Annotated in this window: 51 protein-coding genes, 1 tRNA gene and 1 pseudogene (2 of these 53 running past the window's edge); 29 read left to right on the top strand and 24 right to left on the bottom strand. The window is 71.0% G+C overall.

The genetic code is table 11. The annotated features are described in order from the left end of the window. The 3 genes from KI385_RS19305 to KI385_RS19295 form a co-directional block, all read right to left on the bottom strand. Positions 1-59: the beginning of an FmdB family zinc ribbon protein gene (locus tag KI385_RS19305; protein WP_238573407.1), read on the bottom strand. Its footprint begins 283 nt before the window's first position; only the first 59 of its 342 coding nucleotides appear in the window; the start codon lies at positions 57-59; the stop codon falls past the left edge of the window. A 112-nt stretch (positions 60-171) separates the two neighbouring features. Next, entirely contained in the window at positions 172-1473 is a 1302-nt protein-coding gene (locus tag KI385_RS19300; protein ID WP_238573406.1) for an MFS transporter, read from the bottom strand. A gap of 308 nt (positions 1474-1781) precedes the next feature. Next, complete coding sequence (locus tag KI385_RS19295) at positions 1782-3308, bottom strand: potassium/proton antiporter (protein ID WP_238577754.1); 1527 nt, start codon at positions 3306-3308, stop codon at positions 1782-1784. Between the two features lie 195 nt (positions 3309-3503). Between KI385_RS19295 and KI385_RS19290 the strand changes: the two genes are divergently transcribed. Further along, on the top strand, positions 3504-6227 hold the full coding sequence (locus KI385_RS19290; protein WP_238573405.1) for a penicillin acylase family protein: 2724 nt from the start codon (positions 3504-3506) through the stop codon (positions 6225-6227). 95 nt (positions 6228-6322) lie between these two features. Here the strand turns inward: KI385_RS19290 and KI385_RS19285 are convergent, their stop codons facing one another. Next, positions 6323-6931, bottom strand: coding sequence for a 5-formyltetrahydrofolate cyclo-ligase (locus KI385_RS19285; protein ID WP_281066877.1), 609 nt, complete (start codon positions 6929-6931; stop codon positions 6323-6325). Positions 6932-7042: 111 nt separating this feature from the next. Between KI385_RS19285 and galU the strand changes: the two genes are divergently transcribed. From galU to KI385_RS19250, 7 genes are all read left to right on the top strand, one after another. Continuing rightward, positions 7043-7945 (top strand): UTP--glucose-1-phosphate uridylyltransferase GalU, encoded by a 903-nt coding sequence (gene galU, locus KI385_RS19280; protein ID WP_238573403.1) that lies wholly within the window; start codon positions 7043-7045, stop codon positions 7943-7945. Between the two features lie 4 nt (positions 7946-7949). Next, a complete protein-coding gene (gene glp, locus KI385_RS19275; protein WP_238573402.1) occupies positions 7950-9266 on the top strand; it encodes a molybdotransferase-like divisome protein Glp in 1317 nt (438 codons plus the stop codon). 59 nt (positions 9267-9325) lie between these two features. Further along, positions 9326-9808, top strand: coding sequence for a cyclic pyranopterin monophosphate synthase MoaC (moaC, locus tag KI385_RS19270; RefSeq protein WP_238573401.1), 483 nt, complete (start codon positions 9326-9328; stop codon positions 9806-9808). Further along, entirely contained in the window at positions 9805-10305 is a 501-nt protein-coding gene (locus tag KI385_RS19265) for a MogA/MoaB family molybdenum cofactor biosynthesis protein (RefSeq protein WP_238573400.1), read from the top strand. The genes moaC and KI385_RS19265 overlap by 4 nt, the downstream gene beginning before the upstream one ends. Before the next feature lie 14 nt (positions 10306-10319). Further along, entirely contained in the window at positions 10320-10934 is a 615-nt protein-coding gene (locus tag KI385_RS19260; RefSeq protein WP_238573399.1) for a GNAT family N-acetyltransferase, read from the top strand. A 151-nt stretch (positions 10935-11085) separates the two neighbouring features. Further along, complete coding sequence (gene sepX / locus KI385_RS19255) at positions 11086-12129, top strand: divisome protein SepX/GlpR (RefSeq protein WP_238573398.1); 1044 nt, start codon at positions 11086-11088, stop codon at positions 12127-12129. Between the two features lie 75 nt (positions 12130-12204). After that, a tRNA-Ala gene (locus KI385_RS19250) sits at positions 12205-12277 on the top strand. 363 nt (positions 12278-12640) lie between these two features. Here KI385_RS19250 and KI385_RS19245 read toward each other — a convergent pair. From KI385_RS19245 to KI385_RS19215, 7 genes are all read right to left on the bottom strand, one after another. Continuing rightward, positions 12641-13189, bottom strand: a complete 549-nt coding sequence (locus KI385_RS19245) for a M23 family metallopeptidase (RefSeq protein ID WP_238573397.1) — start codon at positions 13187-13189, stop codon at positions 12641-12643. Between the two features lie 109 nt (positions 13190-13298). Beyond that, positions 13299-14567, bottom strand: a complete 1269-nt coding sequence (locus tag KI385_RS19240; RefSeq protein ID WP_238573396.1) for a glycosyltransferase — start codon at positions 14565-14567, stop codon at positions 13299-13301. 122 nt (positions 14568-14689) lie between these two features. Continuing rightward, complete coding sequence (locus tag KI385_RS19235; protein WP_238573395.1) at positions 14690-15478, bottom strand: MerR family transcriptional regulator; 789 nt, start codon at positions 15476-15478, stop codon at positions 14690-14692. A 196-nt stretch (positions 15479-15674) separates the two neighbouring features. Then, positions 15675-16070 (bottom strand): GntR family transcriptional regulator, encoded by a 396-nt coding sequence (locus KI385_RS19230; protein WP_238573394.1) that lies wholly within the window; start codon positions 16068-16070, stop codon positions 15675-15677. A 214-nt stretch (positions 16071-16284) separates the two neighbouring features. Next, positions 16285-17319, bottom strand: coding sequence for an ABC transporter permease subunit (locus KI385_RS19225; protein ID WP_238573393.1), 1035 nt, complete (start codon positions 17317-17319; stop codon positions 16285-16287). Continuing rightward, complete coding sequence (locus KI385_RS19220; RefSeq protein WP_238573392.1) at positions 17316-18248, bottom strand: ABC transporter ATP-binding protein; 933 nt, start codon at positions 18246-18248, stop codon at positions 17316-17318. Before KI385_RS19220 ends, KI385_RS19225 begins: the two co-directional genes overlap by 4 nt. Positions 18249-18357: 109 nt before the next feature. Continuing rightward, positions 18358-18840, bottom strand: a complete 483-nt coding sequence (locus tag KI385_RS19215; RefSeq protein WP_238573391.1) for a GNAT family N-acetyltransferase — start codon at positions 18838-18840, stop codon at positions 18358-18360. Between the two features lie 67 nt (positions 18841-18907). Between KI385_RS19215 and KI385_RS19210 the strand changes: the two are divergent. Then, a pseudogene (locus KI385_RS19210) lies at positions 18908-19711 on the top strand (exodeoxyribonuclease III). Positions 19712-19901: 190 nt separating this feature from the next. On the opposite strand, the gene KI385_RS19205 reads toward KI385_RS19210, so the two are convergent. After that, positions 19902-21149, bottom strand: coding sequence for an MFS transporter (locus tag KI385_RS19205; RefSeq protein WP_238573390.1), 1248 nt, complete (start codon positions 21147-21149; stop codon positions 19902-19904). A 123-nt stretch (positions 21150-21272) separates the two neighbouring features. Here KI385_RS19205 and KI385_RS19200 point away from each other — a divergent pair, with 123 nt between their 5' ends. Beyond that, positions 21273-22241, top strand: a complete 969-nt coding sequence (locus KI385_RS19200) for a LysR family transcriptional regulator (protein WP_238573389.1) — start codon at positions 21273-21275, stop codon at positions 22239-22241. A gap of 124 nt (positions 22242-22365) precedes the next feature. Here KI385_RS19200 and KI385_RS19195 read toward each other — a convergent pair whose 3' ends face one another. Then, positions 22366-22878, bottom strand: coding sequence for a stress protein (locus tag KI385_RS19195; RefSeq protein WP_238573388.1), 513 nt, complete (start codon positions 22876-22878; stop codon positions 22366-22368). A 416-nt stretch (positions 22879-23294) separates the two neighbouring features. Here KI385_RS19195 and KI385_RS19190 point away from each other — a divergent pair, with 416 nt between their 5' ends. Next, positions 23295-25085: an AfsR/SARP family transcriptional regulator gene (locus tag KI385_RS19190; protein WP_238573387.1), complete on the top strand. Its 1791-nt coding sequence runs from the start codon at positions 23295-23297 to the stop codon at positions 25083-25085. 52 nt (positions 25086-25137) lie between these two features. On the opposite strand, the gene KI385_RS19185 is transcribed toward KI385_RS19190, so the two are convergent. Further along, a complete protein-coding gene (locus KI385_RS19185) occupies positions 25138-25947 on the bottom strand; it encodes a MerR family transcriptional regulator (RefSeq protein WP_238573386.1) in 810 nt (269 codons plus the stop codon). Positions 25948-26127: 180 nt separating this feature from the next. Between KI385_RS19185 and KI385_RS19180 the strand changes: the two genes are divergently transcribed. The 4 genes from KI385_RS19180 to KI385_RS19165 are packed head-to-tail and all read left to right on the top strand — an operon-like array spanning position 26128 to position 29857. Next, positions 26128-27654, top strand: a complete 1527-nt coding sequence (locus KI385_RS19180; RefSeq protein WP_238573385.1) for a flavin-containing monooxygenase — start codon at positions 26128-26130, stop codon at positions 27652-27654. Then, positions 27651-28637 (top strand): alpha/beta fold hydrolase, encoded by a 987-nt coding sequence (locus tag KI385_RS19175; RefSeq protein ID WP_238573384.1) that lies wholly within the window; start codon positions 27651-27653, stop codon positions 28635-28637. The genes KI385_RS19180 and KI385_RS19175 overlap by 4 nt, the downstream gene beginning before the upstream one ends. Further along, complete coding sequence (locus KI385_RS19170) at positions 28634-29512, top strand: SDR family oxidoreductase (RefSeq protein ID WP_238573383.1); 879 nt, start codon at positions 28634-28636, stop codon at positions 29510-29512. Before KI385_RS19175 ends, KI385_RS19170 begins: the two co-directional genes overlap by 4 nt. A 51-nt stretch (positions 29513-29563) precedes the next feature. Beyond that, a complete protein-coding gene (locus tag KI385_RS19165; protein WP_238573382.1) occupies positions 29564-29857 on the top strand; it encodes a hypothetical protein in 294 nt (97 codons plus the stop codon). Between the two features lie 172 nt (positions 29858-30029). Here the strand turns inward: KI385_RS19165 and KI385_RS19160 are convergent, their stop codons facing one another. Further along, positions 30030-33371: a S41 family peptidase gene (locus tag KI385_RS19160; protein ID WP_238577753.1), complete on the bottom strand. Its 3342-nt coding sequence runs from the start codon at positions 33369-33371 to the stop codon at positions 30030-30032. 353 nt (positions 33372-33724) lie between these two features. Here KI385_RS19160 and KI385_RS19155 point away from each other — a divergent pair, with 353 nt between their 5' ends. Beyond that, positions 33725-34417, top strand: a complete 693-nt coding sequence (locus KI385_RS19155; protein WP_425356932.1) for a DUF6879 family protein — start codon at positions 33725-33727, stop codon at positions 34415-34417. A 275-nt stretch (positions 34418-34692) separates the two neighbouring features. Here KI385_RS19155 and KI385_RS19145 read toward each other — a convergent pair whose 3' ends face one another. Next, positions 34693-34929, bottom strand: a complete 237-nt coding sequence (locus KI385_RS19145) for a DUF397 domain-containing protein (protein ID WP_238573381.1) — start codon at positions 34927-34929, stop codon at positions 34693-34695. Then, on the bottom strand, positions 34922-35533 hold the full coding sequence (locus KI385_RS19140; protein ID WP_238573380.1) for a DUF5753 domain-containing protein: 612 nt from the start codon (positions 35531-35533) through the stop codon (positions 34922-34924). The genes KI385_RS19145 and KI385_RS19140 overlap by 8 nt, the downstream gene beginning before the upstream one ends. Positions 35534-35554: 21 nt before the next feature. Here KI385_RS19140 and KI385_RS19135 point away from each other — a divergent pair, with 21 nt between their 5' ends. Next, entirely contained in the window at positions 35555-36001 is a 447-nt protein-coding gene (locus tag KI385_RS19135) for an ATP-binding protein (RefSeq protein WP_238573379.1), read from the top strand. A gap of 156 nt (positions 36002-36157) precedes the next feature. Here KI385_RS19135 and KI385_RS19130 read toward each other — a convergent pair whose 3' ends face one another. Next, positions 36158-36514, bottom strand: a complete 357-nt coding sequence (locus tag KI385_RS19130) for a DoxX family protein (protein WP_238573378.1) — start codon at positions 36512-36514, stop codon at positions 36158-36160. 301 nt (positions 36515-36815) lie between these two features. Between KI385_RS19130 and KI385_RS19125 the strand changes: the two genes are divergently transcribed. The 4 genes from KI385_RS19125 to KI385_RS19110 all read left to right on the top strand — a co-directional run bounded on the left by KI385_RS19125 (position 36816) and on the right by KI385_RS19110 (position 40768). Then, a complete protein-coding gene (locus KI385_RS19125; protein ID WP_238573377.1) occupies positions 36816-37949 on the top strand; it encodes an energy-coupling factor ABC transporter permease in 1134 nt (377 codons plus the stop codon). A gap of 1 nt (position 37950) precedes the next feature. Further along, complete coding sequence (gene cbiQ, locus KI385_RS19120; protein WP_238573376.1) at positions 37951-38712, top strand: cobalt ECF transporter T component CbiQ; 762 nt, start codon at positions 37951-37953, stop codon at positions 38710-38712. After that, on the top strand, positions 38709-39479 hold the full coding sequence (locus KI385_RS19115) for an energy-coupling factor ABC transporter ATP-binding protein (RefSeq protein WP_238573375.1): 771 nt from the start codon (positions 38709-38711) through the stop codon (positions 39477-39479). Before cbiQ ends, KI385_RS19115 begins: the two co-directional genes overlap by 4 nt. Positions 39480-39556: 77 nt before the next feature. Beyond that, complete coding sequence (locus KI385_RS19110) at positions 39557-40768, top strand: serine hydrolase domain-containing protein (RefSeq protein ID WP_238573374.1); 1212 nt, start codon at positions 39557-39559, stop codon at positions 40766-40768. Between the two features lie 297 nt (positions 40769-41065). On the opposite strand, the gene KI385_RS19105 is transcribed toward KI385_RS19110, so the two are convergent. The 3 genes from KI385_RS19105 to KI385_RS19095 form a co-directional block, all read right to left on the bottom strand. Further along, the gene (locus tag KI385_RS19105) at positions 41066-41917 is read right to left on the bottom strand and encodes a DMT family transporter (protein WP_238573373.1); all 852 of its coding nucleotides are present in this window, start codon (positions 41915-41917) and stop codon (positions 41066-41068) included. Between the two features lie 185 nt (positions 41918-42102). Next, complete coding sequence (locus KI385_RS19100) at positions 42103-43758, bottom strand: penicillin-binding transpeptidase domain-containing protein (protein WP_238573372.1); 1656 nt, start codon at positions 43756-43758, stop codon at positions 42103-42105. Positions 43759-43923: 165 nt separating this feature from the next. Then, positions 43924-45735 carry a dolichyl-phosphate-mannose--protein mannosyltransferase gene (locus KI385_RS19095; protein ID WP_238573371.1) on the bottom strand — a complete coding sequence of 604 codons (1812 nt, stop codon included), beginning with the start codon at positions 45733-45735 and terminating at the stop codon, positions 43924-43926. Between the two features lie 103 nt (positions 45736-45838). On the opposite strand from KI385_RS19095, the gene rsmI reads away from it, so the two are divergent. The 6 genes from rsmI to KI385_RS19065 all read left to right on the top strand — a co-directional run bounded on the left by rsmI (position 45839) and on the right by KI385_RS19065 (position 51496). Then, on the top strand, positions 45839-46726 hold the full coding sequence (gene rsmI / locus KI385_RS19090; RefSeq protein ID WP_238573370.1) for a 16S rRNA (cytidine(1402)-2'-O)-methyltransferase: 888 nt from the start codon (positions 45839-45841) through the stop codon (positions 46724-46726). Positions 46727-47018: 292 nt separating this feature from the next. Further along, on the top strand, positions 47019-47480 hold the full coding sequence (locus tag KI385_RS19085) for a hypothetical protein (RefSeq protein ID WP_238573369.1): 462 nt from the start codon (positions 47019-47021) through the stop codon (positions 47478-47480). Positions 47481-47513: 33 nt separating this feature from the next. Further along, positions 47514-48416, top strand: coding sequence for a TatD family hydrolase (locus KI385_RS19080; RefSeq protein WP_238573368.1), 903 nt, complete (start codon positions 47514-47516; stop codon positions 48414-48416). A 115-nt stretch (positions 48417-48531) separates the two neighbouring features. Then, positions 48532-49686, top strand: a complete 1155-nt coding sequence (locus KI385_RS19075; RefSeq protein ID WP_238573367.1) for a resuscitation-promoting factor — start codon at positions 48532-48534, stop codon at positions 49684-49686. Next, positions 49683-50597: a 16S rRNA (adenine(1518)-N(6)/adenine(1519)-N(6))-dimethyltransferase RsmA gene (gene rsmA / locus KI385_RS19070; RefSeq protein ID WP_238573366.1), complete on the top strand. Its 915-nt coding sequence runs from the start codon at positions 49683-49685 to the stop codon at positions 50595-50597. Before KI385_RS19075 ends, rsmA begins: the two co-directional genes overlap by 4 nt. Next, positions 50594-51496, top strand: a complete 903-nt coding sequence (locus KI385_RS19065; RefSeq protein ID WP_238573365.1) for a 4-(cytidine 5'-diphospho)-2-C-methyl-D-erythritol kinase — start codon at positions 50594-50596, stop codon at positions 51494-51496. The genes rsmA and KI385_RS19065 overlap by 4 nt, the downstream gene beginning before the upstream one ends. On the opposite strand, the gene KI385_RS19060 is transcribed toward KI385_RS19065, so the two are convergent. Then, complete coding sequence (locus KI385_RS19060) at positions 51493-52224, bottom strand: alpha/beta hydrolase (RefSeq protein WP_238573364.1); 732 nt, start codon at positions 52222-52224, stop codon at positions 51493-51495. The two genes, KI385_RS19065 and KI385_RS19060, sit on opposite strands and share 4 nt — an antisense overlap. A 154-nt stretch (positions 52225-52378) precedes the next feature. On the opposite strand from KI385_RS19060, the gene KI385_RS19055 reads away from it, so the two are divergent. Together KI385_RS19055 and KI385_RS19050 are read left to right on the top strand one after the other, a co-directional pair. Then, complete coding sequence (locus KI385_RS19055; RefSeq protein WP_238573363.1) at positions 52379-54178, top strand: ABC-F family ATP-binding cassette domain-containing protein; 1800 nt, start codon at positions 52379-52381, stop codon at positions 54176-54178. Positions 54179-54379: 201 nt separating this feature from the next. Further along, positions 54380-55099, top strand: coding sequence for a response regulator transcription factor (locus KI385_RS19050; protein WP_238573362.1), 720 nt, complete (start codon positions 54380-54382; stop codon positions 55097-55099). Between the two features lie 12 nt (positions 55100-55111). On the opposite strand, the gene KI385_RS19045 is transcribed toward KI385_RS19050, so the two are convergent. Next, positions 55112-55420, bottom strand: coding sequence for a hypothetical protein (locus KI385_RS19045; RefSeq protein ID WP_238573361.1), 309 nt, complete (start codon positions 55418-55420; stop codon positions 55112-55114). A 30-nt stretch (positions 55421-55450) separates the two neighbouring features. Further along, positions 55451-56969, bottom strand: the 3' portion of a protein-coding gene (locus tag KI385_RS19040) for a sodium:solute symporter family protein (RefSeq protein WP_238573360.1). Its footprint extends 155 nt past the window's final position; 1519 of the gene's 1674 nt are visible here — the last part of the coding sequence; the start codon falls outside the window, past its right edge; its stop codon occupies positions 55451-55453.

Raw genomic sequence — 56969 nt, 5'->3', positions numbered from 1 at the left:
TTCTGCACCGCCTCGAGGCCCTCGCCACACTCGGTGCACTGGTACTGGTAGGTCGGCACTTGACTTCCTCCTGGCACTCTCACTCGATGAGTGCTAACGACGCTCCATATTGCAGTATTCCCGCCCGTCAGTCCACCGTGAACGGCGTACGGTGACCGACTCCACGTCCGGTCACGCGCTCGCCAGCTCCCGCTCCCGGCCGTCGGCGACCGCGGAGGCTTCGGCGGTCCGGCCGTTATCGGCGCCGCCGACGAGCACGGTCGACGGGCGAGGCTGCAGGCGGTCGCGGAGCGCCAGCAGCACCACCAGGGCCAGCGCTGTACCGGCCAGCGGCACCAGGAATCCGGAGCTCGGCCCGAAGCGGTCCGTCAGCTGGCCGGCGGAGGTGGCCGCGGCCGCCTGGCCCAGCGCGACCGCGCCGGTCAGCCAGGTGAAGGCCTCCGTACGGGCGGCGGCCGGCACCAGCGGCTCGACCAGCGTGTAGCCGGTGATCAGGGCCGGGGCGATGCACAGGCCGACGATCAGGCCGACGGCGCCGAGCAGCGGTACCGCGGTGACCGCCCACAACGGGGTGGTCGCCAGCGCGAGCAGCCCGTAGGCGACCAGCAGCCGACGCCGCGGGCCGACCTTCCAGGCGATGGCGCCGCAGGCGATACCGGCGAGCATGTTGCCGCCCGCGAAGATCCCGTAGAGCACGCCGTTGATGCCGGGCTGCCCGATGTGCTGGGTGAACGCCGTCAGCGAGACCTGCATTCCGCCGAAGACGGCGCCGATGCCGAGGAACGCCACGATCAGGACGCGTACGCCGGGCACCGACAGCGCCGAGACGCGCGGCAGGTCACCGGCCTGCGCCCGGTGCACGGGCGGCTGGCTGCGGCGCTGCGCGGCGAACAGCAGCCCGCCGGCCAGTGTCAGCACGGCCTCGGCGACCAGACCGGCCGCCGGGTGGATGCCGGTGCACAGCGCGGTCGCCAGCACCGGGCCGACCACGAAGGTGAACTCGTCGGTCACCGACTCGAAGGCGGCGGCCGTCGGCATCAGCGGGCTGCCGCCGAGCCGGGAGGCCCAGCGGGCCCGCACCATCGGGCCGACCTGCGGAGTCGAGGCACCCGTGGGGACGGCCACGGCGAGCAGCGCCCACAGGGGGGCGTGCGCGAGGGCGAGGGCGATCAGTGCCGAGACGCCGGCGGCATGCACCAGTACGCCGGGGAGCAGCACCGCGCGCTGGCCGAAACGGTCGGCGAGCTTGCCGCTCTGCGGGGCGAACAGGGCCATCGAGACACCGGTCGTGGCCGAGACCGCGCCTGCGGTGCCGTACGAGCCGGTGGTGGATTGGACGAGCAGCACGATGCCGATCGTCAGCATCGCGAAGGGCTGCCGGGCCAGAAAGCCGGGCAGCAGGAATGTCCATGCACCAGGGGTGCGGAGCAGTTGTCCGTAACCGGGACGGGAGTCCTTGACCGCGGATGCCACGGCCGGGCCTTTCTGCCGCCTGGTAGCGCGCCGCCGCAAGGTCGTCACGGGTACGCGCCGAGAGCTGTCCTCTCGCGCAGGACCGAGTGATACCGCATGGTCCGCACCGAGAGGTGGCTGCGTGTGGCAGGGGGACCGCGGCCGCCGAGCGGTCGCGCCAGCTCTGCTTCAGGCAGAGGTGGTTCGTATTGTTACCTCTTCATACTACAGGTCGGAGCCCGTGAAGCCCTGGGATTGACCAGGGCTTCACGGAGTTTTCCTTGGGATCCGTGGAGATCTGCAGCACATTCACGGCCCCGGGACGGGGATCAGCGGGGGCGGTGGCGCTGGGTGCGATGGCCCCGTGGGCCCTCCGTCCCCAGCCAGCCGGCCAGCTTGCCGCCCTGGGAGACCGCCTGCAGCCGCCGCTCGGCGGCATCGCGCACCGGGTCGGTGGCGACCACCAGCAGCTCGTCGCCGTGCCGCAGCACCGTGGTGGGCGAGGGTACGAAGCTGGAGCCGTCCCGTACGACGAGGGTGACCGCGGCGCCCGCCGGCATCCGCAGCTCGCCGACCTCGACGCCGTGCATACGGGACCCCGGCCCGATGGACGTGGACAGCAGATGGCCGCGCAGCCGCTCCAGGGGCGCGGACTCGATACCCAGGTCGGCGGCCTCCTCGCCGTCGCCCAACCGCAGCCGCCGGGCGAGCCAGGGCAGCGTCGGCCCCTGGATGAGGGTGTAGACGACGACCAGGACGAAGACGATGTTGAAGACCCGTTCGCTGCCGGGGACGTCGCCCACCATCGGGATGGTGGCCAGCACAATCGGGACCGCGCCGCGCAGTCCGGCCCACGACAGCAGGGTCTTCTCCCGCCAGGGCACCCGGAAGGGCGCCAGCGCGACGAATACGGACGTCGGCCGGGCCACGATCGTCAGGATCATGCCGATGACCAGCGCCGGGACGATGTCGTCGATCAGGTTGTGCGGGGTCACCAGCAGGCCCAGCAGGACGAACATGCCGATCTGGCCGATCCAGCCGAGGCCTTCGGCGAAGCCGCGGGTGGCCGGTGAGTGTGGCAGTTTGGCGTTGCCGAGGATCACCGCGGCCAGATAGACGGCGAGGAAGCCGGAGCCGTGCGCCAGTGCGCCGGCCGCGTAGGCGGAGACCGCGATGGCCATGACGGCGATCGGATACAGGCCGGAGGCGGGTAGCGCCACATGCCGCATGCCGTACGCGCCGAGCCAGCCGATGGCCAGTCCGATGGCGGCGCCGATCGCCAGCTCCAGGGTGATCTTGCCGAGCAGGGTGTACCAGTGGTCGACCGGACCCGAGGTGGAGAAGGCGACGACGAGGATGACCACCGGGGCGTCGTTGAAGCCGGATTCGGCTTCCAGTACGCCCGTCAGGCGGGCCGGCAGCGGCACGCTGCGCAGGACCGAGAAGACGGCCGCGGCATCCGTCGAGGAGACCACGGCGCCGATCAGCAGTGCCTGGCGCCAGTCAAGTCCGGCCAGATAGTGCGCTCCGGCCGCGGTGACCCCCACGCTCACCGCGACGCCGACCGTCGAAAGCGCCGCCGCCCGGGGCAGCGCCGGTTTGATCTCTTTCCACTTGGTGCCCAGACCGCCCTCGGCGAGGATCACGACCAGCGCGGCATAGCCGAGGAGTTGGGTCAGCTCGGCGTTGTCGAAGATGACGCCGCCAGGCCCGTCCTGCCCTATGGCGACGCCTATCCCCAGGTAAATGAGCAGGCTGGGGAGCCCGCTGCGCGAGGAGAGCCGTACCGCGGCGACCGCAATGAGCAGTACGAGCGAGCAGATCAGCAGGAGTTCGTTGAGGTGGTCGACAGTCAGGAGCTGGTCCTTCCTCGCTCGGGTCCGGGCGGGTGGGCTCGGGGTCGGCTTTCCTTACCGTATCTAGTTACTGAGGCTAACAATTTACCATTGCTTGAAAGTTGGATGTGCTGGCAGTGACTCCGCGTAGGGGTCGCCGAACCCGTGCGCCTATGGTTGCTCCAGCACTCCCACCCTGCCCCTCGAAGGACAGAGATGCCCGCCAACAAGTCCGGCCCAGTCCCCAGGAAAAAGAAGGGGCGGCGCGGCCGCCTCGTCGCGATCACGGTCGTGCTGCTGCTCGTGGCGGGCATCGGCTTCGGCGCGTTCTGGGGTGTCAGTACCGTCCGCGCGTCGTTCCCGCAGACCACCGGCTCGCTCAAACTCCCGGGCCTGACCAACCCGGTGGACGTCACCCGCGATGCCAACGGCATTCCGCAGATCTACGCGGACACCGACGAAGACCTCTTCCGCGCCCAGGGATACGTCCAGGCCCAGGACCGTTTCTGGGAGATGGACGTCCGGCGGCACATGACCGCCGGCCGGCTCTCGGAGATGTTCGGCAAGAGCCAGGTCAAGACCGACTCGTTCCTGCGGACCCTCGGCTGGCACGAGGTGGCGCAGAAGGAGTACGACACCAAGCTGTCGCCCGGCACCAAGAAGTACCTGCAGGCCTACTCCGCGGGCGTCAACGCCTACCTCAAGGACCACCAGGGCTCGGCGCTGTCCCTGGAGTACGCGGCCCTGGACTTCGAGAACGACTACACGCCCGAGAAGTGGACGCCGGTCGACTCGGTGGCCTGGCTCAAGGCGATGGCCTGGGACCTGCGCGGCAATATGCAGGAAGAGATCGACCGCTCCCTGATGGCCAGCCGCTTCACGCCGGCGCAGATCGCCCAGCTGTACCCGGCATACCCGTACAAGCGGAACAAACCGATCGTCGATGGCGGCGCGTTCGACCCCGCCACCAAGGAGTTCACGCCCAAGGGCTCGGCCAACGCCACCCCCGCCGGCCCCGGAGCCGCGGCCGCCGGCCTGCAGTCGCAGCTGTCCTCGCTCTCCAAGTCCCTTGACGAGATCCCGGCGCTGCTCGGCCCCAACGGCAACGGCATCGGCTCGAACTCCTGGGTCGTCTCCGGTGCCCACACCACCACCCGCAAGCCGCTGCTCGCCAACGACCCGCACCTGGCACCGCAGATGCCCTCGCTCTGGTACCAGATGGGCCTGCACTGCCGCGCCACCGGCCCCAAGTGCAACTACGACGTCTCCGGCTTCACCTTCTCCGGCATGCCCGGCGTCGTCATCGGCCACAACCAGGACATCTCCTGGGGCATGACCAACCTGGGCGCGGACGTCACCGATCTGTACCTGGAGAAGATCAACGCCGACGGGTACCTCTTCGACAACAAGCAGCGGCCGTTCCTCACGCGCAAGGAGACCATCAAGGTCGCCGGCGGTGAGAGCCGCGAGATCACCGTCCGGTCCACCAACAACGGGCCGATCGTCTCCGACCGCGACGACGAGCTCGGCAACGTCGGCAAGGACGCCCCGGTCGGCAACGCCGCACCGGACCGCGGCGACGGCTACGCCGTCTCGCTGCGCTGGACCGCGCTGGACCCCGGCAAGTCCATGGACGCCGTCTTCGAACTCGACCGCGCGAAGGACTGGAACGAATTCCGCAAGGCCGCCGGCCACTTCGAGGTCCCGTCCCAGAACCTGATCTACGCCGACACCAAGGGCAACATCGGCTACCAGGCTCCCGGTCGGATCCCGGTCCGCGGCAAGGGCGACGGTCACTTCGACGGCACCTACCCGGCGCCCGGCTGGGACCCGAAGTACCGGTGGAGCGGCTACATCCCGCAAAAGGCCCTGCCGTACGAGTACAACCCCAAGCGCGGCTACATCGTCACCGCCAACCAGGCCGTCGCCGACGAGAAGTACCCCTACCTCCTCACCAAGGACTGGGGCTACGGCTCCCGCAGCCAGCGGATCAACGATCTCATCGAGTCGAAGATCAAGGACGGCAGCAAGGTCTCCACGGACGATATGCAGACCTTCCAGAGGGACAACAGCAGCGAGATCGCCCGGCTGCTGACGCCCTACCTGACGAAGATCGACATCAAGGACAAGTACGTCCGCGACGCCCAACAGCTGCTGGAGGGCTGGGACTTCACCCAGGAGCCCGACTCCGCCGCGGCCGCCTACTTCAACGCCGTCTGGCGCAACACCCTCAAGCTCGCCTTCGGCAACAAGATGCCCAAGGAGCTGCGCGTCGAGGGACAGTGCCTCAACGTGCGTCCGTCCAGTGAGACCGGCCCCGCCGACGACGTCGACAAGCTGGTCCGCGAATGCGGTGAGCGGGCCGGCGACACCGCCCAGCCCGACGGCGGTGACCGCTGGTACGAGGTCGTCCGCAACATCATCGACGAGCCCGACAACGCCTGGTGGAAGACCGAGGACCGGCCCGGCCGCCCCGGCGACAAGAACCGCGACCAGCTCCTCGCACACGCCATGAAGGACGCGCGCTACGAGCTGACCTCCAAGCTCGGCAAGAACATCGACAACTGGAGCTGGGGCCGGCTGCACCAGATGTTCCTGAAGAACCAGACCCTGGGCACCGACGGCCCCGGCATCCTCCAGGGCCTGTTCAACCGCGGCCCCTGGAACGTCGGCGGCGGTGAGGCCGCGGTCGACGCCACCGGCTGGAACGCCGCGGGCGGCTACAAGGTCACCTGGGTCCCGTCGATGCGGATGGTCGTCAACCTCGCCGACCTCGACAAGTCCCGCTGGATCAACCTCACCGGCGCCTCCGGCCACGCCTATGACGCGCACTACTACGACCAGACCGACAAGTGGGCCAAGGGCGAACTGCTGCCCTGGGCATTCAGCGAGGAAGCCGTCAAGAAGGCGGGCAAGGACACGCTGACGCTGTCGCCGTAGGGGCGGACGGCCGTCACGCCGTCACACAGTGAGCGCCACGCCGTCGGGCGGGCCGGAGGGTTCCGGTCCGCCCGACGGCGTTTCTGCGCCGCAGGTCAGACGCCCGTACGCCCCTGCGGCGCCGCGAAGCGGTGCACGCCCGAGGGTGTCACCGCGGCATGTACATGCCGGTCGTGCTCCTCGGCCGGCACCTCGGCCAGCACCTCCGCGTCGTAGAGCAGCACCACCAGCGACGCCCGCGCCCCGGCCCGCTCCAGCCGCGCCAGCACCCGGTCGTACGAGCCGCCCCCGCGCCCCAGTCGCAGCCCCCGCCGGTCCACCGCGAGCCCCGGCAGCAGCACCACATCCGCCTCCGTGACGGCCGCGGGGCCCAGCCGCTCGCCGTCCGGCTCCAGCAGCCCCCGGCCCGCCCGTACGAGCCGCCCGGCGCCCTCGTAGCGCGCCCAGTCCAGATCGTTGTCCGGCAGCAGTACGGGCAGCAGCACCCGCACCCCGGCGGCGCGCAGCCGGTCGAGCAGGGCGCGGGTGGAGGGCTCGCCGCCTATGGAGACGTACGCGGCGACGGTCGGCGGGGTGGCGGGCGGCGGGGCGGCGCCCGGTGCCAACTCGTCCAGTTCCAGGGTCCGTCGGGCCAGCTCCTCGCCCGCCGCCGCGATGACATCCGGCGGCAACGCTCTCCTTACCTCGAGGAGATCCCGCCGCAACCTGCGCTTTCTATCGTGGTCAGTGCTCACTGTGTGCCCTTGCTCCCGCTCTCATGCTCTATTCACCAGTCCCTCATCATCGTTCCGATAGGGCCGGTTATGGTGTCGCGCATGACCCCATCGCACACACGGATCAGCAAGGCTGTCATCCCAGCAGCCGGCCTCGGCACCAGGTTTCTCCCCGCCACAAAGGCCACACCCAAGGAGATGCTCCCGGTCGTCGACAAGCCCGCCATCCAGTACGTGGTGGAGGAGGCGGCCGCCGCCGGGCTCTCCGACGTCCTGATGGTGACCGGCCGCAACAAGCGCCCCCTTGAGGACCACTTCGACCGCAACTACGAGCTCGAAGAGGCCCTGCACCGCAAGGGCGACGAGTCCCGGCTCGCCAAGGTGCAGGAGTCCAGCGACCTGGCGACCATGCACTACGTACGGCAGGGCGACCCCAAGGGCCTGGGCCACGCGGTGCTCTGCGCCGCCCCGCACGTCGGCGACCAGCCCTTCGCGGTCCTCCTCGGCGACGACCTCATCGACCCCCGCGACCCGCTGCTGCAGCGCATGGTCGAGGTGCAGGAGCAGTACGGCGGCTCCGTCATCGCCCTCATGGAGGTCGACCCGGCGCAGATCCACCTCTACGGCTGCGCGGCCGCCACCCCCACCGGCGACGACGACCTCGTGATCGTCTCCGACCTGGTCGAGAAGCCCGACCCGGCCGAGGCCCCCAGCAACCTCGCCATCATCGGCCGCTACGTCCTCGACCCGGCCGTCTTCGAGGTGCTGCGCAAGACCGACCCGGGCCGCGGCGGCGAGATCCAGCTCACCGACGCCCTCCAGGCGCTGGCCGCCGATCCCGCCCTGGGCGGCCCGGTGCACGGCGTGATCTTCAAGGGCCGCCGCTATGACACCGGTGACCGCGGCGACTATCTGCGTGCCATTGTCCGACTGGCATGCGAACGTGAGGACCTGGGCCCCGACTTCCGGACCTGGCTTCGCAGTTACGTCACCGAGGAGATGTAGGACGTTGAACCCCGCCACCGGCCAGACCAGCCACCAGGACCGCGTCTGGTCGGTGGCCGAGCATCTCGACGACGTCCTGTCGAAGATCGAACCGCTCGACCCGATCGAGCTTCAGCTCCCGGACGCCCAGGGCTGCGTCCTGGTCGAGGACATCACGGTCCCCGTCGCTCTGCCGCCCTTCGACAACAGCTCCATGGACGGCTATGCCGTCCGCGTCGCCGATGTCGCGGGCGCCGCGGAAGGGGCGCCCGTCACCCTGACCGTCATCGGCGATGTCGCGGCGGGCAGTGGTGAGCTGCCCGAGGTCGGCCCCGGCCAGGCCGCCCGCATCATGACCGGCGCCCCGGTGCCGCCCGGCGCCGACGCCGTCGTCCCCGTCGAGTGGACCGACGGCGGCACGGGCGAGGGACCGGCCGCCACGATGCGCGCCCACAGCGCCGCCCCCCAGGACGCCGGCGGCGAGGTCCTGGTCCACCGCCCGGTGGCCGCCGGCGCCCACATCCGCGCCCGCGGCAGCGACGTCGGCGCGGGCGAGCCGGCCCTGGCGGCGGGCACGGTGCTCGGCCCGTCCCAGATCGGACTGCTCGCCGCCATCGGCCGCGGCACGGTCCGGGTACGCCCCCGCGCCCGGGTCGTGGTGATGTCGACCGGCAGCGAACTGGTCCAGCCCGGCGAGGCGTTGGGCCCCGGTCAGATCTACGACTCCAACAGCTTCCAGCTCACCGCCGCCGCCCGCGCCGCCGGAGCCATCGCCTATCGCGTCGGTGCCGTCGCCGATGACGCCGAGACCCTGCGCTCCACACTGGAGGACCAGCTCATCCGGGCCGACATCCTCGTCACCAGCGGCGGCGTCAGCGTCGGCGCGTACGACGTGGTCAAGGAGACCCTGGCCGGCCTCTCCGGGGAGGAGGGGCAGGTGGAGTTCCGCAAGCTCGCCATGCAGCCCGGCAAGCCCCAGGGCTTCGGCCTCATCGGCCCCGACCGCATCCCGCTGCTCGCCCTGCCCGGCAACCCCGTCAGCTCGTACGTCTCCTTCGAGCTGTTCGTACGCCCCGCCATCCGCGCCCTCATGGGCCTGCCCGAGATCCACCGCCCCACCACCCCCGCCCGCTGCACCGACGCCATCGCCTCCTCGCCCAAGGGCAAGCGGCAGTTCCTGCGCGGTTCCTACGACCCCGACGCCGGCACGGTCACCCCGGTCGGCGGCGCCGGCTCCCACCTGATCAAGGCCATGGCGCACGCCAATGCGCTGATCGTCGTCCTAGAGGACGTCACCGAGGTCGCCGAGGGCGGAGCGGTGGACGTCGTCCTGCTCGGGTAGCCCGTCGCCGCCGGGGGTACGGTGTCGTCCCACAGGCGGCAGTTTGGACCGGGAGAACGATGAGCAGCGGCCAGCAACACCTCACCCATCTCGACGCGGCGGGCGCGGCGCGGATGGTCGACGTCTCCGCGAAGGACGTCACCACCCGCACGGCCAGGGCCCGCGGCCGCGTCCTGGTATCACCGCAGGTCATCGAGTTGCTGCGGGGCGAGGGCATGCCCAAGGGCGACGCCCTGGCGACCGCCCGGATCGCCGGCATCATGGGCGCCAAGCGCACCCCCGAGCTGATCCCGCTCTGCCACCCGCTCGCCGTCTCCGGGGTGAAGGTCGACCTCTCGGTCACCGACGAAGCCGTCGAGATCACGGCCACGGTCAAGACCACCGACCGCACCGGCGTCGAGATGGAGGCGCTGACCGCCGTTTCCGTCGCCGCCCTCACCGTCGTCGACATGATCAAGGCCGTCGACAAGGCCGCGGTGATCTCCGACATCCGGGTCGAGGAGAAGACCGGCGGCAAGTCCGGCGACTGGAGCCGGTCATGAGACCCGCCCGCGCCCTGGTCGTCACCGCCTCCAACCGCGCCGCGGCCGGCGTCTACGCCGACAAGGGCGGCCCACTGCTCGCCGAGGGCCTGGCCGCCATGGGCTTCGAGGTCGACGGACCGCAGGTCGTCGAGGACGGCGACCCGGTGGCGGCCGCCCTGCGCGCGGCCGTCGAAGCCCGCTACGACGTCGTCCTCACCACCGGCGGCACCGGCGTCTCGCCCACCGACCGCACCCCCGAGGCCACCCGCCGGATCCTCGACTACGAGGTCCCCGGCATCCCCGAGGCGATCCGCGCCGCCGGCCGTACGAAGATCCCCACCGCCGCGCTCTCCCGGGGCCTGGCGGGCGTCGCCGGTACGACCCTGATCGTCAACCTTCCCGGCTCGACCGGCGGGGTCCGCGACGGCCTCGCCGTACTCACCGACCTCCTGCCGCACGCCGTCGACCAGATCCGCGGCGGCGACCATCCCCGCTCTTCCGGGAGCCCGAACTGAACGCGCCCTGGCCGGTGGTCCTGACGGACGGTGTTGTCACCCTCCGCCCGATAAAGCTGCGCGACCAGCGGGCCTGGCGCGAGGTCAACCGCCGCAACCGCGACTGGCTGCGCCCCTGGGAAGCCACCATCCCACCGCCCCCGCCCGGCGTCGCCCCGCCACACCGGCCGACGTACCGCCAGATGGTCCGCCATCTGCGTGCCGAGGCGCATGCCGGCCGGATGCTGCCGTTCGTCGTCGAATACCAGGGCCGGCTCGTCGGCCAGCTGACGGTCGCCGGCATCACCTGGGGCTCCATGTGCTCCGGCCATGTCGGCTACTGGGTCGACCAGGAAGTCGCCGGCCGCGGCGTCATCCCGACCGCCGTCGCGCTCGCCGTCGACCACTGCTTCCGCACCGTGGGACTGCACCGCATCGAGATCTGCATTCGGCCGGAGAACATCCCCAGCCGACGGGTGGTCGAGAAACTCGGCTTTCGCGAAGAGGGCATCAGACCGCGCTATCTCCACATCGACGGTGCCTGGCGCGACCACGCGGTTTTCGCCCTCACGGCGGAAGAGGCGGCCGAAGGCCTGCTCAACCGCTGGCGCCGGGAGAAACCCAGCACCCCAGGCGCACCCCACAAATAAAATAAATGTTCGAAAGCGTTCGCGAATTGACCGGATTGGCGGGGGTGCCGATCTCTACCATCACAAAAAAGTTCGAGATATCAGCCAGATCGTGCGACACACCGGCCCAATTGGCGGATGGCCCCATGCAAACCCCTCTACCGTGTGAGTTGTGAGAAGCAGCGGCCTCATCTACGCAGTCATCGTCGGGGCCTGGGCCGCCTACTTGGTGCCGATGTGGCTCCGTAGACAGGATGAGCTCAACGAGGCCCGTCCGACCGAGCGCTTCAGCACCGCCATCCGGCTGCTGTCCGGACGCGCGGCCATGCAGCGCCGCTACGACAAGGCGCACGGGGAGTACCCCGCCGACGATGCGGATGACGAACCGGGTCCGGACGCCGCGGCCGACGCGGCCGCCGCCCGGCCCTTCGCCGATCCCGCTCCGTCGGACGGCATCGAGGCTCCCCACACCCGCGTGCAGGCCGCCCCGCCGCGCCCCTCCGCCGCAGAGCGGACCAAGCGCGCCGAGGTCCTCGCCCGCCGTCGGCGCACCATCACCGTCCTCTTCCTCGCCTTCACCGTCGGCGCCATCGTCGCCGCGGTCGGCGGCATCCCCTTCCTCTGGGCCCCCGCCCTCCCCGCGCTGCTCCTCACCGCCTACATCATTTATCTGCGCGCCCAGGAGCGCCGCCGGTTCACCTTCACCATGGACCAGCGCAAGGCGGAGGCGGCAGCGCAACGACTGCGGGAAGGCAGGTCCCGCCCTCAGCAGGCGGCCGACCAGCCGCCCGCCGACGACCACCCGGCCGACGTCCGCGCTGACGCCCCCGCCGACGCCGCCCCGGAACCGCCCCGCCCGGCCATGCCCGCCCACACCGCCGGCCGCCGCGCCCTGGTCGAGGAGACCGACCACGCCGAGTGGGTCGACCAGCAGCGCGAACGCGAACGCCCGCGCCCCGCCGCCGGCAGCTGGGAGCCGGTCCCGGTCCCGCTCCCCACCTACGTCACCGCCCCGGTCGCCCCCCGCGCCACCAGCCATGTCGACCTCGACGCCGAGGACGCCTGGAGCTCCGCCCGCTCCAGCGCCGCCCCCGACCACCCGCACCCGGACACCGCACAGGACCGCCCGGCCGCCCCCGGCCGCCGCACCCGCGGCCGCACCCCCCTCTTCGACCAGTACGAGAACGAGGACCGCCCGCGCGCGGCGAACGAGTGACGGCCCTCCGCTGACCAGCACCGGAAGCGATTTCCGAGCACCACGACCGAGATGCTAGAGTTTCTCTCGTCGCAAGGGCCTGTGGCGCAGCTGGTAGCGCACCTCGTTCGCAACGAGGGGGTCAGGGGTTCGAATCCCCTCAGGTCCACAGCACGTCAAAGCCCCCACCGGGATGATCCGGTGGGGGCTTTTTCGCGTCGTACAGCAGCGAAGTACAGCAACACCTGCGTCCTGGCGTACAGGTCTCCCGTCCCGGCAGGAGGGGCCGCGTACTCAGAGGGCGGAGATCCGGACGGCGGTGCCGACGGGGGTGAGTGCCGCGGCCGGGCCGACGGTCGGACAGGCAGGGGCCAAGAGCCTGAACGCCTTGTGCCGCTGGGCACGGCACGCGGCGAAGCAGGTGAAGCTGACGATGGCGAGGCACGACCACCACCATCCGCCGGCACGCGGGTGACCGGCCCGGCAGACCTCGGCAAGGGCTGACGGGTGGGAGGTGATCCCGGGTCAGCTGTCAGCGGGCGAGGGTGCGGGGGGTCAGGCGGACGCCGTGTCGGGCGAGGTAGGTGAGGGGATTGATGTCCGAGCCGTAGTGGCGGCTGGTGCGTACCTCGAAGTGGAGGTGGGGGCCGGTGGCGCGGCCGGTGGCGCCGGCGTAGCCGAGGCGGGTGCGGGCGCGGACCTTCTGGCCGCGGTGGACGGTGATGCGGGAGAGGTGGCCGAAGAGGGTGTAGCGGCCGTCGTTCATCCGGATCGTGACGGCCTTTCCGTAGGCGCCCGACCGTTTGGCGAGGACGACGGTGCCGGCGCCGACGGATCTGACCCGGGTCCCGGCGCGGACGGCGAGGTCGATGCCCGTGTGGTGACCGGCCTGCCAGGTGCCGCGTACGCCGTAGGGCGAGCTGATGCGGTAGTGGGTGGGCACCGGGTGGGTCCAGGTGCCGACGGGGGCGGCGTGGGCCGCCTGGGATGCCGCCAGGGTGAGGACGGAGCCCAGGGCCGCCTGCGTTATGGCGCGGAGCAGCATTCTGCGCAGCGGGGTGCTTTTGCGGAACGTGGTCATAGTTGCGAGCCCACGCCTTGTGGCGGGCGGTCGCATCCCGGGGCGGGGCGCAGGGCCGCCGATCGGGTGTTTCCCGGCCGGTGTGCCTGGTTGTCGGGGTGCGGTGGGCTCAGGTTGTCAGGCGGGCGACCGCTTGGGTGACCGCGCCGGTGCCGTCCTCGGTGGCGAGGCGGTGGGCGGCCTGGGTGGCGCGGTCGCGGTGGGCGGGGTCGGTGGTGGCTTTGGTGAGGGCGTCGGCCAGGCGGCTGACGGCGTCGTCGGCGGCGAGGTCCTGGAAGGGGATCGGGGTGGTGGCGGCGCCCAGTGACGCCAGGCGGGCGGCCCAGAAGGGCTGGTCGGCGGTGACCGGGACCGGGACGGTGGGGACTCCCGCGCGCAGTCCCGCGGCGGTGGTGCCGGCGCCGCAGTGGTGCACCACGGCGGACATGTGGGGGAAGAGGAGGGCGTGCGGGACTTCGCCGACGGTGAGGATGTCGGGGCCTTGCCGCGTGTGCTCCGTGGTGAGGCCGGCCCAGCCGGACTGGAGGATGCCGCGGACCTTGGCGCGGCGCAGGGCACGTACCGCGAGGCTGCTCAGGCGCTCGCCCTCGCCGCCCGCCATGCTGCCGAACCCGATGAAGACCGGGGGCGGGCCGGAGGCGAGGAAGTCCTCGACGGCGGGCGGGAGTTGGGCATCGGGGGCGTGCCAGGGCCACCAGTTCCCGACGACGTCCAGGCCGGTGCGCCAGTCCGCGGGCCGGGGCACCAGGACCTCGCTGAAGCCGTGCAGGACCGGCCAGCCGGCCGCTTCGGTGCGGCGGCGGACCGTACGGGGCGTGGCGGGCGGCAGACCGAGGCGGGTGCGCAGGTCGCGGGTGGCGTCCCTGAAGAGGCGGTCGACGATACGGAGGGAGAGGCGGCCGGCGGTGCGGTTTCCCCAGCGGCCGAGGGACCTCGCGCCGCTGACGACCGGGGCGAAGTCGCCGGTGGGGGCGTTGGGCACGAGGGACAGGCCCAGGGACGGGATGTCCCTCGCCTCGGCGAGGTGCCGGCCGAGCGGTGCGGTGGTGGTCGAGAGCAGCAGGAGTTCGGTGTCGTCCCGGGCGGCGTCGGCGATTCCGCCGCCGAGCTCCCGGATGAAGGCGGCGGCCTTGCGCATGAGGTCGCGTTTGCTGTCGGGGGAGGCGCTGCGCGGGCGCGGGCCGGCAGCCGCGCGGGGCGCTCGGGGGTCGGCAGGCAGGTGGCGGAACTCCAGGCCGGCGGCTTGGACGAGGGGCGCGTAGGCGTCATGGGTGGCGAGGGCGACGTCGTGGCCGGCGTCGCGGAGACGGGCGCCCACGCCGGTGTACGGGGCGATGTCGCCGTACGATCCGGCGGCGGTGATCAGGATCTTCGTCATGGGCGGGTGGCTTTCGGGTAGGGCGGGGCGCCCCGCGGCGGGCATGGGTGGGCCGTGGGGGTGGCGCGGGTGAGGGTGAGTTCGGGGGCGTGGAGGCCCGGGTGGTGGTGCGGGTGCGGCGCTCAGGCTTTGCCGGCGGCGTCGGACTGGCGTACGGCGTTGGCGTGGACCGCGGTGCGCAGGTACGGCGCGAGACCGGGGCGCTGTTCGGTGGGCGGCACCACCAGGGCGAACGCGCGGGGGTCGGCGGCGAAGTCGTCGGCGATCCGGCCGTGCATGTCGGTGGGGCACGGGGTGAACCAGCGGGTGATGTGCCGGCGGTGTTCCTCCGCGAGGTCCATCGCGCGCTCGCCGTCCGCCGGTTCGTCGGCGTCGAAGGCGGCGGTGAGCCGCAGGCGCCACTCGGCGGCCTCGGCCATGATCTGCGCCCAGTCCTCCTTGGAGTGGGCCGCGGCCCGTGCCATCGAGCGCTGGTGGCCCTCCCGGTGCTGCCACTTCAGATGGGCCTCGGTGGCGTAACTCAGATCGAAGGCCACCTCGCCGAAGACCTCGAACCGCTCCTCGGGCGTCAGCTCCACCCCGGTCTGCTGGACCTCCATGGCCTGCTCGGCGACCTCGACCAGCCGCCGCAGCTTGGTGATCTGGTCGTTGAGGAGCCGGTGCCGGGCGCGGAGATGGTCGAGGACGTTGGCCTGGGGGTCCTCCAGGATGGTGGCGATCTCGTCGAGCGGGAAGCCGAGCTCCCGGTAGAAGAGGATCTGCTGCAGCCGGGCCAGGTCGGCGTCGCTGTAGAGGCGGTAGCCGGCGGGGCTGCGGTCGCTGGGGGAGAGCAGACCGGCCTTGTCGTAGTGGTGCAGGGTGCGCACCGTGATCCCCGCGAAGCCGGAGACCTGCCCGACCGAGTAGCCCATCGCAGCGCCTTTCATCCCGTGATTTGCGGTCGTGCGGTCGTACCGCCCTGCCGGTGGTGATGCCGCCGGTGGTGCGGTGCGTGCCGTCCGTCGTTCAGGGTGTGGCCTGACGTTAGGTGAGGGTCAAGCGGGGGCCGGGGCCGGAGACCGGCCGGATGGGCCCCCGCGACGGATGCCGACGGGCCCGGGGCGGGGCTCAGGCGTCCGGATAGCGTTCCTGCAGTACGGAATTCAGCAGCGCCTGGACATCCTCGCGGTCCAGCCCCTGCGCGCGCGCCCGTTGCATCCAGGAGCGGAGTTCCTCGCGCAGCAGGGCGTCCGCGGCGGAGTCGGGGCGGGCGAGCGTGCGGCTGACGAACGTGCCGAGGCCGGGGCGTGGTTCGACCAGGCCCTCGCGTTCCAGTTCGCGGTACGCCTTGAGGGTCGTATTGGGGTTGACCTTGGTCGTGGCGGCGACCTGCGCCGCGGTCGGCAGCCGGTCGCCCTCCACCAGGATGCCCAACCGCAGTGCCTGCTGGACCTGTTGGACGATCTGGAGGTAGGTGGCGACGCCGCTGCGGCGATCGATCCGGAACTCGACGACGTTCACCACCTCTCTGCTTCTTCCGCTTCCGCGGCTTCTTCCGCACGGGCCGTCACCTGTACCGCGGCCCGTGGCGCGACCTGCGCCGCGCTGCCCGACCGCTTGATGATCGGGCGGCCGGTGCCGGGTGTCAAAGCGCCGCCCGGGGCATGCCGCGTACAAGACGGCCCCTCGGGCGGCCGTCCGCGCCGCCGCCCGCACCGGTCGCCGCGCGCCTCGCCGTTCAGAGCGGCCGCCTGTGGGCCCGCCACACGACCAGTGCGAGCACCATGGCGGCCAGCGCCAGCAGGATCCCCGCGCCGAGCCACTGCATCCCCGGCATCTGCGCGTAGTCGAAGTACTGGGTCACCCGGTTGACGATGCCCAGCTTGGCCCGGCAGGCCGTGGTGTCGCCGTTGACGCAGGTGCCGAAGCCGTAGAGCTTGCCGTCCGCGGTGGACACCCAGTCGTCGATCCGTACGGAGCCGCGCGGCAGGTCGGGGCCGCCGGCGTCGTACGGGTAGGTGACGCTGCGCAGCGTGCCGAGGTGGTCGCGTACCTTCTCCGACCAGATGACGGAGGTGACCGCGGCGAAGACCGCGGTGGCCGCCATCGCCGGCACCACCCGCTTGATCAGCATGCCGAGGGCGATACCGCAGGCGGTCAGGAACACGGTCGTGGCGACCGGGATCGGGCCGGTGCTCTCGAAGGCACCGCTCTGCAGCCAGTCGCCGCTCATCACCAGCTCATGGGCCGGCGACCAGAGCCAGGTGAAGGCGGCCGACAGCAGGGTGGTGCACAGCACCGCGACGGCCAGCGGCAGGCCGAGCGTGGCGGCGATCCAGCGGCCGCGGCTCACCGACTGGGTGGTGACCAGCCTGATGGTGCCGTGTTCCTGCTCGCCCGCGATCAGCGGTGCGCCGAGGAAGACGCCGATGACGAAGGGCAGGAACCGCAGGTACTGGGTGTCGCTGTTGAACATCGGGCCGAAGTTGCTCTGGAACTCGGTGAGCAGCCGTCCGTCCGCGCCCGGCGAGGAGCCCTTGGTGTGCAGGAAGTCCATGACGCCGATGCGCTGGTAGGCGAAGAGCGCGCAGCCCGCGACGGTCACCAGCAGGCCGGTGCGCAGGAGGGCGCGGTGCCGGCGCCAGACCAGCCAGGCCAGGCCGCGCGGCAGGCCGCGGCGGGGGGCGGCCGTCTCGGCGGGGACGCTCGCCGCGGCCGTGGCGCTCGTGGTGCGACGGGTGTCGGCGGGGCCGGCGGTGCTGTTCCTGCTCATGCGGCGGCCTCCTGCTGCCCGCCGTCGATCCGGGCCTCGTCGGAGATCAGGGTGGGCGCGTCGGGCGAGCGCAGATAGGCCAGCAGGACCTCCTCCATGCTCGGCGACAGCGTCTCCCAGCTGTCGGGGAGCGGGCCGCCCGGCCGCACCATTGCGGTGAACTGCCGTCCGGTGACCCGGGATTCGACCACCGTGTGCTGCCGCCGCAGTTCCTCGGGCACCCCGTCGTCGCCACTGGCCACGCCCGTCACCAGCATGTGCGCGGGCACCAGCTCCTCGGTCTGGCCGGCCATCCGCAGCCGGCCCTCGGAGAGGACGAGGAGGTAGTCACACATGACCTCGATCTCGGAGAGCATGTGGGACGACATCAGTACGGTCGTGCCGTGCTCGGCGGCCTCGGCCATCAGCAGGCCGGACAGCTCGTGCCGGGCGAGCGGGTCGAGGTCGGACATCGGCTCGTCGAGCAGCAGCAGCTCGGGCCGTTTGCCGAAGGCGAGGGCGAAGGCGATACGGGTGCGCTGACCGCCGGAGAGGGTGCCGATCCGGGCGGTGAAGGGCACATTTCCCGAGCGCACGATCCGCTCGGCCAGCGCCTGGTCCCAGCGCGGGTTCAGCTCGTGGCCGAGCCGCAGGGTCTCGGCCACGGTGAAGCGCGGGTAGAGCGGCTTGTCCTGCGCGAGGAAGGCGACCCGCTCCAGGACGGACGGGTCGGAGACCGGCACACCGAACAGCTTCAGCGTCCCGGTGGTGGGCTGCGTCAGCCGGGTCGCGGTGCTCAGGAAGGTGCTCTTGCCCGCGCCGTTGGGGCCGACGAGTGCGCAGATGTGGCCGGCGGGGAGCCGGAAGGAGCAGTCCCGCAGCGCCCAGCCGCGACGGTACTTCTTCCCCAGTCCTTCGGCCTCGATGGCCCATGGGCTCGGCTCGCTCACCCGGATCCCCCCTTTAGCTAGTTGATTAGTGGAATGAGTATGGAGAGCGGCCCGGATCCCTGTCAACAGAAGGGGACGGCCAGGGGCGCCCGCTCGGCGCCCCGTTCTCTCAGCCCGCGCTCACCAGCGACTTCGCCATGCACCGGCTGGCCTCATACGTCCGGTAAAGACCGAACTTCTTCACCGGCGCATAGCCGCTGGAGGCGTACAGCTCCAGCGCCTCGGGCTGCTTGATGCCGGTCTCCAGCACCATGCGGGAGCGCCCCGCGGCCCGCGCATCCGCTTCCAGGGCGGCCAGGATCCGCCGGGCCAGTCCCCGCCCGCGCGCCTCCGGGACCACGAACATCCGCTTGATCTCGGCGTCGCCTGTGGCGTATCCCTCGTTCGCGTCCTCCTGGAGCCGCCACCCGCCGGTGGCCAGCGGCCGGCCCTCGTCGTACGCGATCAGATACGTACCGTTCGGAGGGGCGAACATCGCCGGGTCCAGCGGCGTCATATCGCCGTCGCCGTAGCGCCGGACGTACTCCTGCTGGACCAGTGCGTCGAGCGTGACCGCGTCGGGGTGGTCATAGCGGACGGGGCGTATCTCCATTCCAGAAATCGTACGGGTGAGCGGGTGGGCGACGCGACGAGGTCCGGGGGATGGGTATCGTGCCCGGATGCTCACCGTGACCTCTGTGAATGTGAACGGGCTGCGCGCCGCGGCCAAGAAGGGCTTCGTCCCGTGGCTGGCGGAGACCGCGGCCGATGTGCTGTGCCTGCAGGAGGTACGGGCCGAGACCGCCCAGCTGCCGGAGGAGGTGCGCGAGCCGTCGGGCTAGCACACCGTGCACGCCCCGGCCGCCGCCAAGGGCCGGGCCGGTGTCTCCCTCTACACCCGGCGGGAGCCGGACCGCGTCCAGGTCGGCTTCGGCTCGTCGGAATTCGACACCAGCGGCCGGTACGTCGAGGCGGACCTGCCCGGCGTGACCGTCGCCAGTCTCTATCTGCCCTCCGGCGAGGTCGGCACCGAGCGCCAGGACGAGAAGGAACGCTTCATGGCGGAATTCCTGCCGTACCTCGTCGAGCTGCGTAAGCGCTCCGCGGCCGACGGCCGGGAGGTCGTGGTGTGCGGCGACTGGAACATCGCCCACCAGGAGGCCGACCTCAAGAACTGGAAGGCCAACCAGAAGAAGTCCGGCTTCCTCCCCGAGGAGCGCGCCTGGCTGACCGATGTCCTCGACGAGACCCGCGGCGGCTACGTGGACGTCGTCCGTGCCCTCCACCCGGACACCGAGGGCCCGTACTCATGGTGGTCCTACCGGGGCCGCGCCTTCGACAATGACGCGGGCTGGCGGATCGACTACCAGATGGCCACCCCGGGCCTCGCCCGACGCGCGGTGAAGGCGTATGTGGAGCGGGCGGCCAGTTATGACCAGCGGTGGAGCGATCATGCGCCCGTGACGGTCGCATTTGATCTCTAGGTGCAGGAGGCCAGGACGTTGCCGACGCTGTCCCTGGGTTGTGATGCGGGCGGTTGACGGTCGAGGGCCGGGGCGTGCGGCGATGATCTGCTGCGGTGCACGATGCGTCTCGCCGGTCGGGTCGATGGGCGGGTGCGACAGCGCTCGATGAGCCTGCGGCGCCCTTCCGGGGGCGGGGTGTTGCGGTGAGTCATGCGACCCGGACGTCTTCGGCCGACGCGGCGGGCTCAGGGGCGGACACATGTATCCGTTTGGGCAGCAAGAGCGGGGTGGCGAGCAGGAGAACGCCGGACATGGTGATCGCGGCGAGCGGGCTGGTGAGTGTGGCGAGAATGCCCCAGATCACCATCAGGGCAGCTTGTAGGAGTTTGCTGGTGGCACTCCATGTACTGAGGACTCGGGCGGTGTGATCCGCGGGAGTGCGTTGCAGGCGTTCTGTCGCGTAGATCGGATTGAAGATGCCCATGCAGGTGATCAGCAGGCCCTCGACGATGATCACGGTGAGGAGTCCGGGGATGCCGGGACGGACGAACGTGAGACCGAGCGGGAAGAGCGATCGCAGCCAGCCGGAGACGATCATGACCCGGTGCCGGCCGTAGCGGGTCACGAGGCGCGCGGAGAGGCGGGCGCCCACGAAGCCGCCGAGTGCCGGAATGCCGAAGGCAAGACCGTATTGCCAGGCCGGGAAGTGGTACTGGCCCAGCAGGAGGACGGACAGGAGCGGGGCGGTGGCCATGATCAGGCCGCCGACCAGGATCTGGTTGAGGAACAGGCGCCTCAGTGCGGGGTCGCGGAGGATGAACCGCCAGCCGCCGAGAAGGTCGGCTCCGCGCAACCTGGTGGCCCGGCCGCGGGGTGCCGCGACGTCGCCTCCGCGGATGCGGAGGACCCCGAGCGCGGACAGCAGGTAGCTGAGGGCGTCGGCCATGACGGTGATGACCGGGCCGAGCAACCCTATGAGTGCACCACCGAGGGGCGGGCCCGCCGCGGTCGCCATCCAGCTCGTGCCCTCGAATCTCCCGTTCGCCACAAGGAGGTGATCGCTCCGGACGAGATACTTCAGATACGCGCCGGATGCGGCGGTGAAGGCGATGCTCGCGGTCCCGGAGATGACCGAGACGACCAGCAGTTGGCCGTAGGAAAGCGAGCCGAGGACGTACGCGATCGGGACACTTGCCATCGCGACGAACCGGATCAGGTCCATCGCGATCATCACCGGACGCTTGGCCCGGTGCTCAACCCACGGCCCGAGCGAGAACGCGACAATCGCCGCGACGGCAAGCCCGGCCGCCTCCAGGAGCGACACCGCGAATGCCGGCGAGTGCAGCACTCGAACCGCGATCAGCGGGAACGCGCCGAAGGCGATCCACGTGCCGTATGTACTGACGGCGTAGGCCGACCACAGCCAACCGAAACTGCGCCCCAACTGCACGCGCATGCGACTCCCTCGCGACAACCGATGTTCGGGTCTCGGAATCACACCGGCCGCACCGTCGCGGGATCAAACAACCGACTCCCGGGCGAGCCACAACCATCAGTTGGGCATGTTTATGCTGGATCAATGGATACCGAGGCGGTGCGCTCGTTCGTCCGCGCGGCCGAGCTCGGACAGCTGCAACACGCGGCCGACGAGCTGGGCGTCACGCAACAGGCCGTGTCGAAGCGGATCGCAACCCTGGAGCGTGAACTCGACGTCCGGTTGTTCACCCGCACCGCCCGAGGGGTCGAGCTGACACTCGACGGCCAAGCCTTCCTCCCGCACGCCCGGACCATCATCACGGGTGTCGATCGCGCCGTCACCGCGACCAGGCCGGGCTCGCGGGCCCTTCGGATCGACGTTCTCGGCCTGCGATCCGCGCAGGCCGTCATCCTGCACGACTATTGGCGGTCGCATCCCGAAACCGATCTCGACGTGGTGACCCTCAAGGCCAACGACCCGCGCGTGGCGGTCACCGCCGTCCAAGCGGGCGATATCGACGCCTCGTTCCGCTCGGTCACCGACCCGGCCACACTGCCGCGCGACGTGCAAATGATCCACGCGTTCCACTCCCCGCTGGAACTGGTCGTCGGCCCGAGGCACCCGCTCGCCTCCGCACGCACACTGACACCGTCGCAGCTGCGCCGGCACCGGATCTGGGTGCCGGGTATCGCGCCGCGAAGCGAATGGGCGGAGTTCTACGATCAGCTCGCCACCGACTTCGACCTCCGCATCGACGCCGCGGGCCCGAACTTCGGCAACGAGGTACTCCTCGACATCCTCGCGGACTCCGCAGACGTGGCAACCCTCGTTGGCTCGCGCGACCGGTACATCTGGCCGACGAACCACGACCTGCGCCGCATCCCGATCGTGAATCCGACCCTCGCATACCCGATCTCGCTCATCCTCCCCCGAGCGAATCCACACCCAGGACTCCGGGCAATCATCAACCACTTCGGAAACCTGGCACCGCTCCCCGAGACAGCCTGGCTCCCCTCCTGGGCAACGACACCACGCCGCAGTGACGGAAACATCGACCACACCCGACGCTAACGGTCGCTTCCAGCAGCACAGCGCCTCTGGGGCCGGGAAGGGGTGGCCGGGAAAGCGGAACGGCCCGCCGGGTTTCGACGGGCCGTCACCGGGGGGTGTGGCGTGTCAGTTGTGCTGACGAATATCAGGCGGCGCGGAAGAACTTCACGTAGCCACCGTTGTCCGGGCGCTCGAACCAGCCCCGGAAGGCCCAGTTGATGTAGCCGCCGTCGCCCTTGTTCGTGAACTCGCCGTCCTCGAACACCCAGATCCCGTAGACGACACCGTCGTAGGTGGCGGAGCCGTACGCCTTGACGCCGTTGAAGTGGTCCTCATAGCCCTGGCTGAGGTTGTGCACCATGACGTTGTACTGACCACCGCTCGCGTAGAACGCGGACTCCATAAGGTTTTTGACGAAGCCCTCGCGATTCTGGGCGGTCTTGATCGACGCCTCGATCTTGTTGGCTATGCCGAGAACGTCGACATTGAAGTTCAGGTTGGCGTTGGCACCGACGTCGACCGGCGAATCGCCCGCCGCCGCTGCGGCGGTGGCCGGGGCGGCCATCGCCGTTGCCGGGAAGGCGGCACCCGTTGCGGTGAGGGCGGCGCACAGGGCTGCCGTGGCAAGGCCCTTCTTCACCAGGTTCTTCGTGGACATGGTTCTCCTCCATGGGTCGGATGGAAGTCCTCTCCGGCACCCGACTGGTCTCTCGGGTGCCGGAGATCTGGTCCGGGCAGCCGCCAGGGGATTGCCGCTGCGACCGGCTCAGGAACGATGTTCAGCCGCCTCGCTCACGATCTGCTCACATCGTGCTCATGGAGTCCGCATGCTTCGCTGACTTTCCGTCAATTCACTGACCATGTCCATATAGTGAGAGCGGGGGAGTAAAACGGAACCCTGTGTTCCCCTATGTGGTCTTTGCTGATAAAGGCGGGGTTCGCTGTCCGCTCATTCGGCAGCATGCACTTGAGGGCGCGATGATTCAGTTGCGGCTACTAGGGCCGGTTGAAATCGAGTTGAACAATGGTCGACTACTGAGTCTGGGGGCGGGCCGCATACGCACGGTGGCCGCCGTGCTGATCAGCGAGGTCAATCAGGTGATCCCTGTGAACAGGTTGATCGACCTGGCCTGGGACGCGGATCCGCCGGCCCGTGCGAGAGGCGTGGTCCACAACCATGTGCACCGGCTGCGGCAGCTGCTGGCCGGCCATGCCGAGCTCGCCACGCGGGGGCAGGGATACGTCCTGGTCGCCGATCCGTACGCGGTGGACGTCCGCCGGTTCAAGGACCTGGTCTCCGGCGCCCGGGAGGCCGAGCCACGGACCGCGGTCTCGATGCTGCGCCAGGCCCTTGGGCTGTGGCGTGGTGATGCGCTGGCGGATGTGCCCGGCAACCGGGTACGCCGGACGCTGGGCATCGGCCTGGCCCAGGCGCGGGTGGCCGCGCTGCAAGAGCTCGGTGCGAAGCTGTTGCAGCTCGGCCGGTACGGGGAGCTGGTCACGGAGCTGACCTCGTGGATCACCCAGGATCCGCTGCACGAGGAGCTGACCGCGCTGCTGATGCGCGCCCTGCAGGCGAGCGGCCGGCAGGCCGAGGCCCTCGACCACTACCACCGGGCCCGCAGGCGCCTGAAGGACCAGCTGGGCATCGACCCCGGTCCGGCGCTCAGCGAGGCCTACCTGGCGGTGCTCGGCGGGAGCAGCGCCGCCGCGCCGTATGTCTCCGCCCGGCCGCCGGCCGCGCCGTCGCTCATCGCGCCGTACGTCTCCGGTCACCGGCCGGATCCGCCGCCCCGGATCGCCCAACTGCCGCCGGAAATCGGGGACTTCTGTGGCCGGGCACGGGAGCTCGCGGTGCTGGACCAGAAGCTGGACCGCGTACCGCGACCGAACTGTGTGGTGCTCGCGGGCGGGGGCGGGACCGGCAAGACCACGCTGGCGGTGCAGTGGGCGCACCGGCTCAAGGCCGAGTTCCCCGACGGACAGCTCTTCGCCGATCTGCGGGGCTTCGAGCGTCCGCCGATGCGGGCGGGCACCGTTCTGTCGACGTTTCTGCTGGCCCTGGGGGTCCCGGAAGCGAAGATCCCCGATTCCGTGACGGAGCGGGCAGCGCTCTACCGTTCGCAGCTCGCCGGACGGCGGATGCTCGTCCTGCTCGACAATGCCGGAACCGCCGACCAGACGCGCCCGCTCCTGCCCGCGACGCCGGGCTGTCTGGCCGTGGTGACCAGCCGAAGGCGGCTGAGCGGGCTGGTGATCCGTGACGGGGCCGGCCTGGTCACGGTGGGGCCGCTCGCCCGCGGCGATGCCCTGCAACTGCTGGGCAATGCGCTGGGGCGGCAGCGCATCGAGGCGGACGGAGAGGCGGCCGAGGCACTCGTCGAGCGATGCGACAGACTCCCGCTGGCGCTGCGGATCGCCGCGGCACGGCTGATGGCCCACCCCGAATGGTCACTGGGGTGCTGGACGGGGAAGCTGGCCGATGAGCGCCGTCGGCTGCAGGAGCTGTCCACACACGATGCCGATCTGTCCGTGGAGGCCAACCTCTATCTGAGCTACCGAGCGCTGTCGAGCGGGGCCGCCCGGCTCTTCCGCATCCTCGGGCTGCACCCCGGCCCCTGTGTGGGTGTCCACGACGCCGCGGCGCTGGCCGGACGGGACGTCGAGCGCACCCGGCGTCACCTCGCCGAGCTGTGTGACGCCCACCTTCTCGAAGAGCAGGTCCAGGGGCACTATGTGCGGGCCGAGCTGGTGCGCATCTATGCCGCGCAGCTCGCCGCGTCGGAGGAGTCGCGGGCCGATCACGACCTCGCCGTGCGGCGCCTGCTGGAGCACTTCGCGCAGCGCCGGCCGTCGCACGGCTGAGCAGGGGCCGTCCGGCGCCCGGCGGTCACGGCCCCTGCCTGTCCTTCTCCCCCTATCCGTCCTTCTCCCCCTGCTCCCGCAGCCACTCCGCCAGCTCCGCCCGGACGCGGCGGTCCATGGCCATGGAGAGTTCGGCCTCGACCACGCCCTTGGACAGGGGGCGGAGCTTTTCGATGGTCTCGGCCATGTGGTGGACCTCTTGGGGGGTGGGGGGTTCGCCCGTGCCGGCGCGTTCGAGGACGTCGGCGAGGACGTGGGTGCGGATGAGGGTGGTGAAGATGTCGGCGAGGGCGTCGGCATGGGCGCGTACCCGGCGGCCGGCTTCCAGGACGGCGGCCAGCGGAATGCCCTTGTGCACGAGTTCGGTGGAGGCGTCCAGGAGGCGGCGGCTGATGTGGACGAACTCGTCGCCGTCCACGGCGAGATAGCCGATGTCCAGGGACGCGGTGAGGTTCTCGGCGGTGATGTCCTGGCTGAAGTGGTCGGCGAGTTCCTCGGGGGTGAGGCGTACCGGGGTCTCCTCGGACCAGGGCGGGACGAAGGGGTTCTGCAGGCCGAGGAGTTCGCCCACGTCGCGGCCGGATTCGAAGGCGGAGAGGAGTTCGGCGATGCCGCCTAGGGTGTGGCCGCGCTCCAGGAGGGCGCCGATGGTGCGCAGGCGGGCGAGGTGGTGCTCGTTGTACCAGGCGATCCGGCCCTCGCGGCGCGGTGGCGGGATGAGCTTGCGCTCGCGGTAGAAGCGCAGCGTACGGACCGTGATGCCGGCTTCCTCGGCCAGGTCGGCCATGCGGAATTCGCGCGCGGGGCGGGGGTGGGCTGTGGTTTCCGCGCGCTCGTCCTCGGTGTTCTCGTTCGCTGCCACGGGGTCAGCCTATGCCGGGGAGGTGACACCGGGCCGTGGTGCGACCGGTGGTAACTCGTGCCGCGCGACCCCTACCGCTCGGTACGTAGCTGCCCTACTCTCCCAACTGTGCCAGTGATTGCTGGCGCAATTGGGGCCGGAAAGATGCAGTGAAGAACGTCGAACTCGGGAGGCGGCGGGATGGCCGAGCGCGAGCACAAGCATGTGCGGGTGGCGGTGATCGGATCGGGTTTCGGTGGACTGGGGGCGGCGGTACGGCTGCGGCGCCAGGGAATCACCGACTTCGTGGTCCTGGAGCGGGCCGACTCGGTGGGTGGTACCTGGCGGGACAACAGCTATCCGGGGTGCGCATGCGATGTGCCCTCGCATCTGTACTCGTTCTCCTTCGCACCCAACCCGGAGTGGCCGCGGAACTTCTCCGGGCAGCCGCACATCCGCGCGTACCTGGAGCGGGTGACGGACACCTTCGGACTGCGACCGCACCTCCGCTTCAACTCGGAGGTACACAGCCTGCGGTGGAACGGCGAGGAGCTGCACTGGGAGGTCGAGACGGCGAGCGGGCCGCTGACGGCGGATGTGGTCGTCTCCGCGACCGGGCCGCTGTCGGATCCCAAGGTTCCCGACATTCCGGGGCTGGACGGCTTCCCCGGCAAGGTTTCGCACTCCGCGCGCTGGGACCATGACTACGACCTGCGGGGCAAGCGCGTTGCCATGATCGGCACCGGGGCGTCCGCGATCCAGATAGTCCCGGCCATCCAGCCGGACGTGGAGCGCCTCACGCTCTTCCAGCGCACCCCGCCCTGGGTGCTGCCGCGCGCCGACCGCAAGATCAGCACGGCCGAGAAATGGCTGCACACCAAGCTGCCGGCGACCCGGGCGGCTCGCCGCGGTCTGCTGTGGGGCCTCAGGGAACTGCAGGTCAGCGCGTTCACCAAGCGCCCCAATGAGCTGGGACCGATCGAGTACCTGGCCAGGAACCATATGAAGAAGGCGGTCAAGGACCCGGCGCTGCGGGCGGCGCTGACGCCCGACTACCGCATCGGTTGCAAGCGGATCCTGCTGTCCAACACCTATTACCCCGCGCTGGCGCAGCCGAATGTGGACGTCGTGGCGGCCGGGCTGAAGGAGGTGCGGGGCAGCACTCTGGTGGGATCCGACGGGAGCGAGGCGGAGGCCGACGCGATCGTTTTCGGCACCGGGTTCCATGTGACGGACATGCCGATCGCGCAGCGCGTCACGGGGGCCGACGGCACGACGCTGGCGGAGGAGTGGAAGGACGGGATGGAGTCGCTGCGGGGTGCCAGCGCGGCCGGGTTCCCGAACTTCCTGACCATCATCGGGCCCAACACCGGCCTCGGGAACAGCTCGATGATTCTGATGATCGAGGCGCAGCTGAACTACCTGGGGGACTTCATGCGGCAACTGGACATCCTCGGCGGCAAGATCGCGCTCAGCGCCCGGCCGTCCGCGGTGAAGGAGTGGAACCGCAAGCTCCAGCAGCGGATGGAGCGCACGGTGTGGAACACCGGCGGCTGCGACAGCTGGTACCTGGACGCGAACGGCCGCAACACCACCGTCTGGCCGGGCACGACCTCGGAGTTCAAGAAGGTGACCCGGCAGGTCGATCTCGCCGAGTACGAAGTGCTCAGGCCACCCAAGAAGCCGGTCGTCACGCCCGTTGGCACGCCCGCGGAGGTGGCCGCATGAGCCGCCGGCCCGCGCATGTCACGAGTGGTCCGTACGCCCCGCCGGTGCCGCGCACCACGCTGACCGTCACCTCCGCCGACGGTGCCCGGCTGTACGCCGAGATCCACGGGCCCGAGCACGCCCCCGCCGTCGTCCTGGCACACGGCTGGACCTGTTCCACCGCCTTCTGGGCCCCGGTCGTCCGCGACCTGGCCGCCGACCACAAGGTCGTCGTCTACGACCAGCGGGGGCACGGCCGCAGCCCGGCCCCCGGCCCGGCGGGCCACAGCACCCATGCCCTCGCCGACGACCTGGTCGCCGTACTGGAGGCGGCCCTGGAGCCTGGCGAACGCGCCGTCGTGGGCGGCCACTCCATGGGCGGCATGACGATCATGGCCGCCGCCGAGCGTCCGCAGCTGCGCGAGCGGGCCGCGGCCGCCCTGCTGTGCAGCACCGGCAGCGCCGATCTGCCCGCCGAATCCCGGGTGTTCGCGCTCCGCAGCCCGCAGGGGCGGCGCCTTGCGCACCGGCTGATGCTGCGCTCCCGCGCCCCGCTCGGCCCCGTGTCACCGCTCGCCAAACGCGCCCTGAAGTACGCCACCATGGGCAAGGGGTCCACCGCCGAGCAGATCGAGGCCTGTGCCCGCATCGTGCACGCCTGCCCGGCGGGCGTACGGGCCCGCTGGGGCAATGTGCTGGCCGGTCTGGAGCTGACCGGCGGGGTGAGCAAGCTGGAGATGCCGACCGCGGTCATCGCGGGCACCGCCGACCGGCTCACGCCACTCGTGCACGCCCGCCGGATGGCCTCCGTACTCCCCGACTTCCGCGGCCTGACCGAACTGCCGGGGCTGGGACATATGACACCGATCGAGGACCCGGGCGCGGTCTCCGGACGGCTTCGCGCACTCGTACAGGACCATCTGCGGGTGCCCGGCACCGACGCCGCCGCGGCCCCCGCCGAAGCCCCCCGGGGCAAGCGGCAGAAGAAGGAGAAGACGGCATGAGTACGAGGAGCCTGGAGGGGCAGGTCGTCGTCGTGACCGGCGCGGCACGCGGGGTCGGTGCGCTGCTGGCCCGCAAGCTGTCGGCGCGCGGCGCCACCCTGGCGCTGGTCGGTCTGGAGCCGGACGAACTGCGCGGTGTCGCGGCCGCGCTGCACGGCCCGGCGCACCACTGGCACGCCGATGTCACCGACCACGAGGCGATGGCCCGGGTCGCGGGCGAGGTCAAGGACCGCTTCGGGAAGGTCGATGTGGTCGTCGCCAACGCCGGGGTGGCGACCGGCGGCCCGTTCGTCGACTCCGATCCGGTCGCCTGGAAGCGGGTCATCGAGGTCAACCTCATAGGCGGCGCGGTCACCGGCCGCGCCTTCCTGCCCGTACTGATGGAGTCCCGCGGCTACTTCCTGCAGATCGCCTCGCTGGCCGCGATCACCCCGGCGCCGATGATGACCGCGTACTGCGCGTCCAAGTCGGGCGTGGAGGCGTTCGCGCACAGCCTGCGCGCCGAGGTCGGCCACCGGGGCGTACGGGTCGGCGTCGGCTATCTGAGCTGGACCGACACCGACATGGTGCGCGGGGCCGACCAGGACGACCTCATGCGCGAGCTGCGCTCCCGGCTGCCCTGGCCGTCGAACAAGACCTATCCGCCGGGCCCCGCCGTCGACCGGATCGTCGCGGGTATCGAGCGCCGCTCGGCGCATGTCTACGGGCAGTGGTGGCTGCGCGGAATGCAGTCGCTGCGCGGGTATCTGCCGGCGGTCATCGGGTCGGTGGGCCAGCGCGAAATGCGGCGGTTCGGGGACCGGCTGGACGGGATGCGGGTGGGGCTGCTCGGCGCGGGCGGGGAGGCCGACGAGAAGGCACGCGCGGACCGCTGAGGCAACCCTGTGCGTCACGGAACGTAGTCATTCGTGATCGAAATGCGAGCAATGTCCGGGCGTGTCACGCTGGTCGAGGCCCAACCCCCCTACACCCCACTAGGAGTGAACAGCATGGGCATCAAGGACCAGTTCGAGGACAAGGCCAACGAGCTCAAGAACCAGGCCAACAAGGCCATGGGCAGCGCTCGCGACGACGCCAACGAGCGCAGCCGGCGCGAGGAGCAGGAGCGCAGCCGTCGCCAGGGTGGCCAGGAGCGCGACCCGCAGCGTGACCGCGGCCAGCAGGGCCGTCGGACCGCTCAGGACGCGCTGGACGACGCCGAGGGTCGCTTCCAGAGCTGACGTGGCACGTTCTGAACGGCACGCGTGGCGACGTACGCGCCATGCGTGAAGGGCGCACCCGGTCGACCGGGTGCGCCCCACCAGTTTCCCCCCGTGACCTCTGCGGACCCCCGTAACCCCGCACGCCGCAAGGCCAGTTGGCGACCTTGAGTCTCTTCGGCCGATCGGCGGGTCAGGCGCCGGCCGCCTCGGCCGTGTCCTCCCCGCTCCGCGGCGGCAGCGCGGGCCGCCGGAGGTCCGGTACGTCCGACAGGTCCGGAGGCGTCGCCGCCGGATGCCGCTCCAGCAGCTCCAGTGCCGTACGGATCGCCACGCCCAGCTGCGGATGCCGGCCCTCGGCCCAGTGCAGCGGGGAGCGCAGCGCCTCGATGTCGACCTCGACGCCGTGGTTCTCCACGCCCCAGCCGTAGAGCCGGAACCACGCGGCGTTCATCGGCACGGTGATCGTGGTGCCGTCGCCGAGCCGGTGGCGGCCGGTCATCCCGACCACCCCGCCCCAGGTGCGCATGCCGACCACCGGGCCGATGCCCTGGAGCTTGAAGGCCGCGGTGATCATGTCGCCGTCGGACGAGGTCATCTCGTCGGCGACCGCGACGACCGGGCCGCGCGGCGCGTTGCTGGTGTACGAGACGGGCTCGGCGTCGCGGGTCAGATCCCAGCCCATGATGGTGCGGGTCAGCTTCTCGATCACCAGCTCGGAGATATTGCCGCCCGCGTTGCCCCGTACGTCCACGATCAGCGCCGGCCGGGAGACCTCCATCCGCAGATCGCGGTTGAACTGCGCCCAGCCCGAGCCGCCCATGTCGGGGATGTGCAGATAGCCGCACCGGCCGCCGCTCAACTCCCGTACCACCGCGCGGCGTTTGGCCACCCAGTCCTGATAGCGCAGCGGCCGCTCGTCGACCAGCGGGACCACCGCGACCCGGCGCGCATGGCCGTTGCCCTCGGCCGGTGAGAAGGTCAGCTCGACGGTGGTGTTGCCGGCCGCGGACAGCAGCGGATACGGGCCGGCCACCGGGTCCACCGGGCGGCCGTCGACATGGGTGAGCGCCGCGCCCTCGCGGATGCCCGTACCGGCCAGCGGGGAGCGGGCCTTGGAGTCCGAGGACTCACCGGGCAGGATCCGCTGCACCACCCAACGGCCGTCCCGGCAGACGAAGTTGGCGCCGAGCAGGCCCATGGCGCGCTGGTAGTGCGGCGGCCCCTCGTTGCGCCGGGCGCCGGCGACATAGGCGTGCGAGGTGCCCAGCTCGCCCAGCACCTCACGCAGCAGATCGGCGAACTCGTCGGGAGAGGCGACCCGTTCGAGCAGCGGCCGGTACTGCGCGAGCACCGCGTCCCAGTCGATGCCGCACATCCCCGGCTCCCAGAAGTACGCCCGGACGAGACGGCCCGCCTCCTCGAACGCCTGGTGCCACTCCGCCGCGGGGTCCACGTCGTGCAGGATGCGCCGCAGGTCCAGGAAGACCGTCGAATCGCTGTCCGGCGGCTCGGTCGCCGGCACCGCGCGCAGCTCGCCCTCGTCGTGGACGACCAGCCGCGTTCCGTCGCCGCTGAGCGCGAACTCCTCCAGGGAGCTGGTGAGTTCGGTGCGCCGTGCCTTGGTCAGGTCGAAGTGTTCGAGGGTGGGCTTGCCGGAGGTCTTGTCGGGATCGGCGAAGGTCTCGCCCAGCGCGCCGGAGATCGGCCAGCGCAGCCAGACCAGCCCGCCGCCGCTGACCGGCTCCAGGGAGGAGTACTTGGACGCCGCGACCGGGAAGGGCGTGACGCGGTTCTCCAGCCCCTCCACCTCCACCAGCACCGTCCCCTCTCCGGCCGGCGGAGGACTCTCGTCCGGGTCCAGGCCGCCCGCCGCGGGCCGGCCCTCCGGGGACAGCGCGAAGGGGGAGGGGGTCGCCGATGACAGCGGTACGAGATAGGGGCGGCAGCCCAGCGGGAAGGACAGATCGCCGGTGTGCACGTCGTAGACCGGGTCGAAGCCGCGCCACGACAGGAACGCCAGGTAGCGGCCGTCACGGGTGAAGACCGGCTGCTCGTCCTCGAACCGGCCGTTGGTGACGTCCACGATGTGCCGGTCGGCCAGCCGGGCCATCTTGATCTGCCGCAGCGAACGGCCGATACCGGGGTGCGACCAGGTCAGCCAGCGCGAGTCGGGGGAGAACGCCAGGTCGCGGACCGGGCCGTTGGTGGAGCGGACCAGCTCGGTGACACCGCCGGCGGCCGTGCCCTCCCCGGCCTCGCCCTCCTCCGGGAGGGGCACGTCCACCAGCAGCAGCCGGCCGTCGTGCGCGGCCACCGCGAGGCGTTCGCCGTCCGGCGAGGAGGTCATCTCATGGACCCGGCCCAGCTCGCCGGCGGCCAGCCGGCGCGGTTCGCCCGGCGCGCTGGCCCGCGGCAGGTTGGTGATCTCGATGGCGTCATCGCCCTCGGCGTCGGTGACGTAGGCGATCCGGCCGGTGGTGCCCAGCATTTCGGGCAGCCGGACCCGTACGCCCGGGGTGTCGTGGATGGTCCGGGCCGGGCCGTCGCGGTGGGTGAGCCAGTAGAGGCTGCCGCGTACGCCGACCGCGCTGGCCCGCCCGGTGGAGTCCACCGCGACCGAGGCGACGTGGGAGGCGGCCGGGATCTGATAGCTGCGGCGGCCGGCCCGCGGGCCGCCCAGGCGCACCGCCAGCTTGCGCGGTACGGAGTCCGCGCTCAGCTCGTCGAGCAGCCAGATGTCGCCGGCGCACTGGTAGACGACGCGCGAGCCGTCGGTCGAGGCATGCCGGGCGTAGAAGTCGCCGTGGTCGGTGTGCCGGCGCAGATCGGTGCTGTCGGGCAGACAGGAGTAGACATTGGCGATGCCCTCGTGGTCGGAGAGGAACGCGATCCGGCCGCCGACGAACATCACCGAGTCCAGGTGCCCGTACAGCTCCGGCATCAGCCGGGTGCCGTGCAGCCACATCCGGCCCATCGCGCCGCCCCGGTAGCGCTTCCAGGAGGCGGGTTCGTGCGGCGGTTTGCCGCTGAGCAGGAGCGTGCGGCGCTCGCCCTCGATGTCGGCGACCGCGATGTCGGAGACCGGGCCCCAGGGCAGCTTGCCGCCGGGGCTGCCGTCGGTGGGCAGGCTGTAGGCCCACGAATAGTACGAGAACGGCTGGCCGTGCGAGGAGACCGCGAGGATCTGGGTGTGGCCCTCGTGGTCGGGGGGCGTCCAGCCGCAGACCCGGGCGTCCGTGCTGCCCCAGTACGTCAGCCGGCGGGCCGGGCCGCCGTCGACCGCCGCGAGATGGATCTCCGGGTCGAGGCTGCGCCAGGTGGTGAAGGCGATGTGCTGCCCGTCGGGGGAGAAGCGGGGGTGGCCGATGCGGGTCCGGTCGACGGTCAGCCGCCAGGCGCGGCCGGGCTCCTGGCCGTCCGGGGCGATCGTCGCCACCCACAGGTCGTCCTCGGCGGCGAAGCAGAGCAGCTCGCCGTGCAGATGCGGATAGCGCAGATACGAGCCGGGTGGCGGCCCCGGTCCGACCGGCATGCGGCGCAGCCGGCCGCGTGGCTTGGTGCGGTCCGGCTCCGGGCGAGGCCCGACGGCCTCGGGTGCATCGCTCACGCATCCATCGTTTCCGGCGGGGGTACGGGTGGCAACTCGGCCGGAGGAACGCCGGACGGATACGGCCAGGGGGCCGGGGCCGGGGCCGGGGCCGGGGCCGCGGCCAGAGGGCCGGAGCCGCGAGCGTGCAGCGAGCGGCACCAGCCGATTGCCCACGGCGACTTCCGGTCGTCCGCCGGTCCCGGCACCGCCGGCTCATCGTCACCTTGACGGAGCCAACTCCGGAGGGTGAGGGTCGTGCAACAGGTCGCAACACGTTCGACACGGGCGAGGTAGCGATGTCTCTCCTGTTCTTCGGCAAGGACCCCGACACCGACGAAGACCACTGCCCGGCGGTCTGGGTAGACGACGAGAACACCGATCTCGTGCTGCAAGGGTGGAAGGCCGACGACACAACGCAGCAGAAGTGCTTAGAGGCCGGCTCGATCCCTGACGGCGAGGCCGTCATTCGTATCCCGGCGCGGATGGTGCCGCAGATCAGGAAGGCGTGCGATGCCGCAGAACGCTCAGCAGTCCATCTGGAGATGCGTGACGCCTACGGCGATAACGAACGGTTCGCGGCGTGGCGACGTGGAGCGCTGATCGACTGGGACGACCAGGCAACGTGGTGGCGTGGTTTCCACGGCCAGATTGCCGAAGCTGTCTCGCGTGGTGTGTCGATCCGCCGAGTCCGCATCGTGAGCGAGCCGGTCTCGGACTACATCCGCTGGGAGCACTACGTCACCCGCGCCAACGTAGCCGCCGGGGAAGAGGTCCGGTGGCTGCCCCGTCGTTTCGCGACGGACCTCGCCCTTCCTGGCAATGACTATTGGTTGTTCGATGACCGGTTGGCCAGGATCCACCACTTCGCAGGAGACGGTTCTCTCGTCGCCGATGAATTCAGTACCGACCCGTCCGTCCTCGAGAAGCTCGCCACAGCATTCGAGGCCGTATGGGGGCGAGGTATTCCGCACGAGAAGTACACGGTCTGATCGCCCACCCCACGTCACATCGGCCAGCCGATGCCATCGTCCCCGTCCTCCAGCGCCCAGGCTGCGCGTGAATCCGTCTCCGCGCGGCTCAAGGACCTACGGCTCGATGCGGGCCTGACGATGCAAGCGCTGGCTGATCGCTGAGGCTGGAGCAAAGCGAAGACCTCACGTATCGAGGCAGCGAAGACATTCCGGCGGCAACACGCCCTTGCACGTCAGCGTCTCCACGAGCCGCTGCTGTGTGGTCATGCGGCCTCACTTCCCTTGCTGATACGTCACAACGAGCGGCCGTTGGCCGGGTCGCCGCGGACTTCGTCGATGAACGCGGCGAACGTCCCCGCCGGGAAAGCCAGCACCGGTCCTTGTAGGTCCTTGGAGTCGCGGACGGCTATCCGGCCTTGGTTGTGGAGGTTCGCCACCTCGACGCATTCGTTGCCCTCACCTCCGCTGTAGCTGCTCTTGAACCAGGTGAGCGACGGCACTTCGGCCTGGGACAGCGGGCGATCAGTCATGAGGCAGCTCCTGTCGTGCTTTGGCCAGCAGTTGCAACGACGCTGAGGTGTCGGCTGCTTGCGAGCGAAGGTAGTCGAACGTGAGCTTATAAGCGGCCACGTCTTCTGGGTCATCGAGATACAGGCCACGGCGGCGCATCTCGATGTAGACCACGGCCATGGAGTTGAGCGGGTTCCGTTCATCGTTCCTGCCCAGGGTGACGAAATGGCCGGCACCTGCCGCATGGGCACCGGCACTGAACGGAAGGATCTGGATCTCGACCGTAGGACTCTGTGCCATCTCATAGAGGTGGTCCAACTGCTGTTCCATCACGGCCGAGTTGCCGACAGTCCGGCGAATTACCGCCTCGTCCAGCACCGCCCACAGATGCAGCGGGGGCTTCCGCTGGAGAATGTTCTGGCGCTGGATCCGAGCGTCCACCATCAGCTCAATGGCATCGTTCGGGCTGCGGACCTCGCGGGCCTGGTGGATGGAAAGGGCATACTCGGCTTTCTGGCCGCTCAGTTGGCGGACGCTCTCCATGACGCGTTGTTCGTCGCCGAGAGCCGAGGCAGCCGCCTTGCCCTGGCGGATGGCTCGGATGACGCAGATGACGACGAGCACGTCTGAAGAGGGGGTGCGCCGATGCCGTCGTTCATCGAGGTCATCCACGACGCGCTGACGCACTCATCCGCCACACTGCAGGCATTGGGCCTGCAATCGTTCCCCGGCAGGGATTTGTCGTCCGCGGGCGCCGCCCGTCGCTACGTACGCACCACGGCCCGTTGGTGGGGCGTTGCCCCGGATCAGGCGGAAGCCCTGGAATTGATTGCTGGGGAGCTCGCCGGCAATGCGCTGGAGCACAGCAACAGCCGTCTTGTCGCCGTCGTACTCTCACGTACCGCGCGGACCGCGAGCATCAGCGTGACCGACGAGGGGCAGGGCTGTGCGTCCGCACCGGCCGGACCAGGGCCTGAGCAGGAGCGCGGGCGAGGGCTACTGATCGTTGAAGCGTTCGCCGACCGCTGGGGGCAGCGGAAAATGAGCGGCGGCTTCACCGTCTGGGCCGAGATCGCCATCCAGGTGCATTGATCACGAGTGCGGTCTTGTCGTCGGCTGTGAAGCTGACCTGCACTGCCGGGCTGGAGGGGACGCCGGCGTCATGATCCAGCCGTGATTCATGACCTCCAACTCCAAGAGATAAGGGTCTAGCTCCTCCTGCGGGGCAGAGATGATCAGGCCATCGGTTCACCAGGGGTCGTGGTAGGCCAGGTTCGCGGCCAGGGCGGCCACCGGCAGACAGAAAAATACGGCCCAGGGGCCCAGCTGGTAGTCACGGACCCGCAGGTGGGCACAGAGCGCACCGAGGAAGTACAGCACGAGACCGGCGGCGGCGAGTGTGCCCAGCACCGGCACGGCGAACCCGGCCAGCAGCCCCAGCGCGCCCGCCGCCAACAGTGCGCCCAGCGGGAGCATCCAGGACCGGGGCACACGCAACTTGTCAGCCTGGCTCTTGGGGTACTCGTGGCCGATGAAGTTGGCGATGGCGGCCAAGCCGTTGACGGCCGAGGTGAGGAGGGTGACCACGAGGTAGGTGGCGAACACGAAAGTCTCCTTCTTCTTCTTCGCGAGAACGACGGCTGGGTGTTCGCCTCTTGGACGGGGCGGCGCCCCGAAAAGTGACATGCCCTGTGCCACAGCAGTTGCCGCACATGTTTTCGATGCGCGCCCTGGGGGTGGTGACGCAGGCCACTATCGAAACGCTTCCGTTTCGCTCCCGTGGGAGGGGGCCGCCGCCGGGCCGTTCGTGGTCGAATCCGTTTCGCATCATGGGCGCTCTTGCAACTTCTTTGCAGGAGGCACCACCATTGGCGGGTTGCAGCGCCTGAAGCGGAGAAACCCTGAGATGCACGTACCTGATGGATTCATCAATGCGCCGGTGTCGGTGGCGACCGGTGCCCTCGCCGCGGTCGCGGTCGCGGTCAGCCTGCGCGGCGCCCGGCGTGAACTGGCGGGTGCGGGGCAGGGCAGCGGCGCGGGCGCGGAGCGTACGGCGCCGCTGGCCGGGCTGGTAGCGGCGTTCATCTTCGCCGTGCAGATGCTGAACTTCCCCGTCGCGGCCGGCACCAGCGGGCATCTGCTGGGCGGGGCGCTCGCGGCGATACTCGTCGGCCCGTACACCGGTGTGCTGTGCGTCTCGGTCGTCCTGCTCATGCAGGGGGTGCTGTTCGCCGACGGCGGGCTGACCGCGCTGGGCGTCAACATCACCGATATGGCGATCGTGACGACCGTGGTCGCCTATGCCCTGTTCCGCGGACTGGTGAAGGTGCTGCCGCGACGGCGGCGCTCGATCACCGTGGCCTCGTTCGTCTCCGCGCTGATCTCGGTGCCGGCCGCCGCGGCGGCCTTCACCGCCCTCTACGCGCTGGGCGGGACCGCGGAGGTGCCGATCGGCAAGGTCTTCACCGCCATGGTGGGCGTGCATGTGCTGATCGGGATCGGCGAGGCGGTGATCACCGCCCTGACGGTGGGTGCCGTGATCGCCGTACGCCCCGACCTGGTCTACGGGGCGCGCGGGCTGACCAAGCCGCTGGAGCTGCGCACCTCGCCGCTCACCGCCCCGGGCGCCGAGCCGGCGCCGGCCGCCACCCCCGCGCCGGCCGCCGCCGCGGTCCCCGCCGCCCCGCGCCGTTCGGCCCGTCGCGTCTGGCTGGCCGGGCTCGCCGCCGCCCTGGTGTGCGCCGGCGGCATCAGCTACTACGCCTCCGCCAACCCCGACGGCCTGGAGAAGGTCGCGCACGACCACGGCATCGACGCCAAGGCCAAGGACCACGCCACCAAGGACTCCCCGCTCGCCGACTACAGCGTCAAGGACATCGCCGACCCGCGTCTGGCCGGCGGCCTCGCCGGTGTCATCGGGGTCGGCGCCACGCTGGCCGTCGGGACGGGCGTGTTCGTGGTGATCCGCCGTCGCAGGAGCGCCGGCACCGCCGGGCAGACGGGCGCGGGCGCCGGGCGTCCGGCGCCGGAGAACGCCTGAGATGGGCGCCGGACACGCGCACAAGCTCTACCGGCACGGGCATTCGCCGGTGCACACCCTGCCCGCGCACTGCAAAATCGCGGCGGTCTTCTGCTTCGTACTGATCGTCGTCTCCACGCCGCGCGAGGCGGCCTGGGCGTTCGGGCTGTACGCGCTGCTGATCGCGGCCGTCGCCGGGGCCGCCCGGATCCCGGCCGGGTTTCTGCTCAAGCGGCTGCTGATCGAGGTGCCGTTCGTCGCGTTCGCCCTGCTGATGCCGTTCGTCGCCGAGGGGCCGCAGGTCCAGGTCCTCGGGCTCAGCCTGAGCGAGTCCGGACTGTGGGGCGCCTGGAACATCCTCGCCAAGGGCACGCTGGGCGTCGCCGCGTCCGTGCTGCTCGCCTCCACCACCGAGCTGCGTGAACTCCTGCTGGGCCTGCAGCGGCTCAAGATGCCGCCGCTGCTCGTCCAGATCGCGTCCTTCATGATCCGCTACGGTGATGTGATCACCGACGAGATGCGGCGGATGCGGATCGCCCGCCTCTCCCGCGGCTTCGAGGCGCGTGGCGTACGTCACTGGGGTGTGCTCGCCAAATCCGCCGGCGCGCTGTTCATCCGCTCCTACGAGCGCGGTGAACGCGTCCACCTCGCCATGGTCAGCCGCGGCTACACCGGCACCATGCCCGTCGTCGACGCGACCACCGCAGGCCGCACACAATGGACCCGCGCGGCCGCCCTCCCCCTCGCCGCGCTCGCCGTCTGCCTCCTGGGATGGACCCTTTGAGTACCGCCACGTCCGCATCCGCCCCTTCCCTCGCCGTCTCCGGCCTCGCCTACGCCTACCCCGACGGCCACCAGGCGCTCTTCGGCGTCGATCTGACCGTCGGCCGCGGTGAGCGGGTCGCGCTGCTCGGGCCCAACGGCGCCGGCAAGACCACCCTCGTGCTCCACCTCAACGGCATCCTCGAAGCGGGCGCCGGCACCGTCGAGGTCGCCGGTCTCCCGGTCGCCAAGGACCACCTCGCGGAGATCCGCCGCCGCGTCGGCATCGTCTTCCAGGACCCCGACGACCAGCTGTTCATGCCCACCGTCCGCGAAGACGTCGCCTTCGGGCCGGCCTCCTCGGGGCTGCGCGGCGCCGAACTCGAAGCACGGGTCACCGAGGCGCTCACCCGGGTCGGCATGGCGGAGTTCGCCGACCGGCCGCCGCACCACCTCTCCTTCGGACAGCGCCGCCGGGTCGCCGTCGCGACGGTGCTGGCGATGCGCCCGGAGATCCTCGTCCTCGACGAGCCGTCGTCCAACCTCGACCCGGCCTCCCGCCGTGAACTCGCCGACATCCTGCGGTCGTTGGACGTCACCGTCCTGATGGTCACCCACGATCTGCCGTACGCACTGGAGCTGTGCCCGCGGTCCGTCGTGCTCTCGGGCGGTGTGATCGTCGCCGACGGGACCACCCAGGAGCTGCTGTGCGACGAGGAACTGATGCGCACCCACCGGCTCGAACTGCCCTTCGGGTTCGATCCGCGGTCGGTCGACGTTCCCCTGTGACGAACACCACGAGCCGTCGCCCTGGTCATCAGCACTGATCCGCGCGTTGCACCATTGATGGGTCACGAAAGCGACGGATGAGTGGGAAGCGGGAATCAGTGGTGGACGTCCAGGGCACGGTCGAGGACGGCTTCGAGCCGGTCCGGGACGCCTTCGCAGCCAACTTCGCGCGGCGCGGAGAGCGGGGAGCGGCGGTCGCCGTGTACCGGCACGGGCACAAGGTCGTGGACCTGTGGGGCGGTACGAAGGACGGCGACGCGGCCGCTGACGGGCCGGTCGCGTCCGCGCCCTGGGAGGCCGGCACCTCCCAGCTGATCCGGTCCGCCTCCAAGGGCATCGCCGCCATCGTCCCGCTGCTGCTGCACCAGCGCGGACAGCTCGACCTGGACGCACCGGTCGGCACGTACTGGCCCGAGTTCAAGGCCGCCGGCAAGGAACGCGTACTGGTCCGCCACCTGCTCTCGCACCGCGCCGGGCTGCCGGTGCTGGACACCCCGCTCACCCCCGCCCAGGCCATCGACGGCGTCAGCGGCCCCGCCGCGGTCGCCGCCCAGGCCCCCCTCTGGGAGCCCGGCACGGACCACGGCTACCACGCCCAGACCTACAGCTGGCTGATCGGCGAGCTGGTGCTGCGGGTCACCGGCCGCACCATCGGCAGCTGGATCGCCGAGGAGATATCCGGGCCGCTCGGCCTCGACCTGTGGCTCGGCCTCCCCGAGGCGGCCCAGTCCCGCGTCGGCCGGCTCGCCTCCGTCGAGACACCTCCGCCGCCGGCTTCGACCGGCCTCCGGGTGCGTCCGAAGCGGACCGTCGCCGATGCGTACGCCGATCCGGACTCGCTCACCAGCCGCTCCTTCGCGGCGATCTCCCCGGCGCCCGACGAGAACGCGCCGGCCTACCGGGCCGCCGAGCTGCCGGCCTCCGCGGGCATCGCCACCGCCCGCTCGCTGGCGCGCTGTTACGCCGCGCTCATCGGCGCCGTCGACGAGCACCCGCGCCTCTTCGCGCCCGCGACCCTCACCCTCGCCCGCACCGAGGAGTCCGCCGGCCCCGACCGCACCCTCCTGGTCAACACCCGCTTCGGCCTCGGCTTCATGCTCCACGGACCGGCCTCACCGCTCCTGGCCCCCGGCTCCTTCGGGCATCCCGGACGCGGGGGCGCACTGGCCTGCGCCGACCCGGAGAGCGGTATCGCCTTCGGCTACATCACCAACGGGATGCAGAAGAACGTGACGGCGGATCCGCGGGCGCAGGCGCTGCTGCGGGCGGTTTCCCACGTTGTCGGGTGACTCCGCCGTACCTCTTCTGTTCGCCGCCTTCGGCGGGTAGGGGGGGTGGGGTGGAGCCCCGGGTTTGTGGTGGGTGCCGGTGGCGGGGCCGGAGGGGTGGTGTTGTGGACTGCTTCGCTTTACGTCCACAACACCACCCCTCCGGCCCCGCCACCTCCCGTACGTTGCGGGAGCTCACCCCGGTGGGGGAGTAGGTACAAACAGCAGAAGCTCGGCGACGCCACGACGCGGCCGGGCTTCTGGTCTTGAGGAACGTCTCCCCGGAGGCGACACGGCGCCGCACCGGCAATGTGCGCCTCAACCGGAGTGCAGCATCAGGCCGATGCCGATGACCATCAGGCCGGCCGCGGCGATGCGGGGAGCGCCGAAGCGTTCCTTGAAGAAGAGGGCGCCGATGGCGGCGCCGACGATGATGGAGGACTCGCGCAGCGCGGCGATGGGGGCCAGCGGGGCGCGGGTCTGGGCCCACAGGACCAGGCCGTAGGCGAAGACGGAGAGGATGCCGCCGGCCATGCCGCGCAGCGCGAACGGGCGTAGTTCGGCGAGGAGTCGGCCGCGGCGGGTGGCGAGCGCGTAGGCGGGGATCGCGGTGCCCTCCAGGACCATCAGCCAGGCGATATAGCCGAGAGGGGTGCCGGAGGCGCGGACGCCCAGGCCGTCCACGGTGGTGTAGGCGGCGATGGACAGGCCGGTGGCCAGGGCGGCGGTGATGGCCGGCCAGTGCGGCCGTGCCCCGGAGCCGCGGATGCCCCACAGGGCGACGCCGACCAGGCCCGCCGAGGCCAGGGCGACGCCCGCCAGCGCCCAGCGGTCGGGGAGTTCATGGACGAAGACAGCGGCCAGAACGGTGACGACCAGCGGCGCTGTGCCGCGGGCGATGGGGTACATCTGGCCGAAGTCGCCCAGCCGGAACGACCGCATGAGCAGGGCCTGGTAGACGATGTGCAGGACGGCGGAGGCCAGCAGGTAGGGCCAGGCGCCGGCGGCGGGCAGCGGGGTGAACGCGGCCATCGCGATGCCGCAGACGGTGCCGCCGCCGCCGACCAGGGTGAAGGCCAGCAGCTGGTCGCGTATGCCGTGGGCGATGGCGTTCCAGCTGGCGTGGGTGATAGCGGCGACCAGGACGGCCGCGACGACGAGCGGCGTCACGTCGGGCCCGGCTCGGTGAGCGTCTCGGCGAACCGGGGGCGGGCCGGTGAGCTGATGGTCTGTGGGATGGCGGCGTCGGACGCGGAATCGCTCATGGCCCGCACGCTAGCGAAAGCTGTACGGGCCATGCGAACGAAATCCGGTGGCGGGGCTGTAGGGGGCGCCGTGGTGTCGCCCCCTACGGGTCAGCCCGCGGTGAGGATGGCGCGGACCACCGGGCCCGCGTTGGAGCCGCCGTGGCCGCTGGCCGGGACGACGGCCGCCGCGGCGAGGTCGTCGCGGTAGGCGGTGAACCAGGCGTTGGGCTTCTTCTGGCCGTCGACCTCGGCGGAGCCGGTCTTGGCGCCGATGTCACCGCCGACCCCGGACATCGCCTCGGCCGCCGTACCGGCGGTCGCGGTCAGCCTCATCAGCGACTTCAGGGCGGACGCGGTGCCCGGCTTCATCGTGCGGGCCGCCTTGGCGAACGTCCGGTTGTCCAGCTGCGGCGCGACGATGTACGGCTGGTGGAAGGAGCCGGCGCGGACCGTCGCGGCGAGCGAGGCGACATTGAGCGGGTTCATCCGCACCCCGCCCTGGCCGATCAGCGAGGCCGCCATCTGCGCGTCGTGCTGCACCGGCACCGCGCCGTCGAAGGTGGGGATACCGGTCTGCCAGTTCAGGCCGATGCCGAAGACGTCCCGGGCCTCCTTCGTCAGGTCGTCGTCGCTGAGGTCCTTGGCCTGCGAGATGAAGGCGTTGTTGCAGGACGCGGCGAAGCTCTGCGCGAAGGTGCCGTGCGGGATCTCGGACTTGTCGAGGTTCTGGAACTTCCAGCCGCCGACCGTCACGTACTTGGGGCACGGGTGCGGCTTGTTCGGCGCGGTCATGCCCTTGTCGATCAGCATCGCCGAGGTCACGATCTTCATCGTCGAGCCGGGGGCCAGCGACCCCTGGGTGGCGACGTTGAAGCCCTTCGTCGGGGAGTTGGCGATCGCCAGGATCTCGCCGGTGCTGGGCTTGATCGCGGCCGCGGACGCCGCCTTCTTGCCCTTGACGGCGTTCTCCGCCGCCGACTGCAGCGTGGCGTCCAGCGTGGTCTTGAGGGTGCCGGGGGTGCCCTTGGAGAGCACCTTCAGCGTCTTCTCGGGCAGCTGGTCGGCGGGCTTGGCGCTCTTGGCGCGGTGGATGAACAGCTCCACGCCGGGCTTGCCGTCGGTCTTGTCGCCGTACTTGTCCCGCAGGCTGTCCAGCACCCCGGCAAGCGCCGGATGCGCCTTGGGCGTCAGCTCCTTGCCGTTGCGGTCCACGGCCTTGATCGGCGGCGCCTCGGCCTCGCCCGTACGCAGCTGGTCGCCCTTGGCGAGGCCCGGGTGCAGCACGGCCGGCTGCCAGGCGATCCGCGGCTTCCCGGTGGTCTTGTCGCGCTGCACGGTCGCCGAGGTGCGGTACGAGTAGGGCGCCTTGGCGCCGTTGAAGTCGATCTGCGCGGCGACGGTGTACGGCACCTTGGCGCCGGCCGGTGTGCCCGGCGTCACCGTCACCTTCGAGAACCGCGCCTGCTTGGCGAAGGCCGTAAGCGCACTCTTGGCGGTCTCCGGACTGTCCGTCAGCGCGGCGGCCTTGGCGGCGTCACCGGTCTGCCAGGCGGTCAGGAACTCCTGCGCCGTCGTCTGTACTTCCTTGGCCGACAGCGGCCCGGTCGGCACCTTGGGCGCGCTGTCGCCCGCCTTGGCATCCGCCGACCTCACCTCCGTCGGTGATGACTCGTCCGAGCCGCCGAACAGCGTGAAGCCGCCCACGACTCCCGCCACCAGGGCCACCGATCCGCCGATCAGCCCGTACTTCACCTCACGGCGCATGCCACCGATTCCCTCCCGGAGTCTCGTCCTTGAATACGCACACAAGAACGTGCACCGCACTCTAAGGGACACGGGGCGAGGCCGTGCGTCTCGATCAGGGCACGGTCCGGTGACGCGCTGTTGTCCGTCTGTTACGGAGTTGCCGCATGCGGCCGTGAGCCCCGCTCACACCCAGGTGTCGAACCACATCCGGTGGTGCCAGGCCGACTTGGGGATCGGCATACCCGTATAGAGGGGGTAGAAGTAGATGAAATTCCAGGCGATGAGGAGGACGAGGACGCCGGCACCCACTGCGCCGATGGTGCGGCGCCGCTCGCTCGAACCCGGTGGGCCGATGATCGCGCCGATCATCATGGCCAGCGCCAGGCACAGGAACGGGACGAACACCACCGCGTAGAAGAGGAAGATCGTCCGCTCCTGGTAGAGGAACCACGGCAGATAACCCGCCGCGATCCCGCAGGCGATGGCGCCGGCCCGCCAGTCCCGCTGGAACAGCCAGCGGTAGAGGACGTAGAGCAGCGCGAAGCAGGCCGCCCACCACAGCAGCGGGGTGCCCAGCGCCAGCACCTCGCGCGCACAGCCCTCGGCCGCGGTGCAGCCGTCCTGGCCGGTCTTGGGGTCCTCGTAGAAGTACGAGACGGGGCGGCCCAGGACCAGCCAGCTCCACGGGTTGGACTGGTAGGTGTGCGGGGTGGTCAGTCCGGTGTGGAAGGCGTAGACCTCGGTCTGGTAGTGCCACAGGCTGCGCAGCCAGTCCGGCAGCCAGGTCCAGCCGGCCCGCTGGCCGTCGGCGGTGGTCGCCCAGTCGCGGTAGTAGCCGCCCTTGGTGGCGATCCAGCCCGACCAGGACGCGAGGTAGGCGGCGAGCGCGACGACGACGGTGGACCCGAAAGCGGGCAGCACATCACGGCGCACGGCCGAACGGAAGGGGCGGCGGGCACCGGCCGTACGGCGGGCCGCGACGTCCCAGAGCACCGACATCAGGGCGAACGCCGCGAGGAAGTACAGGCCGTTCCACTTCGTCGCGGCGGACAGGCCCAGGCACAGTCCCGCCGCGATCCGCCACGGCCGCCACCCCAGCCGCAGCCGGTCGCCGACCTCGTCGTCCGGGCGCGCCAGCCCTCCCCCATTCTCGGCTTCTCCCCCACGCTCGGCTTCGCTCGCGCGGGGGGACCCCCATGACCGGGAGGTGCCCCCATGGCTCAGCGGCAGCGCCGCCGCCAGCCGGGCCCTGGTGCGGTCCCGGTCCACCAGCAGACAACCGAAGGCGGCCACCACCCAGAACATCACGATCAGATCGAGCAGCGCGGTCCGGCTCATCACGAAGTGCAGCCCGTCCAGCGCCAGCAGGGTGCCCGCCAGACAGCCGAGCGCCGTCGACCGCATCAGCCGGCGGCCGATCCGGCAGATCAGCAGCACCGACAGCGTGCCGAGCAGCGCGACCATGAACCGCCAGCCGAAGGGGTTCATCCCGAATGCCCACTCGCCGAGCGCGATCAGCCACTTGCCCATCGGCGGGTGCACGACGTACGAGTGCTCGGGCGAGAGCAGGATCTGCGACGGATGCCCGACCAGCACGTCATTGGCGTTCTTGGCCCAGGTGCCCTCGTAGCCGTACTGCAGCAGCGACCAGGCGTCCTTGGGGTAGTACGTCTCGTCGAATATGACCTTCCGCGGGCTGCCCAGGTCCCAGAACCGCAGCACCCCCGCGAACAGCGTCACCAGCAGCGGACCGGCCCAGCCCGACCAGCGCGTCAGCCGGGCCGCGGCGTCCGGGCCCGCGCCGAACACCGCCCACAGCCGGCCGCTGGGCGCGGGGAAGGCGGGCACCAGTCGCGCGCGGACATCGGCCTGCGGGCGGCCGAGATACCCGAAGCGGCGCAGCCGCCGCTGCCACACAGGGGGCTGCTCGGCCGGCTCCGGGGCGCGCTGCACGGCGGCGTCGGTCGCGGTGGTGTCACTCGTCACCCGGCCCATCGTAGGGAAGTGGCCTGTGGACCGGCGCGGAGCGCCACCGGGGGATGCCGACGGATCGGGGCGCGGCGGCGTTCCGGGGAGGACGGGCTGGGAGGATGGGGAGGTGACTGGAACGCTGGTACTTGCAGGGACGCCCATCGGTGAGATCGCGGACGCGCCGCCGCGGCTCGCCACCGAACTGGCGGCCGCCGATGTGATCGCCGCAGAGGACACCCGGCGGCTGCGCCGGCTGACCCAGGCGCTGGATGTCCAGCCGCGCGGGCGGATCGTGTCGTACTTCGAGGGCAACGAGGCGGCCAGGACGCCCGAGTTGGCCGATGCGCTGGCCGGCGGCGCACGGGTGCTGCTGGTCACCGACGCGGGGATGCCCTCGGTCTCCGACCCCGGCTACCGCCTGGTCGCCGCGGCCGTCGAACGCGACATCAAGGTCACGGCCGTACCGGGCCCCAGCGCGGTGCTCACCGCCCTGGCCGTGTCCGGGCTGCCGGTGGACCGCTTCTGCTTCGAGGGGTTCTTGCCCCGCAAGGCCGGTGAGCGGCGCTCCCGGCTGCGCGAGGTCGAGGACGAGCGGCGCACCCTGGTCTACTTCGAGGCGCCGCACCGCCTGGACGACACCCTGGCCGCGATGGCCGAGGTCTTCGGCGCCGAGCGGCGCGCCGCGGTCTGCCGCGAGCTGACCAAGACGTACGAGGAGGTCAAGCGCGGATCGCTGGGCGAACTCGCGCCGTGGGCGGCCGAAGGCGTACGCGGGGAGATCACCATCGTGGTCGAGGGCGCCCCGGAGAGCGGGCCGCAGGATCTGGGCGCCGAGGAGCTGGTGCGCCGGGTGCGGGTCCGTGAGGAGGCCGGGGAGCGGCGCAAGGAAGCCATCGCCGCGGTCGCCGCGGAGGCCGGGCTGCCCAAGCGGGAGGTCTTCGATGCCGTGGTCGCGGCGAAAACCGCGGCGAAGGACCCGGCGAAGAACCCCGCGAAGGCCCCTGGCGAGAAATGATGCGTGGGCCACGGCGAAAACCGACTCATCAGAAGGTAAATGGCTGGCTTGAAAGGTAAAGCGCAGGCCGACGCAATAGGGTGATTTTCCTACCGTTGGCCAAATCTGAGCCAATAGCGTCGCTGAACAGCTGCGTTGCGGCCGGGAAAGGCGTCCACTGGTGCGTGGGACGAACGGTTCCCGGAGACCTTGTCCAGCGGACAAGAGGAGCGCAAATGAGCGAGCGTAGCGAGCGAATCATCGAGAGGTGCGCGCCGAGCGAGTGCGAGGCCGAGCGAAGCGAGGTTTCGGCATGAGCGAGATCGCCAAGACCACCGGCGTTTCCACCACCAGCGGAGTCCACCCCATTCCCCAGCCCGAGGCCGCCGCGCACGAGGCGTACTCCTTCGCCTGCATGAAATGCGGCTACGGCTGGGAGCAGGCGTACGAGATAGTCCACCAGGTCGACGGCAAGGGCGAGCTGCATGTCGTCTACTACGCGGACGGCGAGCGGGTGCCGTCGCCGTTGACCTGCCCCACCTGCCTCAACTGCGGCACCAATGTCGTACGCATCATGCGCTCCGGCCAGGTCTCGATGGTCTCCGACGCGATCGCGAACATGCATCAGCGCCATAACGGCAACCAGAAGAAGAAGCAGCCGGCCTCCGAGGGCGCCGCGGACCGTGGCGGCAGCACCGCCGAGGACGCGGACGGCGGGCGCCACCACTGGCACCTGTCCGACCTGCTGCACCCCTTCCAGCACCACCGCAAGTGAGGTTCCGGCCGCGGTCCTCGTAGGATCGCGGCCATGGCCCCGCAGGACAAGAACACCCCGCCGCCGCTGCCCGAACCGCTTCGGGTGGCGGTGGCGGATTCGCACACCCACCTGGACATGCTCCCCCAGCTACCGCTGGGAGGTGCCCCCACACGCACGGTCGAGGAGGCGCTCGCCAAGGCCGCCTCCGTCGGCGTGACCACCGTCGTCCAGGTGGGCTGCGACCTGGCCGGTTCACGGTGGGCCGCCGACACCGCGGCCGCGTACGACAGCGTGCACGCCACCGTCGCGCTGCACCCCAACGAAGCGCCCCGGATCGTGCTGGGCGACCCCGAAGGCGCCTCCCGGCAGGGCCCCCGGGAGGCCGGCGGCGACGGCGCCCTGGACACCGCGCTCGCCGAGATCGACAAGCTCGCCGCGCTGCCGCAGGTGCGCGGCGTCGGCGAGACCGGCCTGGACTACTTCCGTACAGGTCCTGAAGGCATGGCGGCGCAGGAGCGGTCCTTCCGCGCCCATATCGAGATCGCCAAGCGGCACGGAAAGGCCCTGGTCATCCACGACCGGGAGGCGCACGAGGACGTGCTGCGGATCCTGCGCGAGGAGGGCGCGCCCGAGCGGACCGTCTTCCACTGCTACTCCGGCGACGCCGAGATGGCCGAGATCTGCGCGGCGGCCGGCTACTACATGTCCTTCGCCGGCAACGTCACCTTCAAGAACGCCCAGCCGCTGCGCGACGCACTCGCCGTCGCCCCGCCCGAACTCGTCCTCGTCGAGACCGATGCGCCCTTCCTCACCCCCGCGCCGTACCGCGGACGGGCCAACGCCCCGTACCTCATTCCGGTCACCTTGCGAGCGATGGCCGAGGTCAAGGGGATGACGGAGGATGCCCTGGCCACCGCCGTAGCGGCCAATACGGCGCGCGCTTTCGGCCTCTGAGTGGAACCGCCGTCCCTCGAAATGGTCACTTTCCGTATCTGATCAACTTTGGAGAGTCACCGCCGCTCCGCTACATTCCGGCCGTCAACCGCATCCGTGGCATGTGGAGCGCGCCGTGAGTCATTCGCAGAGCAGCCACCGCGCCGCGCGCGGCCGTCGTAGACGCCGCGCCGATGGCCCCGAAGCGCTGCGCCGGCTGGTGCCCCGGGCCCTGGTCGTCGCCTTCCTCGCCGGCGGCACCAGCGCCTTCATCGCGCACGACAAGGCGATCCGGCTCAGCGTCGACGGCACCCCGCGCACCCTGCACACCTTCGCCGACGACGTCGAGGACCTGCTGGCCGACGAGCACCTGGACATCGGCGCACACGACATCGTCGCGCCCGCCCCCGGCACCGACCTCGACAGCGGCGACGAGGTCGTCGTCCGGCACGGCCGCCCGGTCGTCCTCACCATCGACGGCCGGCACCGCCGGGTGTGGACCACCGCCGGCACCGTCGCCGGCGCGCTCCACCAGCTCGGCGTCCGCGCCGAGGGCGCCTATCTGTCGACCTCCCGCTCCCGGCGCATCGGCCGGCACGGCATGGAGCTGGCGGTACGCACCGAACGCTCGGTGGTCTTCGTCGCCGACGGCCGCGAGTACCGGGTACGCACCAACGCCGCCACCGTCCGCGAGGCGCTGGCCGAGGCCGGTCTCGCCCTGCGTGACCAGGACACCACCTCGGTGCCGCCGGACAGCTTCCCGCGCGAGGGCCAGACCGTCTCCGTACTGCGGATCACCGGCTCCAAGGAGGTCCGCGAGGAGCCCATCGCCTTCCGTACGGTCAAGCGGACCGACCCGCAGCTGGCGCTCGGCACCGAGTCGGTCGTCCAGCAGGGGCGGCCCGGCGTGCGGCGGGTCACCTACAAGCTGCGCACCGTCAACGGCGTCAAGCAGAAGCCGAAGCGGCTGCACACCGAGGTCGTGCACGCCCCGCGCCCGCAGATCGTGCACATCGGCACCAGGGTGCTGCCCACCTCCGTGCGCGGCGCCGACCATCTCGCCTGGCACGCGCTGGCCCAGTGCGAGGCGGGCGGCCGGCCGGACGCCGTCGACGCGTCGGGCAACTATGGCGGGCTCTACCAGTTCGATGTCGCCACCTGGCGGGCCCTGGGCGGCCGGGGCCGCCCGCAGGACGCACCCGCCCAGGAGCAGACGTACCGTGCCAAGAAGCTCTACATCACCCGGGGTGCGAGCCCCTGGCCGGTCTGCGGCCGTAAGCTTCACGGGTGAGTAACAGCCCCACCGACGAGTCAGGTCCCCTGCTGGGGCCCGCCGACATCCGCGAGCTGGCCGCCGCGCTGGGCGTTCGTCCCACCAAGCAGCGCGGCCAGAACTTCGTCATCGACGCCAACACCGTCCGCCGTATCGTGCGGACCGCCGATGTCGGGCCCGACGATGTCGTCGTCGAGGTCGGCCCCGGCCTCGGCTCGCTGACCCTGGCACTGCTGGAGGCCGCCGACCGGGTCATCGCCGTCGAGATCGACGAGGTGCTGGCGGCCGCGCTGCCGGACACCGTCGCGGCCCGGCTGCCCGGACGCGCCGACCGCTTCGCGCTGGTGCACAGCGACGCCATGCACGTCACCGAGCTGCCCGGCCCCGCGCCGACCGCGCTGGTCGCCAACCTGCCCTACAACGTCGCGGTGCCGGTGCTGCTGCACATGCTCGCGACCTTCCCGAGCATCGACCGCACCCTGGTCATGGTGCAGTCCGAGGTCGCCGACCGGCTGGCGGCCCGCCCCGGCAACAAGGTCTACGGCGTGCCCTCCGTCAAGGCGAACTGGTACGCCGAGGTCAAGCGGGCCGGCGCCATCGGCCGCAATGTCTTCTGGCCCGCGCCCAACGTCGACTCCGGTCTGGTCTCCCTCGTACGCCGCGACAAGCCGATCGAGACCTCGGCGAGCCGCGACGAGGTCTTCGCGGTCGTCGACGCCGCGTTCGCCCAGCGCCGCAAGACGCTGCGGGCCGCGCTGTCGGGGTGGGCCGGTTCGGCCGCCGCGGCGGAGGCCGCGCTGGTCGCCGCGGGGGTCTCCCCGCAGGCCCGCGGTGAGGCACTGACCGTCGAGGAGTTCGCGCGGATCGCCGAGCACAAGGGACCGGGCGGCACGCCCGGCATCCGGCAGAGCGGGGGAGCGGCCGCATGACCACCACAGCGATCACCGTCCGGGTACCGGCGAAGGTCAATGTCCAGCTGGCGGTCGGCGCCGCCCGCCCGGACGGCTTCCACGACCTGGCGAACGTCTTCCTCGCCGTCGGCCTCTACGACGAGGTCACCGCCACCCCCTCGGACACCCTGCGGATCACCGCCGAGGGCCATGACGTCGACCGGATCCCGCTGGACCGGACGAACCTGGCGGCCCGCGCCGCCGAGCTGCTCGCCGCCCGGCACGGCATCGAACCGCACGTCCACCTCCACATCACCAAGGACATCCCGGTCGCCGGCGGTATGGCCGGCGGCAGCGCGGACGCCGCCGGTGCCCTGGTGGCCTGCGACGCGCTCTGGTCGACGGGCGCCTCGCGCGACGAACTCCTGGAGATCTGCGCCGAGTTGGGCAGCGATGTGCCGTTCAGCCTGGTCGGCGGGGCGGCGCTGGGCCGGGGCCGGGGCGAGCTGCTGACGCCGCTGACCGTCGGCGGCGGCTTCCATTGGGTCTTCGCGGTCGCCGACGGTGGGCTGTCCACCCCGGCCGTCTACCGCGAGTTCGACCGGCTGACGGCGGACACCGACGTGCCCGCGCCCGAGGCGGCCCCCGCACTGCTGGCAGCGCTGGAGGCCGGCGACGCCACCGCGCTCGCCGCGACGCTCGCCAACGATCTGCAGCCCGCGGCGCTCTCCCTGCGCCCCGCGCTCGCCGCGACGCTGGAGGCGGGCACCGCCGCCGGTGCGCTGGCCGCGCTGGTCTCCGGCTCCGGGCCGACCACCGCCTTCCTGGTCAAGGACGCGGAGTCGGCCCAGCAGGTGGCGGGGGCGCTGCTGGCGTCGGGCACCTGCCGCGCGGTGCGGACGACGGACTCGCCCGCCCCCGGCGCCACGCTCGTCTAACCGGCCGCCGCGGCCAGCACCTCGGCCACCAGCCCGCCCGCCCGTACGGCGTGCTCCGCCGTCGTCGGGCGGCACCGGTTCACCGCGGGGTCGTACTCGGTCATGATCACGCCCGCGTGGTCCGTCCCGGTCTCCCGCAGCGTCACCTCCCGGCCCGCGGCACGCAGCGCCTCGGCGAGGTCGCGGGAGTGCCCGGCGTCCACGATGGTGTCGCGGCTGCCGTGGACGAGGTGGACCGGTACGGCCGGGTCCAGGCCCGCGGCGAGGTCGGCCAGTGCAACGCCGCCGCTGGTGAACGCCGGGAGGTCGTAGCGGCCCGCGACGCCGACCACCGCCTTGGGCCGCCGGCCGTCCGCGACCTCGGGCCGCAGCGCGACCCCCAGCGCGGCCGGCGCACCGGCCGACCAGCCGGCCAGCACGAACGACTCCCCGTCGCCGCCCAGCCCGCCCGCCTCCTTGCGGGCGAACGCCAGCGACTCCAGCAGCTGTGCCCGCGCGCCGTCCGCGGGGTCCGAGCGCCAGTCCGGTACGAGCACCAGCAGCCCGCGTGCCGCCGCGGTCCGCGCCAGCGGTTCGAGGACATCCCGCTCGTCGGGGCCGATGCCGTGCCACAGCAGCACGGTCGGCACCGGCCCGGGCGCCCCCGCCGGACGGTAGACGTCCAGCTGCTTGCCGCTCGGGCCGTAGACCAGTCCGCGTTCCGTCTCCACCCACGTGTCCGTTGCCATGGCGGGCACGCTATCCAACAGTGATCACCACGTCATCCAACAATGATCACCGCCGGGCGCCGGTGCCCTCGGTACCGATACTCGGCTCCGGCCGGAGCTCTTCCGCACGCCGACTAGGCTGGGAACGTCGATCGATGTGAACCGCAGGAGTGAGATGGCCGTCAACCTCGTCAATCTGGAAGCCGTCGGCAAGGTGTACGGAACCCGTGCCCTGCTCGACGGTGTCTCCCTCGGCGTCAACGAGGGGGACCGGATCGGCGTCGTCGGGCGCAACGGGGACGGCAAGACCACCCTGATCCGGATCCTCGCCAAGCTGGAGGGCGCGGACAGCGGCCGGGTCACGCACAGCGGCGGCCTGCGACTGGGCGTGCTCACCCAGCACGACTCCCTCGACCCGGCCGCGACCATCCGGCACGAGGTCATCGGGGACATGGCCGACCACGAGTGGGCGGGCAACGCCAAGATCCGCGATGTGCTCACCGGGCTGTTCGGCGATCTGCACATGCCGGGGTTCGACAAGGGCCTGGACACCGTCATCGGGCCGCTGTCCGGTGGCGAGCGGCGGCGCATCGCGCTGGCCAAGCTGCTGATCGCCGAGCAGGACCTGATCGTCCTGGACGAGCCCACCAACCACCTTGACGTGGAAGGCATTTCGTGGCTCGCCGGGCATCTGCGGGCGCGCCGCAGCGCGCTGGTGGTCGTCACCCACGACCGGTGGTTCCTGGACCAGGTCTGTACGCGGATGTGGGACGTCCAGCGCGGCGCGATCCATGACTACGAGGGCGGCTACAGCGACTACGTCTTCGCGCGCGCCGAGCGTGAGCGGATCGCGGCGACCGAAGAGACCAAGCGGCAGAACCTGATGCGCAAGGAGCTGGCGTGGCTGCGGCGCGGCGCCCCGGCCCGTACGAGCAAGCCGCGGTTCCGTATCGAGGCCGCCAACGAGCTGATCGCCGATGTGCCGCCGCCGCGGGACACCACAGAGCTGATGAAGTTCGCCAACTCCCGCCTCGGCAGGACCGTCTTCGAGCTGGAGAACGTCACCGTCCAGGCCGGCCCGAAGCAGCTGCTGAAGCATCTGACCTGGCAGCTGGGCCCCGGCGACCGGATCGGCCTGGTCGGCGTGAACGGCGCCGGCAAGACCTCGCTGCTGCGGGCGCTGTCCGAGGCGGCCCGTACGCAGGGCGAGGCGCAGCCCGCGGCCGGCAAGATCGTCGTCGGCAAGACCGTCAAGCTGGCGTATCTCTCGCAGGAGGTCGCCGAGCTCGACCCGTCGTGGCGGGTGCTGGAAGCCGTCCAGAAGGTGCGCGATCGGGTCGACCTCGGCAAGGGCCGGGAGATGACCGCCGGGCAGCTGTGCGAGAAGTTCGGCTTCACCAAGGAGAAGCAGTGGACGCCGGTCGGCGACCTGTCGGGCGGTGAGCGCCGCCGCCTCCAGATCCTGCGCCTCCTCATGGACGAGCCGAACGTCCTCTTCCTCGACGAGCCCACCAACGACCTCGACATCCAGACCCTCACCCAGCTGGAGGACCTGCTCGACGGCTGGCCCGGCTCGCTGATCGTCATCAGCCACGACCGGTACTTCATCGAGCGCACCACCGACCGGGTCTTCGCGCTCCTCGGCGACGCCGCGCTGCGGATGCTGCCGCGCGGTATCGACGAGTACCTGGAGCGCCGCCGGCAGGTCGTCGAGGCCGCCACGCCCGTCCCCGCGCAGCAGACCGCGGCGCCCAAGAAGGCGGCGGCCGTCAACCGCGCCGCGCAGAAGGAACTCCAGAAGATCGAGCGGCAGTTGGACAAGATCGGCGAGAAGGAGAGCAAGCTCCATGCGCAGATCGCCGAGCACGCCACCGACTTCGAGAAGGTCGCCGGACTCGACGCCCAGCTGCGCGAGCTGAGCGCCGAGCGGGACGAGCTGGAGATGCGCTGGCTGGAGCTGGCGGAGGACGCGTAAGGCACGCCGGGCGGCACCGGGTGCCCTCCCCGCGCGCCCGTTGACGGCGGCAATCGGCCCCGGATTGGCCGGGATTCCAGCATTCCGGGGGTCTTCTCCCCGGTAGGGGGCGCGCTCGGCGATCCGAGCGTGTAGCTTCCCGGGGACAAGCGGCCCGGCCGGGGGGCCGCGGGGGCCCGCCGGGGTGGAGGGGGTTGCTCGATGGGCGTGCGGCTCATGGTGGTCGACGATCATCGTCTGCTCGCGGAGGCGCTCGCCTCGGCGCTGAAGCTGCGGGGGCACCGTGTGCTGGCTGCCGCCGCGCCGAGCGCCGGTGCCGCGGATCTGGTGGTGAGCCGGGCGCCCGAGGTGTGCCTGCTGGGCACCGCGGCGCCCGCCGAGCCTGGCGCCTTCGACCCGATCGTACGGATCAAGAAGGAGCGGCCGCAGGTCGCGGTGGTCGTGCTGGGCCCGGTACCCAGCCCGCGCGGTATCGCCGCCGCCTTCGCGGCCGGGGCCTCCGGGTACGTCCGTAACGACGAGCGGATCGAGGGCGTGGAGCGCGCCATGATGAAGGCGCGGGCGGGCGAGTCGGCGGTCTCCCCGCAGCTGCTCCAGCAGGCCTTCGAGGAGCTGTTGCACCCCGCGGCGCAGCCCGACGACGAGGGTGCGCGGCTGCTGGAGCTGCTCACCCCGCGCGAGGTCGAGGTGCTGATACGGGTCGCGGACGGCGAGGACACCCGGCTGATCGCGGCGGGTATGGACATCGCGCCGAGCACCGCGCGTACGCACGTCCAGCGGGTGCTGATGAAGCTGGAGGTGGGCTCCCGGCTGGAGGCCGCCGCACTGGCGGCGCGGACCGGGCTGCTGGACCGGGCGGTGGGCGGCCGCGCCGCGCGCATGACGACGGCGGGACCGGACGATCCGGCCCCGCCGCGGTGACACCCGTCCCGCTCAGCCCTCGGCGGGCCGCTCCTCGCTCTCGCCCTGGAGCTCCGCGGCCGTCGGCGGCACGGCCGGCCGCAGCTTCAGCCAGATGAGGAAGAACAGTCCGAGGGCGAGCATGCCCAGGCCTGTCCACAGGTTGATGTTGATGTCCTGGGCCTTCTTGAGGTCCGCTTCGTCGGCCATCAGACCGGCGATGGTGACGATCACGCCGTAGACGACGAACAGGCCGCCGATGATGCGCCGGACGTCGAAGAGGCGCGCGGCGGTCGCGGACTCGCGCTCCAGCTCCTCGACCTCGTGCTGGTAGTCACTCATGGTGCGTCAACTCCGCTGGTTCAGGCAGGTTCAGAAGGAGAAGGGGATGTAGCAGACGGCGGCGAGGACGATCGCGCCCCAGCCCAGCAGCGCGGGCCTGCGGTACCAGGCGTCGTCGCCCTCGGCCGGCAGCTCCTCCATGCCGGGGGACCGTGTGCCGTAGACCAGGCCGGCCAGCGACTCGGTCGACTTGGGCTTGGTGACTATGGTGACCACGAACATCACGAGCGCACCGACGACGAAGGCGACGATGGACGAGACGAAGTTGGCGCCCTGGTCGGAGGGGATCGAGATGATGCCCTGCTTGTAGAACCAGAAGTAGTTGACCATCGCGGCCACGGTGCCGGAGAGCAGCCCCCAGAAGCCGGCCGCGGCGCTGGTCCGCTTCCAGAACATGCCGATGATGAACACCACGAACAGCGGGACGTTGAAGAAGGAGAACAGCGTCTGCAGGTAGTTCATGATGTTGCTGAACGACGAGGCGATGAAGGCCGTACCCATGCCGATCAGCACGCCGACCGCGGTGACCACCCGTCCGGTCTTGAGGTAGTACGCGTCCTCGCGGCCCTTCTTGAGGTACGCGGCCCAGATGTCGTTGGTGAAGACCGTGTTGAAGGACGACACGTTCGCGGCCATACCGGCCATGAACGCGGCCAGCAGACCGGTCACCGCGATGCCGAGCACGCCGTTGGGCAGCAGGTCCCGCATCAGCACCGGGATCGCGTCGTTGTACTGGAGTCCGTCCGCGCCCGCCTTGCCCAGCGTCGGCTCCATGACCAGCGCGATCAGGCCCGGTACGACGACCACCATGGGTATGAAGATCTTGGGGAAGGCGGCGATCAGCGGGGTGCGCTTGGCGGCCGAGAGGTTCTTCGCGGACAGTGCGCGCTGCACCTCGGCGAAGTTGGTGGTCCAGTAGCCGAAGCTCATCACGAAGCCGAGGCCGAGGACGATGGTCAGCCAGTTCGCGCCGAGCGGGTTGCCCTCACCGATGCCGGTGCCCTTCCAGGCGGTCAGGAACGCATCGCCGTGCGAGGAGTTCAGCGAGTGGGTCAGACCGTCCCAGCCGCCGACGCGCTTGAGGCCGACGATGGTCAGCGGGATGAGCGCGGCCAGGATGACGAAGAACTGGAGCACCTCGTTGTAGATCGCCGAGGACAGACCGCCGATGGTGATGTACGCCAGCACGAAGAAGCCGGCGACGACGATCGCGACCCACTGCGGCCAGCCGAGCAGCGCCTGGAGCACGATCGCCATGGCGTACAGGTTCACGCCCGCGATCAGCACGGAGGAGACGGCGAAGATCACCGAGGACAGCAGGTGCGAGGAGGGCCCGAAGCGGTGCAGCAGGAACTCGGGCACCGAGCGGACCTTGGAGCCGTAGTAGAACGGCATCATCACCAGGCCGAGGAAGACCATGGCCGGGATGGCGCCGATCCAGTACCAGTGGACGGTGTAGGCCCCGTACTGCGCGCCGTTGGCGGCCATTCCGAGGATCTCGGTGGCGCCGAGGTTGGCGGCGACGAACGCCAGTCCGGTGACCCAGGCG

Source organism: Streptomyces inhibens (genome assembly GCF_022221585.1).
Classification (GTDB): domain Bacteria; phylum Actinomycetota; class Actinomycetes; order Streptomycetales; family Streptomycetaceae; genus Streptomyces; species Streptomyces inhibens.
Note: the sequence above shows the minus strand (reverse complement) of the source record. Positions and strands in the feature narration are given on the sequence as shown.

What these genes read in the sequence shown, in the direction of transcription:
- KI385_RS19290 (WP_238573405.1), top strand. Translation starts at nt 3,504, where the DNA reads ATGCCCGCCAACAAGTCCGGCCCAGTCCCCAGGAAAAAGAAGGGGCGG.
- galU (WP_238573403.1), top strand. Translation starts at nt 7,043, where the DNA reads ATGACCCCATCGCACACACGGATCAGCAAGGCTGTCATCCCAGCAGCC.
- moaC (WP_238573401.1), top strand. Translation starts at nt 9,326, where the DNA reads ATGAGCAGCGGCCAGCAACACCTCACCCATCTCGACGCGGCGGGCGCG.
- KI385_RS19265 (WP_238573400.1), top strand. Translation starts at nt 9,805, where the DNA reads ATGAGACCCGCCCGCGCCCTGGTCGTCACCGCCTCCAACCGCGCCGCG.
- KI385_RS19245 (WP_238573397.1), bottom strand. Translation starts at nt 13,189, where the DNA reads ATGACCACGTTCCGCAAAAGCACCCCGCTGCGCAGAATGCTGCTCCGC.
- KI385_RS19240 (WP_238573396.1), bottom strand. Translation starts at nt 14,567, where the DNA reads ATGACGAAGATCCTGATCACCGCCGCCGGATCGTACGGCGACATCGCC.
- KI385_RS19235 (WP_238573395.1), bottom strand. Translation starts at nt 15,478, where the DNA reads ATGGGCTACTCGGTCGGGCAGGTCTCCGGCTTCGCGGGGATCACGGTG.
- KI385_RS19225 (WP_238573393.1), bottom strand. Translation starts at nt 17,319, where the DNA reads ATGAGCAGGAACAGCACCGCCGGCCCCGCCGACACCCGTCGCACCACG.
- KI385_RS19215 (WP_238573391.1), bottom strand. Translation starts at nt 18,840, where the DNA reads ATGGAGATACGCCCCGTCCGCTATGACCACCCCGACGCGGTCACGCTC.
- KI385_RS19205 (WP_238573390.1), bottom strand. Translation starts at nt 21,149, where the DNA reads ATGCGCGTGCAGTTGGGGCGCAGTTTCGGTTGGCTGTGGTCGGCCTAC.
- KI385_RS19200 (WP_238573389.1), top strand. Translation starts at nt 21,273, where the DNA reads ATGGATACCGAGGCGGTGCGCTCGTTCGTCCGCGCGGCCGAGCTCGGA.
- KI385_RS19195 (WP_238573388.1), bottom strand. Translation starts at nt 22,878, where the DNA reads ATGTCCACGAAGAACCTGGTGAAGAAGGGCCTTGCCACGGCAGCCCTG.
- KI385_RS19180 (WP_238573385.1), top strand. Translation starts at nt 26,128, where the DNA reads ATGGCCGAGCGCGAGCACAAGCATGTGCGGGTGGCGGTGATCGGATCG.
- KI385_RS19175 (WP_238573384.1), top strand. Translation starts at nt 27,651, where the DNA reads ATGAGCCGCCGGCCCGCGCATGTCACGAGTGGTCCGTACGCCCCGCCG.
- KI385_RS19170 (WP_238573383.1), top strand. Translation starts at nt 28,634, where the DNA reads ATGAGTACGAGGAGCCTGGAGGGGCAGGTCGTCGTCGTGACCGGCGCG.
- KI385_RS19165 (WP_238573382.1), top strand. Translation starts at nt 29,564, where the DNA reads ATGTCCGGGCGTGTCACGCTGGTCGAGGCCCAACCCCCCTACACCCCA.
- KI385_RS19160 (WP_238577753.1), bottom strand. Translation starts at nt 33,371, where the DNA reads ATGCCGGTCGGACCGGGGCCGCCACCCGGCTCGTATCTGCGCTATCCG.
- KI385_RS19155 (WP_425356932.1), top strand. Translation starts at nt 33,725, where the DNA reads ATGTCTCTCCTGTTCTTCGGCAAGGACCCCGACACCGACGAAGACCAC.
- KI385_RS19145 (WP_238573381.1), bottom strand. Translation starts at nt 34,929, where the DNA reads ATGACTGATCGCCCGCTGTCCCAGGCCGAAGTGCCGTCGCTCACCTGG.
- KI385_RS19135 (WP_238573379.1), top strand. Translation starts at nt 35,555, where the DNA reads ATGCCGTCGTTCATCGAGGTCATCCACGACGCGCTGACGCACTCATCC.
- KI385_RS19125 (WP_238573377.1), top strand. Translation starts at nt 36,816, where the DNA reads ATGCACGTACCTGATGGATTCATCAATGCGCCGGTGTCGGTGGCGACC.
- cbiQ (WP_238573376.1), top strand. Translation starts at nt 37,951, where the DNA reads ATGGGCGCCGGACACGCGCACAAGCTCTACCGGCACGGGCATTCGCCG.
- KI385_RS19110 (WP_238573374.1), top strand. Translation starts at nt 39,557, where the DNA reads ATGAGTGGGAAGCGGGAATCAGTGGTGGACGTCCAGGGCACGGTCGAG.
- KI385_RS19100 (WP_238573372.1), bottom strand. Translation starts at nt 43,758, where the DNA reads ATGCGCCGTGAGGTGAAGTACGGGCTGATCGGCGGATCGGTGGCCCTG.
- KI385_RS19095 (WP_238573371.1), bottom strand. Translation starts at nt 45,735, where the DNA reads ATGGGCCGGGTGACGAGTGACACCACCGCGACCGACGCCGCCGTGCAG.
- KI385_RS19085 (WP_238573369.1), top strand. Translation starts at nt 47,019, where the DNA reads ATGAGCGAGATCGCCAAGACCACCGGCGTTTCCACCACCAGCGGAGTC.
- KI385_RS19080 (WP_238573368.1), top strand. Translation starts at nt 47,514, where the DNA reads ATGGCCCCGCAGGACAAGAACACCCCGCCGCCGCTGCCCGAACCGCTT.
- KI385_RS19065 (WP_238573365.1), top strand. Translation starts at nt 50,594, where the DNA reads ATGACCACCACAGCGATCACCGTCCGGGTACCGGCGAAGGTCAATGTC.
- KI385_RS19060 (WP_238573364.1), bottom strand. Translation starts at nt 52,224, where the DNA reads ATGGCAACGGACACGTGGGTGGAGACGGAACGCGGACTGGTCTACGGC.
- KI385_RS19055 (WP_238573363.1), top strand. Translation starts at nt 52,379, where the DNA reads ATGGCCGTCAACCTCGTCAATCTGGAAGCCGTCGGCAAGGTGTACGGA.
- KI385_RS19050 (WP_238573362.1), top strand. Translation starts at nt 54,380, where the DNA reads ATGGGCGTGCGGCTCATGGTGGTCGACGATCATCGTCTGCTCGCGGAG.
- KI385_RS19045 (WP_238573361.1), bottom strand. Translation starts at nt 55,420, where the DNA reads ATGAGTGACTACCAGCACGAGGTCGAGGAGCTGGAGCGCGAGTCCGCG.